Source organism: Candidatus Bealeia paramacronuclearis (assembly GCF_035607555.1).
Classification (GTDB): Bacteria; Pseudomonadota; Alphaproteobacteria; order UBA9655; family UBA9655; genus Bealeia; species Bealeia paramacronuclearis.
On record NZ_JAVHWZ010000002.1, the window covers coordinates 1 to 56,146 of the forward strand.

The following is a 56,146-nucleotide window of genomic DNA, read 5'->3' on the forward strand; positions in this document are numbered from 1 at the left end:
CCTTTCCAATATCCTCACTCAAAAATTTTCATGAGGTCGCCCTGTCTCCTGACGGCCTATCAATAGCGTCTGAATGTGAGTGTGCGTTGCGTCGGGTATGCCTTAAAACGCCTCGGGATCAGCTATAAAAAAGTCTCAATCATCCCAAGGCCTGCGTCGAAAAACGGCGTATATTCCAGGAAAAAGTTAATCAACATCAACAAGCCGGGCGCGCTATTGTTTATATCGATGAAAGCGGCTTTGCTCATGATATGCCGCGCACTCATGGGACTGCAGAAAAAGGGCTCCGCTGCTATGGCCAGCAAGATTGGGGAGCTATGGGAAGAAGCAACGTTATTGGGGCTTTGTTAGGCAAAGTTTTGTTAACGGTAAGCCTATTTAGCACAAACATTAATACAGAGATCTTCACTGCCTGGGTGACCCAAGACTTGCTTCCAAAGCTTCCGCCCAACACCGTCATTGTGATGGACAATGCTGCGTTTCACAAAAACCAACACATGCAGGAGAACATCAGAAATGCTGGTCATATTCTTGAATATTTACCTCCTTATTCTCTAGACTTGAACCCTATTGAGCATAAATGGGCACAATCTAAAAGCATTCGAAAACGGCACCACTGTAACATCGAGGAACTTTTTAAATTCAATCTCTTGTAATCATTTTATATCGCTTTGGCTATAGTTTATTTCTGCTGTCTCACTTCTATCTGAACTCAAACAGAGTCAGGTCCTCAACACCTTAATTCCACGAAAAAATAATCACGATTTCTAAATTCAAAGCCACGAGCATACAGTTGTCAGTGGTTTTTTATTGTGCCGATGCCTTATTCAAATTCCAGCCATAGTGGCTCAAAGTGTTTTTTGTATCAATTTGTTCAAGAGCCACTTTGATGTGTTTTACCAGCGGGAAAGGCAACGCATGGCAAGGAAAAAACTCCACACGGTCGTGTTTGTGGGGTTCTGCATTGAAGGGTACCCCCTCAAAAGATGTGCAGGTAAAATAAAAATCAGCATTTTCAGCCATCCAATCCTCTGGATTTGTGCCTCGATCTTCGGAATTAAGACGATACATCACATGGGTGAATTCCAGTTGATCACATGAGATGTCCAAGCCCACTTCTTCTTTGACTTCTCTGATTGCGGCTTCAATGAGAGTTTCTCCCTTTTCGACGCCGCCCATAGGAATGGCATATTCGCCATCGGCAATGCCGGTTCCAGAACGCCTCAGCATTAAAATTTTTTTATCTTGAAAAATTAAAACATAAACAGTGACTTTAGACTTAAAACGTGGCTTTTTCATTAAATTCATCCTAATTTTTATGGACTCACGGTCTGGACTTCCAGGGGAGGAATAGTTTATCCTTCTGAAATTATCAATTGAAAAGAGGGTCAGATGAAAAAGCGACGTGGCGCAATTTATAAAGTTTTATCTTGCCTCGCGTTTGTCAGTTTATCACTGGTTAATTTTTCCCTTTTCGGTCGGCAAAATGCAGCCATTATCATCGACGCCCACTCAGGTGAGGTGATTCACCAATCTAATCCTGATACGCTTGCTCATCCTGCATCTATGACGAAAATGATGACCCTTTATTTGGTATTTAAAGCTATTGACGCCGGAAAAATCAAATTTGATCAGCAGATCAAAGTTTCAAAGCATGCCTCCGTCCAAGCGCCTTGCAAACTCCATTTAAAGCCTGGATCGACATTAACCGTCAAGCAAGCCGTTTTAGGGGCGATCACGAAATCGGCAAATGATGCTTCTGTAGTATTAGCAGAAGCTCTGGGCGGATCCGAAGCAAAATTTGCAGAAATGATGACCAAAGAAGCCAAGCGATTGGGGATGTCTCGTACCGTTTTCAAAAACGCTTCAGGGCTACCGAATAAACAACAAATTACCACAGCCCGAGATATGGCGAGGCTGGGCCAAGCGCTTTACAGAGATTTTCCTCATCACTTTAAACTCTTTAAGGAAAAAAGCTTTGTTTATAAGGGGACGCGCCATGCCAACCACAATCGACTTCTTGAGCGTGTGAAAGAAATTGATGGCATTAAAACAGGCTTTATTAATTCTTCAGGCTTTAATCTTACGGCCTCTATGGTCAAGCATGGAAAGCGCTTGATTGCAGTCGTGATGGGAGGGCAGACGGCGCGCTCTCGAGATGATCATATGCTGAAGCTTTTGAATACAGCTTTTGCAAAAATTGGAAAAGGATCTGGCAAAGACGATAAATCTCAAGGCAAAGATTACGGGGATATGGATCAGCTTTTGGCTTCCGTCTCTCAAGATGAAATGACGCAGGATGCCGTCCTTAAAAAGGAAGGGCCAGAACTTGCCGGAGAGCTTCCCGGGTTTGAGACGTTGGATCAACTTTTGGCTCATATGGATGAGGATCAAGCCGAGTTCATGTTAGCGAAAAATGAGGGGCCTTCGCGATCTTTAACTCCTTTGAAAAAAGCGAAAGTCACGCAAAATATCAAAAAAGTTTCGGCAACCTCTTCCTCAAAGAAGGCTGCGGAAAAATCCACAAAGAAGGCCAAATTTAAACTTGTTAAATCACAAACAAAAAAGCCTGTAGCAAAATCTACTGGGAAGAAAAAGCGGAAAAAGCGTTCGGTTTGAGATCATTTTTAAATCAAAGGAAAATAAGAAAAACTCAAAAGGGAGGCCTGCGTGGAAATCGAAGAGTCTGTAATTTTCGATATTAATTCTCATCATGTGGCCACAATCACATTAAATCGTCCTCATCTTCGCAATGCCTTTGATGAGATAATGATTCAAAAATTGATTTCTCTATTGTGTGATCTCAAGGAAAACCACAAACCCCGCGTTCTTATTTTAAGAGGGAACGGCCCTGCTTTTTGTGCGGGGGCAGATCTCAGCTGGATGAAACGATCAGCCGGATTTTCGAAATCTCAAAACCTTGAAGATGCACGTCAATTGGCTGTTTTAATGGAGACACTAGATACACTTCCATTCCCAACAATTACTTATGCGCATGGTGCTGTTTTTGGCGGCGGAATCGGGTTACTTGCGTGTTCCGATCTCGTAATTGCTGCAGAATCAACACTCTTGGCTTTATCAGAAACGCGGTTGGGATTAGTTCCTGCTGTTATTAGTCCTTATGTTCTACGTTCAATGGGTCCTCTCGCAAGACGTTATATGCTTTCAGGAGAGCGATTTACAGCAACCCAAGCGCAGCACATGGGGCTTGTTCATGAGGTTGTTGATGCGATGGACTCTGAATACCTGATTTATGAAAATGTGACTTCTTTTTTGAAGGGAGGCCCTCAATCTCAAGCTATCATCAAGCAGATGATTCGAGATGTTGAATCGGTGGAAACCCATGAAGAAACACAAAGAATGACGATACAATTGATTGCAGATGTCAGATCTTCAGAAGAGGCCCAAAAGGGACTTCTTGCTTTTTTTGAAAAGACCTCGCCAAAATGGGCGCCTGAAGGTAGTTAAGTTTTATCAAAAAAACTGCCCCCAAAGAATTTTGAGGGCAGTTTTATCTTTTTGTCTTTAGAAACTATTTTTGAGCTTGTGTTGTTGGAGTTGTTTCTGTGGAGGAAGATCCTGATTTAGCAGTCGCTACAATCTTCTTTAGTTCCTCTTGTGGAACGCCGCCTTGGTAAACGGTTTCCCCAATCATCCAAGTCGGAGTAGCACTTACACCCAAAGTTTGAGCGAGTTGCATATTGCCTTCAAACTGTTGCTTGATCTTATCAGAGTTCATATCAGCTTGAAGTTTTTTGGTGTCAATACCAAGAGAGCCCGCCAATTTTATGAGGCCTTTTTCATCCAATTTTTCTTTAGAATCATGAACAGCTGTATGTAATTGTTCGTACTTGCCTTGAAGATTGGCTGCCAAAAGTCCGCGGACAATTACAGCTGAGGGCTCACCGAAGATCGAAATATCTTTGTAAACCACTTGAAGGTCGGTGTTGGCTTTTGTGTAGTTTTATTGAGTTCGTTTTGGAACATTTTGCATGCGCCGCAATTAGGGTCTGCAAAGATCGCCAAAATGACGGGTCCTGTTTTGCTTCCACCTTTAGGAGCATCTGGGTCTTTGAAAATTTTCTCGCTATTGGAAGCCACAGCTTGCTTCATTTTTGTGAGCTCTTCTTTCTTGGCTTGTTCCATGCCTGCTTGAAGGGCTTCAATTACCATTTTTGGATTGGATTGAATGGTACTTTGAATGAGTTGTTGAACTTCTTTAGCTTGCTCTGATGTCAAGGCCGTTGTTGTTCCTGATGTCAAAGGAACTGTCGCGGTTGTTGTCGGTGGCGTTGTTGTGTCTGTTGCAGAAAGTGCAGAGGTTACAGCCAAAATACTAAGAGTCGTTAAAAGATAGGATTTCATTTTTGTTATCTCCCTAGTTAAAGTGCCAGGATCATATGAAAATTTGAAGATCTCAACAAGAGCAATTTTCATTAAATTTGAAAAAGTTTTAGACCGTGCATTGACCACCATTTAAAGAAAGTGTAGCGCCGGTCATAAATCCGGATTGCTCTCCGGCTAAAAATAAAACGGTGCGGGCCACTTCGTCAGGGGATCCTAATCGTTTTTTAGGAATTTGACTTATGATTTTCTCCAAAACATCGGCAGGAACGGCTTGCAGCATTTCGGTGTCGATATATCCCGGCGCAATGGCATTGACTGTGATTCCTTTGCCGGCATTTTCAAGCGCAAGAGCCTTGGTCATTCCCAACATTCCGGCTTTGGCGGCCGAATAATTTGTTTGGCCCACCTGTCCTTTTTGCGCATTGATGGAGGAGATATTAACAATCCGCCCAAATCCCCGCGTCCGCATACTATCAATCACATTTCGGCACATATTAAAGCAGGAGCTCAGATTCGTTTCGATCACATCATGCCATTGTTGCCAGTCCATTTTGTGAAGAACGGCGTCCCGAGTAATTCCGGCATTATTAACCAAAATATCGATGGGGCCCAATTCTTTTTCAATTTGGGCAATACCATTTTCACAAGATTTATAATCGGAGACATCCCATTTGTAGACAGGAATTCCAGTTTTTTCATGAAAGGCTTTGGCGGCTTTATCATTGCCGTGATAAATGGCTGCAACCTGGTATCCGGCTTCTTTCAGAGTTTTTGAAATTGCGGCCCCAATGCCACGTGTGCCGCCAGTAACGAGTGCGATGCGTCCTACCATAATCAATCCTCCCTAATTTTATAAATTTTTGGTATAATTGAATCCTAAAATTATTACAGGGGCGATCATGAAAAATCAAATCATTAAAACTTGCGGGACGAAAATAGAGAAAGATTATGAAGTTAAGGACATCTCTTTGGCGAGCTGGGGGAGAAAAGAAATTTCTTTAGCCGAATCGGAAATGCCAGGCCTTATGGCATTGCGTCAGGAGTATGGGCGGTCAAAACCGCTTGAAGGTGCACGTATTGCTGGATGCCTTCATATGACCATTCAGACGGCGGTTCTCATCGAAACGCTTGTGGAGTTGGGGGCAACTGTTCGGTGGAGTTCGTGCAATATTTTTTCAACCCAAGATCAAGCGGCAGCTGCCATTGCAGTGACTGGCATCCCCGTTTTTGCTTGGAAAGGAGAGACGGAGGAAGAATATGAATGGTGCATTCTTCAAACCCTTAAAGGACCTGGAAAATGGACGCCCAATATGATTTTGGATGATGGGGGAGATTTAACGCGGACGGTCCATACTCAATTTCCAGAACTCTTAAAAGATATTCGTGGTGTTTCGGAAGAAACGACAACGGGCGTTCATCGTCTTTTTGAAATGGCTAAAAAAGGACTTTTGAAAGTTCCCGCCATGAATGTGAATGATTCGGTCACCAAATCCAAATTTGATAACCTTTATGGATGTCGCGAGAGTTTGATTGACGGAATTAAACGCGCCACCGATGTGATGATTGCGGGAAAGGTTGCCGTTGTGGCTGGATTTGGCGATGTGGGGAAGGGGTCTGCTCAAAGTCTTCGTTCTCAGGGTGCCCGTGTTCTTGTGACCGAAATTGATCCCATTTGTGCTCTTCAAGCCGCCATGGAAGGATATGAAGTGGTCACTATGGAGACAGCCGCTCCTTTGGGCGATATTTTTGTGACCGCTACCGGTAACAAAGACGTGATTACATTGGATCACATGCGCGCCATGAAAGATCGCGCGATTGTTTGCAATATTGGGCACTTTGATACGGAAATTCAAATTGAGGCCCTTCAAAATTGCAAATGGACAGAAATTAAACCGCAAGTGGATGAAATCACGTTTTCTGATGGCAAGAGGATTTTGGCCTTGGCCAAAGGACGCCTTGTGAATTTGGGGTGTGGTACGGGGCATCCCAGCTTTGTCATGAGAGCGTCTTTTACAAACCAAGTTTTGGCACAAATTGAGCTTTGGACAAACCCGGGGAAATATGAAAACAAAGTTTATGTTTTACCCAGACATTTGGACGAAAAAGTAGCACGATTGCACCTTGAAAAAGTGGGGGCAAAGCTGACGCAACTCACCTTTGATCAGGCTGAATATTTAGGCGTATCCCCTGAGGGGCCCTTTAAATCAGATGCGTATCGGTATTAGCTTATGACAATTTCAATTGAAATTTTCAAAGGACCTGAGGGCGCTCCTTATATTCCAAAGCTTGCCCAAATGCGCGTTAAGGAATTTTTCAACTTTCCTTATCTTTATGTCGGAAATGTTGAGGAGGATGCTCAGTATTCCCAGTATTATTCTCAAACGCCTCAAGGTCTCATCCTGTGTGCAGTTGAAGAAAACGAGATGGTGGGAATCCTCTCAGGACTGCCATTTTCTGCGCCTGTCGCATTTTTAAAAAGCTGGAGAAATCACGCCAAAGCCCAAGGTGTAGATCTGAGCGAGGCCTATTATGCGGGCGAACTTATTATTGAGGAAGCGCATCGGAAAAAAGGGTTGGCCTCCCAATTAATGAAGCATTTAGAGGATGAAGCCAAAAAAATGGGATATAAAAATCTTGCTGGAATTACAGCAATTCGTGCTGAAAATCACCCTTTGCGTCCTCAAAACTATAGTAGTGCAGACCTCGTCTGGCCCAAGTTGGGATTTCAAAAAGCGCCCGTGACTTTCTCTATAGATTATCCAACACGTCAAATTGAGGGATCAGCTTTGGTGGAAAAAAATGACATGGCCCTTTGGGTGAGGGAAATCAATTTGAATAACTATATTGCAATTAACTGATTTTTATGTAAAAAATCAGATCTGTGGGTGGAGTTAACAGATCGGAGTAATTTTTATATGAAAATCTTAATCGCTTTGATGGCCAGCCTTTTTTCTTTCACAGCGGTCTGTGAGGCGAAAGTTTTAGATGAAAAAGGGCAACCTCTCCCGGCCATTGTCGAAATATTTAGTGTTTTTAATCCCCAGTTTGGGGCTAATCCATCTTTGGACGCTCTTAACACCTATGGTCAAAAGACGTTCTTAAGGCCTTCAAAATCAGAAAGGCTTTCACCAGAAGCTTTAGAGCACTATCACAAGCTTTTAAGTCCTTTGGATAAAAATGAACAACAAAAGCTCCTCACTTTTTTTAATGATATTGGGGATATTGAGGCTATTTTTCCTGCTCAGAAGTCCTACGATTACATCTTAATTATGGGGTCAACGGTCCAAAGCATGCGAAAACGCTTGATGTTTTTGTCTCAACTGATTGAAGATGAAAAATTGAAGTTGAATCAGGATCAACAGCTCATATTTTTAGTGGGAGATCGTACGCTTTTTTCCAGTGAAACAAAAGATGTCCTTTTGGATCCAAAACCTTTCCCTCTTAAAAAAGGGTGGGTGGCTCCTAAGGCATTGCCAAAAAATGAAAATGATTTAGCGGTTTATATTTGGAATCAATTAGAGCTTCCTAACGCACTCCGGTCACTCCGGTCTCAAAATCCAATTGTTGTGAAGGCTGAAAAACGATCTAATGAAAGACGCGCACAAACGGATGATACGGTTAAGGCATGGCTTGAGGAGTTTAAAGTGAGTCCAGGTTCCTGTTTGATTATTTCAGAAAACCCATTCATCTATTATCAAGAGCTTACAATGAGAGTCGTTTTTGAAAAATTAAATCGCACGTCTGGTTTTACATTTGAAGCAGTGGGCCCTGAAAATCGACAAGGTCAACAAGAACTCCCCATTAATTTAGGCGTTTTGCTGGATAACCTTGCCCGAGTTCTTTTTCTAGAGACTCAAATAAAAACCCTGAAGTGAAAATATTCTTCAGGGTTTGTTCTGTACTCAGTACCTATCTTAAGATCTCAAGAATGCGGGCTTCCCGTCCACGAGGGGAGCTGGAAACTTTTGCATGAACGCGAACGCCAGGCTCAAGTGTTTCATAGCCCAATGCTCGTAAAACGGAGGCATGAACAAAAATCTCACGGCCACCATCATCTGGGCAGACAAAGCCATAACCGCGGAGAGGATTAAACCATTTGATTTCCCCGTAAACATCTTCCAATGCATCAGGATCTGCATGAGGCACTGTTGCCATTTGATAAACGGGCGCCATGTGGCGTAATTCCCGTGGCATCAGTTTGACTTCAAGAACGCGAACGACTTGACGGCCACGTTTTCCAGGTCCGATTTCGCAAACAAGAACGTCTCCAGATTCAACACGTCTGTGTCCTGCAGCTTCTAAAACCGAGAAGTGCATGAAAATATCTGCAGAACCATCATCAGGAGATAAAAATCCATATCCTTTTTCAGGATTAAACCATTTTACTTGTGATTCAATGCGTTCAACTTCCATTTCATAGGGTTCACTTATTGCCATTTGACTCATCATTTCAAAACTATCCTTAACTTCCATAATTATTTACACTTTTTTCTATGTTTTATTTTATCATATATCAGGGAAGATATAGTGCAATTAAAAAATATACAACCCCTTGTTTTGTAAAATTTTTAATCGGGTTCGTATCTCCCAGATACCCTGTTACAAGAATATTTATCATGGATAATGTAGAACAGCAATTCGCAAAATGCTTTTTTTTTGATAAGATGATAAAAAATTTTTTACAAAGGGGAAAATATCATGTTGAAAAAAACAATCACACTTATTGAAGGCGATGGCGTTGGGCCTGAGGTTACGGGTGCTGCACGGCGCATTATTGAGGCTTCGGGAGCCCCTGTAGAATGGGAAATTTGTTTGGCAGGTGCGAAAGTTTTTAAAATGGGAGATTCCTCTGGTGTGCCAGAGGAGACGATTAATTCCATCAAAAGAAATAAAGTAGCCTTAAAGGGGCCCCTTGAGACGCCTGTGGGATTTGGTGAAAAAAGCGCGAATGTCACTATTCGTAAACTTTTTGAAACCTACGCTAATGTGCGTCCTGTGCGAGAGATTCCAGGAATTCAAACGCCTTTTTCAGGACGCCATATTGATATGGTGATTGTACGCGAGAATGTGGAAGACCTTTATGCGGGCATTGAATATATGCAAACGCCAGGGGTAGCCCAAGGCCTTAAAATTATCACGCGTAAAGGTTGTGAGAAAATTGCACGCTATGCTTTTGAATTGGCGCGCGCAGAAGGCCGAAAACTTGTGCATTGTGCGACAAAGTCCAATATCATGAAATTAACCGAGGGTCTTTTAAAAAAGACATTTGAGGAAGTTGCCAAAGATTATCCTGAAATTGAAGCCAAGCACATCATCATTGATAATTGTGCTCATCAATTGGTGATTAAGCCTGAAGCGTTTGATGTGATTGTCACCACAAACTTGAATGGCGATATTATCAGCGATTTGGCCTCAGGTCTTGTGGGAGGGCTTGGAATTGCACCAGGCTCTAACATTGGAGATGAAGTGGCAATCTTTGAGGCGGTTCATGGTTCAGCCCCTGATATTGCAGGCAAAGGCATTGTAAATCCTACCGCGGTCATTCTCTCAAGCGTTTTGATGCTCAGGCACATGGGGCTCTTTGATTATGCGAATAAAATTGAGGAAGCTTTGGTTTATACGCTTGGTGAAACCAATATCAAAACCTCTGATTTGGATCCAAAAAATCCTGTCTCGACGACTGAGTTTACGGATGAGGTTATCAAGAACTTAGGGAAAAAGGCCAAAGATTGGGAAATTCGCTCCTGCAAACCTATTAAAATGCCGGTCGTTGATAAAAATCCTGATATGGTTAAGGTTGAAAATCGTCGCGTTGTGGGCGCCGATATTTTTATTGAATCGGATCTGGATGCTAATGCATTAGGAAAAAGTCTCGACGAGATTTCATTAGATTCAACATTAAGTCTCAAGATGATCTCCAACCGTGGTGTTCAAGTCTATCCACAAATTGCGGATCAAAAACCAGATGTGGTGGATCATTGGCGTTGCCGATTTACTTTAGATGATGTGAAAGGTTGCTTACAAGATATTGACCTGGCGTCGCTCATGGCCAAAATTGGAACAGCGCATCGGTGGATGCATGTCGAGAAACTTAAAGAATTCGATGGTCATTCTGGGTTTACAAAAGCCCAAGGTGAGAATTAGGCATTGTTTTTTGCGAGAAGCGCAGTAATTTTTTAATTGGGATTGCTGCGTTTTTCAAAAGTATTTTCATACGCTTTGCGGCGTGCAGATGTAGGTAAATCACATTTTTGAGGATCCCTCATCTTTCAATAGCTTTTCTTTAACATCCGAACCCCAAAGAAATTGACCAACGCCTCCCGATTTGGGAACGACGCGGTGGCAGGGAATTAGAAGAGAGACGGGGTTGTGTCCAATGGCACTTCCAACAGCGCGCACAGCTTTTGGATTTTGAATCGTCTGGGCAATATCTTCATAGGTCTGGGTGTGTCCTTCAGGGATTTGAAGAAGCGCTTTCCAGACCTGATGCTGAAAAGGGGTGCCCATAACGCGACAAGAAAGGGGATACTTCTTTTGAATTTGCACTCCAAAATTTTTGGCACGTGCATCGTCCCGATTTTCAAGATTTGTTTTAAACCTTTTTTCAAAATAGGTGTGGGCTTGATTAAAGGCCGAAGGCACGATCAAACCCAGTCCATACAAATGATCATCCTCAAAAACTAGAAATAAAGACTCCGAAATTCCATAGCTAAGGGGCGGGCAGGGGGCAGGCGTAATAAACTCGAAAGTAGGTTGTGCCATAAAAAAATCCTCTCAGATGATTGCGATAATGAGCACTCTTGATTAAACTTAAAGGAATTGCAACTTGAAAAGGATCACCCAAAAATGTCTTTATTGGCCAAACGCATGCAGCTTATTAAACCGTCACCAACTCTTGCGGTGACCCAAAAAGCCGCTGAATTGCGGGCTGAAGGTAAAGACGTGATTGACCTTGGAGTGGGGGAGCCGGATTTTCCAACCCCCCTTCATATCATCGAGGAAGCCTATGCCGCCATGAAGCGCGGGGAAACACGCTATACGGCAGTTTCCGGAACGGTAAATCTCAGAAAAGCCATTTGTGAAAAGTTTAGACGGGAAAATAACCTTGATTACACGCCCGATGAAGTTATTGTTTCAGCCGGGGCCAAGCATGTTCTTTTCGAAGCTTTTTTTGCCTCACTTAATCCCGGCGACGAGGTTATTATTCCTGCTCCTTATTGGGTTTCTTATCCGGACATGGTGTCTTTTGCCGAAGGACACCCTGTTTTTGTTAAATGTGATGATAGCCAAGATTTTAAAATCACGCCCCTACAATTGGACAAAGTCATCACGCCCAAGACAAAATGGCTTATTCTCAATTCTCCCAGCAATCCAACAGGTATGGCCTATTCAAAAGAGGAATTGGCGGCTTTGGGGGAGGTCCTCAAAAAACATCCTCACGTTTACATTATGAGCGATGATATTTACGAGCATCTCCTTTTTGAGGGACGCGCCTTTGCAACAATTGCCCAAGTCGTGCCCGAGCTCAAATTGCGTACGTTGACGGTGAATGGTACCTCCAAAGCCTATTCCATGACCGGATGGCGAATTGGCTATGCGGCAGGGCCCAAAGACATTATAAAGGCCATGACAACGCTTCAATCGCAAAGTACGTCTAATGCGTGCTCGATTGCTCAAGCGGCCACGATTGCAGCGCTTGCAGGGCCTACAGATTTTATTGCAGAGCGTACAAAAGCCTTTCAGGAACGGCGTGATCGGGCCCTTGAAATTTTCTCAACGTGCCCTGATTTAAAATGTATTAAACCGCAAGGCGCGTTTTATCTTTTCCCGAATTGCGCGGGGGTCATCGGCAAAAAAACGCCGCAAGGTCAGATCATTTCCACAGACATGGACTATGCCAATTATTTGTTGGAGGAAGCCGGCGTGGCCGTGGTTCCAGGTACTGCTTTTGGATTGTCTCCTTATTTTAGGCTTTCGACAGCTACGGCATTAAATGTTCTCGAAAACGCATGCACACGCATTGTTGCGGCTACAGGAAGGCTTCAGGGGTAAAAGGATAAACAGGAGAATTTATGTCTTCGCCTTTATAATGAGTTCTGCTTCAAGCGGGATCTTCTTATCTTATCAAAATCCTATCGTCCCCACAGATATAGCTTGAAATATCAGGAGGAAATGACTGAATGGGCATTAAAGAAACATGATGATTCGTGGACGTAATGCTTTCTGTTTTTCATGAAGTGGGCTTTCCTCAATATCTAAGCGTACTGAGTTTCCAAAAAATTCGTCATGGTGATTTACAAGCTAAGAGTACAGCTGTTGTGGAAAGCCCTGAGTTTTGGCATGTGCCGTTACGTGTTTGACCGTTTTCCTGATAAGAGCATGATGCACCAGAAGTCTTCAGTCCCTGACAGGCCGATATTGCAGGATGTATTGTAATGGGTGTCATCGCCTTGCACGACATTGTTAACCCACAAGAAAGGGCGGCGACAATCAGAGATAATTTGAAAACCTGTAGCATGAGGTGTCTCCTTAAACGTTATTGATAAATTCAGTGTAATTCCAGATTATTAAAATAGTGTAAAAAAATGAAAGCTTGATGAATATTTCGAAATGAATTTGAATTAAAATTTATTATTTTTTAATATTTATTGATTTATTATGGTAATGAGAGCAAAAACTTTGTTCTTTTTTTTAATTATTTTATGGAGGTTATTATGTTTTATAAAACTTTACTTCTCTCTCTCTTTGTAGGTTCTGCATTGTTTTATCAACCCTATGATTTGAATGCTTCACCTGCTAAGGATGCTAAGAATGCTGGAAAGACAATCAAAGACGGGTGGAATGACAATGTGGCAGATCCAGTAAGTAATTTCTTCAATGGTCTTGGGGGAAAATAACAGAATATTTTGATCTCTACAAAACTCTCAATGATTCATTTGTTTCTTTGAGTATATAAAAAGTAAGTCCAGAAAGAAGAGACTCCACGGTGGCATGACTGTGGAGTTTCTTGTGGGGGATCAAGAGATTTCATGCGGTGGATCTGTCCCTATCGTGGCCTTTAATTTTCAAGAATGAAAACTTGTGATCCTGTTTTTTTTAATTTTTCAATTTGTGCGCATTGTTTCTTTTTTCTTTCAAGTGATTTAATTTCGAGACACTTAACTAAAGATAGATAACGTGATAAGATGGCTTATTTAAAGGGGGATAGGCCATGGAATGCAAGAAATGTAATTCAGTTCAGTATGTTAAGAATGGAATGGTCAGAGGGATCCAACGCTACCGCTGTAAAAGCTGCGGCTGCAACTTCACAAATACACCTAAGCGCGGAAAGCCAGAGGCCATGAAAGCCTTGGCAATCCTTTTATATACATTGGGAAATGCAAGCTTTGGAATGATCGGAAAGGTTCTTAAAGTCAGTAATGTCGCTGTTTTGAAGTGGATTCGAAAAGAGGCAAAATCATTGGAAAGGCCTGCCGTTCCATCTGACCTTAAGCTCGTTCAAATCGACGAGATGTGGCATTACGTGAATGGAAAAAAAACAAAATTTGGATCTGGAAAGCCTTTGACCCTGTGTCAGGGCGAGTTATCTCCTGGACTTTGGGTCGCCGTGATGATCGAACAGCCAAAAGCTTAATCGACGAAATCGGCACGAGGGATCTCACTTTCATCACGGACGATTGGGAGGGATTTCATCGTCTAATTCCTGAACATCAACTTTTTACTGGCAAGGATTTAACCTACCCAATCGAGCAGGATAACAGCAACACACGTCATTATCTCGCGCGCTTTCGAAGGCGCTCCAAGGTCACGTCTCGAAGCCATGAAATGGTAGATCTTTCCTTACTTCTTCTTTACCATCTCTCCAATCCTGAAGTCTTCAAAAAATATCTGGACTCTTTCTTATCTATCTTTAGTTAAGAGTCTCTTAATTTCCTTATCTTTTTCTTCTCTGGCTTTTTCAGAATCATTGACAAATTTTACAGCCATTAATTTAACTGTCGTCACTCCCACCCCCACGCAGGACAATAAGTATATGTAATCTTTAGGCACAATTGCTGCGATGAGTACACATCCATAGGCTAAAGTATCACAAGCTCTATCTGTAGTTTTTAATATGTTACGTACGATCTTTCCATTCCTGTCATAGGCTTTGAGAAATTCAAGATACTCTTCATCTTCCTGTGAAAAAATATCAATAATTTCTTCGGATGCGGATGGAGAGTGAGATGATTCTTTGTTTTCAATTGCAGATTCTAACTTCTTTTTTTTGGAGGGTTTGCGTGTTAATTGAGTATTTTCTATGGAATCTTCTTTTTTTTCACTTTCCATTGAAAACAATGTGTTGTTTGATGTGAATAAAAACAACAAAAGGCAAAATTGCAGAATTTTCTTCATAATCAAGGGCCTCGTTTTAAGTAAATAGTGCACATTTTAAGGGAATAAATATTAAACACGAGTTACGCAGTTTGCAGCAAAAGGGTGGGAATCTAAGCGAAAGACATGAGTTTTGTTATTTCTCTAGAGATATCATGCTTAATAACATCCCACTGCTGCTGATAAAAAGAGAAGCCTCCAGCAAGTCGTCTTTTAAATCTTTGAATCCAAGCCGAAATGGCAAGAAATATATGATTTCTTTGGGCTCGTCCCGTGCGAGACTGACAGCGTTCAAGACCGCATGTTTGCTTTAATTCCCGATGATAAACTTCGATTTTCCAACGCGATTTCATGACCAGTTCAATATGATCACGAGAGGGATTATCCCTATTGGTTCCGATATAATCCGTGCGACCGTTTTTGGCAACAAACCGGAAAACAGTAATCCATCCATATCCGCGTAAGTGAACTTTCAGTCCTTCATCTGGAATGTCCAGCTTTTCAAGAGTTTCTCCACGATTCACTTTCCTGTTTTTCTTCAACCCCATCACCCATGTCCAGCCTATGGATTCAATGGCCTTCAGATTATTCAAGCTCGAGTACCAAGCGTCTGCAACCACGTCATCCGGATTTATCCCTCTGTCTTGAGCCAGCTTTAACATTTCCCTGAAATGGTCATTCTTGCTTTTGCCATCGCTGGCTTTATCATAAATACGATAATCAACAGGAATAGAGTCATGACTCCTCAGGCCATGCCATACCAAATTGACAAGACCTATCCCCGCAATAACATCATGGGCATTCCCAGAATACTGATAATGCACAAGCTCTATCTTCTCGCTCCGATTTTTATCCAAAATTGTATCGTCACATACTAAAAAACAAGGTTCTTTCTTGTTAATAAGAGATTGAGTAAGATTCCACACTCCGCTCGGACGCAATGCACTAGAACTCAACCATCGATTGACGCTGTCATGCGACAATGGAATCGGTGACACCTCCGAAAGTGCCAACCCTGAATAGCGCACACTGCTGGCTTGTAAAAATGAACGATAAAGTGATTTTGTGCATTTGTGTCGAGACATCATTTCTTCTCATTTAATAAATATTCCCTCTCACCTTATCTCTTCTCTCTTCTCCTGCAAACTGCGTAACTCGTGTTAAAAAAGAATTAATAGAAAGTTTATGGTTTTCTGCTCTGCGTCATCTTGAATTAGTTAATTTTGAAGGTTTAATCGCATCACAACTTTTCGTAAAAATTCGCGTTTTCACCGTTTTCAATTGGAAAGAATGGGTGTATGAATGATTGAAACAATAACAGGCAGGATCCGTGCGTTGATTGAAGATATCAACCTGAGTTTTTTGAAAGAATATCTCCCCATTCTCATGTTTTTGGGAATTGCGTTGGGGCTTTCCCTGGCGCTTGTAATCGTTTCTTATATTCGTGGTGTGAAAAAACCGGACACGGAAAAACTCTCTCCTTATGAATGCGGATTTGAAGCGTTTAATGATGCGCGCATGAAATTTGATGTGAGATTTTATTTGGTTGCAATCCTTTTCATTATCTTTGATCTTGAAGTGGCATTCTTGTTCCCCTGGGCGATTTCGTTGGGAACATTGGGCGCTTTTGGCTTTTGGTCGATGATTGTCTTTTTGGGTGTTTTGACCGTTGGGTTTGTGTATGAATGGCGTAAAGGCGCTTTGGATTGGGAGTAAGGATGACAGCTCAAAAGTTTCTCACGCCTGAAATGATTAATGCCGGGTATCAGCTCAATCCTCAACCTGTCAATTTAACCCAGGACCAACTTTTAACCGCCATTGGCGAAGAAGTGACCCAAAAGGGGTTTTTCGTCACAAAACTGGATGATATGGTCGCGTGGGCGCAAACGGGCTCCTTGTGGCCAATGACTTTTGGGTTGGCATGTTGTGCGGTTGAGATGATGCAAACGGCTGCCAGTCGGTACGATTTGGATCGGTTTGGCGTTGTTTTTCGACCAAGTCCTCGTCAATCGGATTTGATGATTGTGGCGGGAACTTTGACTAATAAAATGGCGCCCGCATTGCGGAAAGTTTACGATCAAATGGCTGAGCCGCGGTGGGTGATTTCCATGGGGTCTTGCGCCAATGGTGGCGGTTATTATCACTATTCCTATTCCGTTGTACGCGGATGTGATCGCATTGTGCCCGTGGATGTGTATGTGCCTGGATGCCCGCCTACAGCTGAGGCTTTGCTTTACGGTATTATGCTTTTGCAACGCAAAATCAAAAGGGAGAAGCGCTTTTCGCGTTAGATAATGATGACCCTCAAATCCCAACTCAAAGACGAACTGAAGGACATAGGAGAGTTTATCTCCTCTGAGATTGGCACGGATATTCTCTCTTGGGAGCTTCTGCATTCTGAGCTCATTTTAATTGTGGAAGCACAGGCGATTTCACGGGTGCTGAGTTATTTGCGGGATTCTGAAGATTTACGTTTTAGTCTTTTGATGGATGTGTGCGGTGTGGATTACCTCGCTCGCGATCCACGCTTTGATGTGGTTTATAATCTTTTGAGCTTAAAACATAACTGCCGTATTCGTGTGAAATGTCAGATTCCTGAAGGCGTTCCTGTTCCTTCGGTTTCAGCCGTTTTCAGCAGTGCTGGTTGGTGGGAAAGAGAGACATTTGATCTTTTTGGAATTCCCTTTGAAAATCATCCGGATTTAAGGCGTATCCTCACCGATTATGGATTTGTGGGGCATCCTTTGCGTAAAGATTTTCCCCTCTCCGGATATGTGGAAGTCCGCTATGATGAAGCGCAGAAGCGTGTGGTCTATGAGCCCGTGGAATTGCCGCAAGCTTTCCGGAATTTTGATTTTGAAAGCCCTTGGGAAGGCGTTCATGATGTTGTGGAACGGACCCATTCTCCTCTTCCTGGAGATGAGAAGGCTGTGGCTTAGGAGTAAATGATGAGCGATCTTAATTCCAAAAAGCGAACAGAAAATTTCACGCTGAACTTCGGGCCTCAGCATCCCGCAGCGCACGGTGTTTTGCGCCTTATCTTAGAATTAGACGGTGAGGTTGTGGAGCGCTCAGATCCTCATATTGGATTGCTTCATCGGGGCACAGAAAAGCTGATTGAATATAAATCCTACCTTCAAGCGGTGCCTTATTTTGATCGTCTGGATTATGTAGCGCCCATGTCTCAAGAGCATGCCTTTGCCCTTGCGGTTGAAAAACTGTTGGGTATTGAGCCGCCTTTACGCGGGCAATATATTCGGGTGATGTTTGCAGAGATCTCAAGGCTTTTAAATCACCTTTTAAATATCACAACTATGGCTCTTGATGTGGGGGCTATGACGCCCCTTTTGTGGGGATTTGAAGAGCGCGAAATTTTGATGGGCTTTTATGAAAAAGTCTCAGGATCGCGCATGCATGCGGCGTATTTCCGTCCCGGCGGTGTTCAAAAAGATTTACCCGCAGGATTGACGGACGAGATTCGCGAATTCATTGATCGGTTTCCAAAAGTCATTGATGACATGGAAACTCTGCTGACGGACAATCGCATTTTCAAACAACGTACGGTTGATATTGGAATTGTTTCCCCAGATCAAGCGGTGGATTGGGGATTCAGTGGTCCGATGCTTCGTGCGTCAAATACGCCCTGGGATTTGCGAAAATCTCAGCCGTATGATGTTTATGAGCGCATGGATTTCAAAATTCCCATTGGTAAGAATGGCGACTGTTATGATCGCTATTTGGTGCGCATGGAAGAAATGCGTCAGTCCGTTGAGATCATCCGTCAATGTTTGGATCAATTGCCAGAAGGCCTTGTGAAAATCGATAATCACAAAATCACACCTCCACCGCGTGCAGAAATGAAGACTTCGATGGAGGCACTGATCCATCATTTCAAACTTTATACCGAAGGCTATTACGTGCCTGAAGGCGAGACGTATACGGCCGTGGAAGCACCCAAAGGGGAGTTCGGAGTTTATTTAGTTTCAGACGGAAGTAATCGTCCGTATCGTTGCAAAATCAGGGCGCCTGGGTTTGCGTTTCTCCAAGGTCTCGATTTTATGTCAAAAGGTCATATGCTTGCGGATATTCCCAGTATTATCGGGTCGATGGATATTGTCTTTGGTGAGATCGATCGATGAGTAAAGGTGCGCAAAATGTTATGAAACATGAACATGAGGATCATGTAGTGTCTAACCAACCTGAATTTTTTGAGTTTACAAAAGAGAATCAAAAACTCGCTGAAAAAATCATTGCCCGCTATCCCGAGGGGCGCCAAGCGAGTGCGATTCTGCCGCTTTTAGATATGGCCCAACGTCAAGCTGGAGGATGGCTTCCAAGAGCGGCAATTGTGCATGTCGCAGATGTGCTTACTATGCCTCAAATCCGTGCATTTGAAGTGGCTACTTTTTATACGATGTTCAATCTTGAACCTGTGGGAAAAAATTTCATCCAAGTGTGCGGCACCACGCCCTGTATGTTGAGAGGCGCTGAGGAGTTGGTCCAAACGTGCAAAAACCATCTTGGTGTTGAAAAAGGCCAAGTCACGGAAGATGGTCTTTTCAGTTGGTGCGAAGTGGAATGTTTGGGTGCTTGTGTGAATGCTCCTATGGTTCAAATTAACGATGATTATTATACCGATCTTGATTCTGAAAAATTCAAAAAGATTCTTGAAGATTTAAAAGCGGGCAAAAAAATTCAGGTGGGATCTTCGCGTGGGCGTCAAGGATCGGCTCCTGAGGGAGGACTTACGTCATTGACTGAAGGCGCAGACTCTTCCAAACCAAAGCCCACAAAGCGAGGTCGAGATGCTCACTGATCAAGATCGAATTTTCACCAATCTTTATGGACTTCAGAAATGGAATCTCAAAGACGCGCAAGGCCGTGGTGATTGGGACGGAACGGCTAAACTGATTAAAAAAGGTCAAGAGTGGATTATCAATGAGGTCATTGCGTCCAACTTGCGTGGCCGTGGTGGGGCAGGATTTCCAACGGGACGGAAATGGTCGTTTCTCCCTAAGGATGATGGAATCACCCCACGCTATTTGGTGATTAATGCCGATGAAAGCGAGCCCGGATCTTGTAAGGATCGCGACATTCTTCTCAATGATCCCCACAAATTGGTGGAGGGTGCCCTTTTGGCAGGCTACGCCATCGGTGCACATAAATCCTACATTTATGTGCGGGGTGAATATTATCGTGAGGCCGAACGCCTTCAAGAGGCCATTGATGAGGCTTATGCCGCAGGATTTTTGGGAAAGAATGCGGCCAAATCCGGCTGGGATTTTGATCTTTATGTGCACAGAGGCGCCGGTGCCTATATTTGCGGTGAGGAAACGGCACTTCTTGAAAGCCTTGAGGGACGCAAAGGGATGCCCCGTTTAAAGCCCCCATTTCCCGCTGTGATTGGCCTTTATGGATGTCCGACCATTATCAACAATGCCGAAACCATTGCCGTTGTTCCCACAATTTTAAGGCGTGGGGGGGCGTGGTTTGCGGGTTTTGGAAATCCTGAAAATACGGGCACCAAGGTTTTCTCTATTTCTGGTCATGTGAATCATCCGTGCAATGTGGAAGAAGAAATGGGAATTCCTTTAAAGGAACTCATAGAAAAACATGCCGGTGGAGTCCGCGGGGGGTGGGATAATCTTTTGGCGGTGATCCCTGGAGGATCTTCCGTTCCGCTTTTGCCCAAAGACATTTGTGAGACTGTTCAGATGGATTTCACATCGTTGCAAAAAGTCAAAAGTGGTTTGGGAACGGCCGCCGTGATTGTGATGGACAAATCCACAGATGTGGTGCGTGCTATTGCCAGGTTATCTAAATTTTATATGCACGAAAGTTGTGGCCAATGCACACCGTGTCGTGAGGGTACGGGTTGGATGTGGCGTCAAATGCTGCGCTTGGCTGATGGCATTGGGACCATTGAAGATATTGATAAATTAGAGGAAGTCACGAAGCAAATCGAAGGGCACACCATTTGTGCTTTGGGAGATGCGGCTGCTTGGCCCGTTCAAGGTTTAATTCGTCATTTTCGAGGTGAACTTGAGCGGCGCATTCATGACCGCCACAAGTTCGCTGCGTAAGGGTAGGGGGAGAATATGCCAAAGCTGACAATTAATGATCAGCCCGTTGAAGTCCCTGAGGGGATGACCGTTCTTCAAGCGTGCCAAATGGCGGGCGTGGAAGTCCCTGTTTTTTGCTATCACGATCGTTTATCGGTTGCGGGAAATTGCCGGATGTGTTTGGTAGAAATGGAAAAAAGCCCAAAACCTGTGGCAAGTTGTGCGATGCCTGCGGGTGAGGGGATGGTCATTCGCACCAATACAGAATCCATCCAAAAAGCTCGGAAAGGCGTTCTTGAATTACTCCTCATTAATCATCCGCTTGATTGCCCAATTTGTGATCAAGGAGGGGAATGTGATCTTCAAGATATCACCATGGCCTATGGTCCAGATTCGAGTCGCTTTCATTTAAACAAGCGCGCTGTGCCTGATAAAAATTTTGGGCCGCTTATTGAGACGGCGATGAATCGCTGCATTCATTGTACGCGTTGTGTACGTTTTGCAACCGAAGTGGCCGGCGTTCCTGAACTTGGTGCTGTTTATCGCGGTGAGCATATGGAAATCGGAACGTATGTGGAAAAATCCATTACGTCTGAGCTTTCCGGAAATATGATTGATCTTTGTCCGGTAGGCGCTCTTACGTCAAAACCTTATGCTTTTAAGGGGCGCCCGTGGGAGCTTTCCCATACACCTTCCATTGACGTTTTGGATGCGGTGGGATCTGCCATTCGTATTGATTCTCGTGGACGCGAAGTGATGCGTATTTTGCCAAGACTCAATGAAGATGTGAATGAAGAATGGATTTCCGATAAGGCACGCTTTGCTTGTGACGGTCTTAAATATCAACGTCTAGATCGTCCTTATGTGAAAGATGCCTCAGGGCGACTTCAAGAGTCTACATGGGAAGAAGCGTTTAACACCATTGCCGAACGCGTGCGCGAGACGGATGGATCAAAAATTGGAGCGTTAGCAGGAAATTTGGCAGACGCTGAATCTATGGTACTTTTAAAAGAATTAATGACGTCTTTGGGATCGCCCCATGTGGACGCCCGGGAGGAAGGCTCCATTCTTGAATCGGGTCATCGCTGTAGCTATATTTTTAATACGTCAATTTCAGGCATTGATCAGGCGGATTTTGTGCTTTTAATTGGTACAAACCCTCGTGTGGAAGCACCTATTATCAATGCGCGAATTCGCAAAAATTATCTTTATAATGGACTTCAAGTGGCGCTCATTGGTGAGGCTCATGATCTTACTTATCCTTATGCACATTTGGGAAATCATCCCCAAATTCTAGAGGAAATTTTAAAAGGCAAGCATACGCTTGCCAAACTTTTGCAAGACGCCAAATGCCCCATGCTTATTTTAGGAGAGGGGGCTTTGAGCCGGAAGGATGGATCTGCGATTCTTCACCTTGCCCGTGAAATTGCCGAAAAGTATGGTCTCATTCATCAAGGTAAAGGTAATCCTTCAGACCATTGGAACGGATTTAATATTCTTCACAAAGCCGCCTCTCGTGTGGGTGCGCTTGATCTTTGCATTGTGCCTGAAAAAGACGGATACGGAACGGCACAAATTATTGAAAAAGCAGATCAAGGAAAACTTGAAATTGTCTATCTTTTGGGCGCTGATGAAATTGATGTAGGCAAACTCAAGAAAACGTTTGTCATTTACCAAGGACATCATGGAGACAAAGGCGCTTCAGTTGCTGATGTGATTTTACCAGCATCGGCATATACGGAAAAAGATGGAACTTACGTGAATACGGAAGGTCGGGTCCAACGCGCGTTTAAAGCGTGTTCAGCACCAGGAGATGCACGAGAAGATTGGAAAATCTTGCGCGCACTTTCTGAAACATTGGGATTGCCCTTGCCTTATAATACCCTTGAAGAGATTCGGGCGCGAATGGTTGAGATTAATCCGCTTTTTGAGGAAGTGGATGTCTTGCAACGTGCGCCTTGGACGTCTTTTGGAAAGTCTGGAATTCTTGAAGATTCTTCTTTTAAAGAGTCCATTGAGAACTTTTATATGACTGATTCTATTAGTCGTCATTCGGTCACCATGGCCGAATGCACGCGTCAGATTTTAGGTCGCGATCAGGAAAAAAGGACAGGGACTCATGGTTGATCTCGGGAATTTTTGGCAAGAGTTTTTGATGCCGGGCTTGACTATGGCTGGACAAATCTTGCTCATTATGGTGCCCTTGATTTTGTCTGTCGCTTATTTGACGTATGCGGAACGTAAAGTAATTGCCGCCATGCAATTGCGAAAAGGCCCTAATGTTGTGGGTCCTTTTGGGTTGCTTCAGCCCATTGCGGATGCGGTTAAACTCATCCACAAAGAAACGATTATTCCCACCAAGTCGAACCCCGTTATTTTTATCATTGCCCCCATTTTGACATTTACGTTGAGTATGATTGCGTGGGCGGTAATTCCCTTTGGCCCCAGTCTTGTGATCAGCGATATTAACGTGGGTGTTCTTTATCTCTTTGCGATTTCGTCCTTGGGCGTTTATGGCATCATTATGGCGGGATGGGCCAGTAACTCGAAGTATCCCTTTTTGGGAGCACTGCGCTCTGCTGCGCAAATGATTTCCTATGAAATTTCCATCGGACTTGTGCTTATCGCCGTTCTTTTGTGTGTGGGCTCGATGAACCTCACGAAAATTGTGGAAGCCCAGGAGAAAATCTGGTTTGTGATTCCGCTTTTGCCTATGGCTGTGATTTTTATGATCTCGGCTTTGGCAGAGACGAATCGGGCACCTTTTGACCTTCCTGAAGCTGAAGCGGAATTGGTTTCCGGTTATAACGTTGAATATTCCTCGATTACCTTCGCACTCTTTTTCTTAGGTGAATATGCCAATATGATTTTGATGAGCGGTATTGGATCCGTCCTCTTTTTAGGAGGATGGTTGCCTCCATTCAATTTCGCACCCTTCACGTGGGTTCCTGGGATTGTCTGGTTTGCGCTTAAAATCTCATTCCTTCTTTTCATTTTCCTTTGGGCCCGGGCCACATTGCCGCGCTATCGCTACGACCAACTCATGCGACTCGGATGGAAAGTCTTTTTGCCTTTTACCTTCGGGTGGGTCGTTTTAACAGCTGGGGTCTTGATGGCTTTGGGCTGGCTTCCAGGACAGGTGTAATATGGTGCAAAAAATTCTCAATCGCGCGAAAAGCTTTTTCTTGATCGAACTGATTAAGGGGTTTGCACTCACATTTCGTTATATGTTTAAGAAAAAAGTAACGCTCGCCTATCCGTATGAAAAGGGAACGCTCTCACCGAGATTTCGTGGGGAGCATGCTTTAAGACGCTACCCTAGTGGTGAAGAGCGATGTATTGCCTGTAAATTATGTGAAGCGGTTTGCCCTGCCCAAGCCATCACCATTGAGGCCCAAGAGCGGGAAGACGGAAGTCGTCGCACAACGCGTTATGACATCGATATGACCAAATGCATTTATTGTGGAATGTGTGAGGAAGCGTGTCCTGTGGATGCGATTGTGGAAGGTCCGAATTTTGAATTTGCGACTGAAACGAGGGAAGAACTTTTTTATAATAAGGACCGTCTTTTGTCTAATGGCGATCGGTGGGAGTCTGAAATTGCAGTCCGTCTTGAAAAAGACGCGGCGTATCGATAGGAGAGTGCGATGATTATCGATTTGTCAGCTCTTTCGTTTTATATGTTCTCAGGCCTCATGTTGGGGTCGGCATTAATGACGATTAGTTCCAAGAATACGGTCCATTCGGTCTTGTGGCTGATTTTAGCATTCTTTAATGCCGCGGGGCTTTTCGTACTTCTTCAAGCGGAATTTTTAGCCATGCTTTTGGTTATTGTTTATGTGGGAGCTGTTGCAGTTTTATTCCTTTTCGTTGTGATGATGCTCAATGTGAACGTCGTTAATGTCAAAGAGTCGATGCTTAAATATAAAACCTTAGGTGTGGTTATTGGATCTATTTTGGTTGCAGAATTGATCTTGGTGTCTTTAGGTTGGACAATCTCACCAGAGGCCGTGGATTTGACTTCAGCGCCTCAAGCGCTTTTCCATGGAAAAACCAATACGGAAGCTTTGGCGAATCTTCTTTATACGCACTATGCCTTTCCTTTCCAAATCTCAGGGCTTATTCTTCTTGTGGCTATGATTGGGGCAATTGTTTTGACTCTCCGTCATCGAGAAGGTGTCAGGCGGCAAAAAATCTATGATCAAGTCTCGCGTCGCCCTCAAGATACCCTTCAGGTTTTAGATGTGCCATTCCATAAAGGAGTTGACCTATGATTTCTCTTGCTCATTATTTGGTTGTGGCAGCCTTCCTTTTTTCCATTGGCGTTTTTGGGATTTTCTTGAATCGCAGGAATGTGATCGTTCTTTTGATGTCAATCGAGCTCATGCTTTTGGCCGTCAATATTAACATGGTGGCCTTCTCTTATTATTTGAAAGATCTCGTGGGGCAAGTTTTTGCCATCTTTATTTTGACGGTCGCAGCAGCTGAAGCTGCTATTGGTCTTGCGATCTTGGTAATTTATTTCCGCAATCGCGGGGATATTGATGTCAACGAAATGAATGTGATGAAAGGCTAAAGGGGAAAATCATGACGACTTTAGCAATCCTTGTCGTTTTCTTACCGCTCATAGGGGGCCTTCTTGCGGGTACTTTTGGATGGCGTTTGGGCGATAAATTCAGCCAGAGAATTACCTCTGGACTTCTCATCACCTCTTTTGTGTGTGCTGTCTTTTTATCCTTAGACACGGTTTTTGCAGGGCACTCATTTGTCTACCCTCTTTTTACCTGGATTCATTTGGATTTCTTCAGCGTTGATTGGGGACTTCAAGTCGATAGTCTTAGTGTGACCATGATGTTGGTTGTGACTTTAGTCTCATCGATGGTTCACGTTTATTCCATTGGTTATATGCACGGGGATCAAGGTATCCCCCGTTTTATGGCGTACTTAAGTCTTTTTACATTTTTCATGTTAATGCTCGTAACTGCCCCCAACTTCCTTCAGATGTTTTTTGGGTGGGAAGGGGTAGGGCTCGCTTCTTATTTGCTGATTGGATATTGGTATGAGCGGGAATCAGCCAATGCAGCCTCCATCAAAGCGTTCATTGTAAACCGTGTGGGCGACGTTGGATTTGCGCTTGGAATTTGTACCGTCATTGTGATTTTTGGAACGTCTGATTTTGTTTCCGTCTTTGGAATGGCTGATGAATATATTAATCTCAATTTTAACTTCTTGGGATTTGAGGTCCACGCGCTCACCATTGCAACATTACTTCTTTTTATCGGCGCCATGGGAAAATCCGCACAATTGGGGCTCCACACGTGGTTGCCCGATGCAATGGAAGGTCCCACACCCGTCTCCGCCCTCATCCATGCGGCCACCATGGTTACGGCTGGTGTTTTCATGATTATTCGAATCTCCCCGCTTTTGGAATATGCTCCTCTTACGCGGGATATTATCTTAATTGTCGGGGCCTTGACATCATTCTTTGCGGCAACTGTTGCGTGTACTCAAAATGACATTAAGCGAATTATTGCTTATTCCACGTGCTCTCAATTGGGACTGATGTTTGTGGCTGCGGGTGTTTCGGCCTATGGCGCCTCGATGTTCCATCTCACAACCCACGCCTTTTTTAAAGCCATGCTTTTTTTAGGTGCAGGATCCGTGATTCATGCCATGTCTGATGAGCAAAACATTCAAAAAATGGGTGGGATCTGGAAATTTATTCCCATTACCTATGTGATCATGTGGATTGGAAATTTGGCTTTGGCAGGAATTCCCTTCTTTGCGGGATATTTCTCAAAAGACATTATTGTTGAGGCCGTGTGGGCTTCTGCAAATCCTTTGGGTCAAATGATTTACGTTATTTGTATTATGGGCATTGTGATGACGGCTTTTTATTCCTGGCGACTTCTCATTTTGACATTTCACGGGAAACCCCGCGCTGATGAAGTGGTCATGGGTCATATACATGAATCACCTATGGTCATGTTAGTTCCTTTGATGGTTTTGGCCGTAGGCTCCGTTTTTGGCGGATATTTCCTGGTTGAGTCCATGGTCGGGGAGGGGAGTCAGGCCTTTTGGAGGAATGCGATTTTTGTACTTTCTCAAAATGATTCCATTCTGGCCGCTCACCACCATACACCACGCTGGATAGAGCTTTCTCCCACGGTGGCCTCCCTCATTGGAATCGGGATTGCGTATTTGTTATATGCTTATTTGACCAATGTTCCTGATCGATTGATGAACGCAATGAAGAGCTTTTACAACTTTCTTTATAAGAAATGGTATTTTGACGAACTTTACGATTCCGTATTTGTGAAGCCTTCCTTGCGCCTGGGAAATATCCTTTGGAAGCGTGGGGATGGAAACTTGATCGATGGTTATGGCCCTGATGGAGTTGCGGCCATATCTTCGCGAGCGGGCGTTCTTTTGTGTCGCTTGCAAACTGGTTATTTGTATCACTATGCCTTTGCTATGATTGTGGGGTTGGCTCTTATCGTGGGGTGGCACCTATGGATATTTTAGTGCGCGGGGAAAATAAAAAATCATGACCACATTGCCTCTTCTTTCCATCACAATTTTTCTGCCGCTGATGGGTGCGCTTTTGATTCTTTTTAATAAAGGATCGAATGACCAGAATGTTAGGTGGGTGGCGCTTTGGACCTCACTTGTGACTTTCATTTTAAGCCTTGTGTTGTGGATGAGCTTTGATCCGGCATCCTCAGATTTTCAACTTGTAGATAAGTTTGAATGGATGGCACTTTTAAACATTGGCTATCATGTAGGGGTCGATGGAATTTCCTTGCCGTTTGTGTTGCTTTCCACTTTCCTTGTACCAATTTGTATTTTGGCAAGTTGGAATTCAATTTCAAAATCCGTTTCGGAATATATGGTTGCGTTTTTGGTTCTTGAGACGCTCATGGTGGGCATGTTTGCAGCCTTGGACTTCGTTCTCTTTTATATTTTCTTTGAAGGCGTCTTGATCCCGATGTTCCTCATCATTGGAATTTGGGGCGGACCACGTCGGGTTTATGCGGCCTTTAAATTTTTCCTTTTCACACTTTTGGGATCGGTCTTGATGCTTTTGGCCATCATCTACATTTATTTTGATGTGGGATCGAGCAATATTCCTTTAGCCCTCACAACCAGGTTTGATCCTTTTATTCAAAACTGGTTGTGGCTCGCGTTCTTTTCCTCTTTTGCGGTGAAAGTTCCCATGTGGCCTGTCCATACCTGGCTTCCCGATGCCCACGTGGAGGCACCCACTGGAGGGTCTGTGATTCTGGCCGGCGTTCTTCTTAAAATGGGCGGATATGGCTTTTTGAGATTCTCACTGCCCATGTTTCCAGAAGCCTCCGAATTCTTCGCCCCCATGGTCTTTACACTTAGTATTGTCGCGATCATCTATACCTCCCTTGTAGCTTTGGCACAAACGGATATGAAAAAGTTAATTGCTTATTCTTCCGTGGCGCACATGGGTATGGTGACTTTGGGGATTTTCACTGTTGACTCCGAGGGCGTTGGAGGGGCGGTTACCCAAATGGTCAGTCATGGATTGGTTTCAGCGGCGCTCTTCTTGTGCGTGGGCGTGATTTATGACCGAATCCACACGCGCGAAATATCTGCCTACGGAGGTCTTGTTCAACGGATGCCCATTTATGCGGGTGTCTTTATGCTCTTTACCTTTGCCTCCATTGGTCTTCCTGGAACTAGTGGGTTTGTAGGCGAATTCTTGGTTCTTTTAGGAACTTATAAAGTTAATACCTGGGCTGCCCTTTTGGCAGCGAGTGGTATGGTTTTGGGGGCGGCTTATGCGCTTTGGCTTTATAGGCGCATTATTTTTGGAAAACTCACAAAACCTAATCTCAAAAATATTACGGATCTTAATTCCATTGAGAAAGCGGTTTTTGCGCCCATGGCCGTGGCCGTTTTATTCTTGGGAATTTATCCTATGCCACTTTTAAAAATGATGGACGCCACCGTTCAAGACCTTGTCGATAAATATAACATTGCGCTGGATCCTGAGGTGGAATTGGACGCTGATGGGCAGCCCTTAGAAATGGCGCAAGCCAAAATTGAATCACGTGGGGGAGCCTACTAATGTTGGACTTTTATCTTCCTAATTTTTCATTAATCTTGCCTGAAATTATTCTGGCCATCACCGCCTTAGGACTTCTTCTCGATGGTGTGATGACCGGCGCTGAAAAAGGTGTGGCCGTCAGACGCACGGCGCATGTGGCAATTCTCTCCATGATTGTTGCAGGTGTATTTTTAGGGGCGTCCTGGCAAGTTGATTTAAGGCAGGTCAGTTTTAATGGTCAATTTTATCTCGACAATTATGTCATCTTGACAAAAATTTTGGTTTTGATTGGGTCATCTTCAGCTCTTGCCATGTCGCTTTCCAATTTGCAACGCAGTGGTATTGAGAGATTTGAGTTCCCCATCTTGGGCCTTTTGGCAACGCTCGGCATGATGGTGATGCTTTCTTCAAATGACCTTTTGCCTCTTTTTATGGGGCTCGAACTTCAAGGGCTTTCCCTCTATATTTTGGCGGGTCTTAGTCGGGATCGCTTGAGCGTTTCTGAAGCGGCATTAAAGTATTTCGTGTTGGGCGCTCTTTCCACAGGACTTTTTCTTTATGGCGTAAGCCTTATTTATGGATTTGCAGGGACCACAAATTTCGATACCTTAACGGCCGTGTTCCGGTTTGGGGCTGTTGATGGTGTGTCCATTGGAGTTGTCATAGGTCTTGTTTTTGTGATTGCAAGTTTGGCTTTTAAAGTTTCCACCGTGCCTTTTCACATGTGGACACCGGATGTGTATCAAGGGGCCGCAACACCTGTGACCGCATTTTTGGCATCTGCCCCTAAAATCGCAGCTCTTGCACTTTTCTTACGTCTAATGATGGATCCTTTTCAGTTGTTGTTTGAACAATGGCAACAAATTCTGATTGTTATCGCGGCGGGTTCTATGATTTTAGGCGCCTTTGCCGCTTTGTCTCAAACCGATCTTAAACGCCTTTTGGCTTATAGCTCCATTGGACAAATGGGATATGCGGTGATGGGTATTGCGGCCGGTACAGAAGAAGGTGCGCGCGGCGTCATTCTTTATATGATCATTTATGCAGCCATGATTATTGGCGTTTTTGCCTGCATTCTTCATTTGAAATCCCGGAGTCGTCAGACGTTTAATGACATTTCTGATCTCAGTGGTCTTTCCCAATCCCACCCGAAACTAGCTTTCGTTTTGTCCACATTTATGTTTTCCATGGCGGGAATTCCACCCTTGGCCGGATTTTTTGGAAAGCTTTATATTTTTATGTCTGCCATTGAAGCGGGTCTGACGTGGCTTGCGATTTTGGGCGTTTTGTCTTCGGTTGTTTCTGCCTTTTATTATTTGAGAATCGTCAAAACTATTTATTTTGATGCGCTTCCAGAGACACCTCTGGTTATGGCAGGTTCTGGCGGTGCGGTGGCTTTTGAAAATACCATCGTTTTAAATGGTGCCTTTTTGTTCACACTTTTGTTCTGCGTCTATCCACAAGGGCTTTTGCGTATTGTACAAGAAGCCGTTGTTGCTTTGATGAATTGATTTTATGAAATCGCAAGAGCTCTCCCCTGGTGTTTCTCTCTATATTTTTGACGAGCTTGAAACCACCATGGTGGAGGCACGAAAGCGTGCCCAAACAGGTGCTTCTCAAGGAACTACGGTGGTTGCTCTCAAACAAACTCAAGGACGAGGACGCCTTGGACGCACATGGATTTCTGAGCCCGGAAATCTTTACATGACCACGCTTTTAAAACCTGCCCTTGAGATGAAGGATGCGGGAAAAATTTCACTGATTGTGGGACTTGCTTTAAAAAATGTTTTGGAATCTTATGTCAAAGATTCAGAGGTTCAACTAAAATGGCCCAATGATGTTTTAATCAAGGGACAAAAAGTTGCGGGTATTTTGCTCGAGATGATTCCAGGAGTGGAGGAGGGGAGTTTCATCCTTCTTGTAGGAATTGGGGTTAATGTTTCTCATTATCCCGAAAATGTCCGCTATCCCGCAACATCTTTGGCCTCTTTGGGTGTTTCTCTTGATCCGACCCAATTGATTCAGCCCATTGTGACAACACTTCTAAAGATGACAGAAAATTTTGTAAGTGATCCTCAGTTCAATTGGAAAAAAGATTGGATGGCTTCGGCTTATGGTCTTGAGAGAGCGATTCTTCTCACCCATGATTCGGGGAAAATCGTAGCCCAAGGGATTTACCAAGGTATTGATCACAACGGGTCCCTCGTGATTCAAGACGATACTGGAAATATGTGTGCCTATTATGTCGGCGATGTCGTTTTTCAAAAGGTGCCGCTAAAAACCTCTTTTTAGTAAGAAAATCTCTCTCTTCACATCACAAAAAAATTTAAACTTGATTTAAATTTGAATTCCAACATATCCTTAAAATATTATTATTTTATTGAATGTTGGGTTTAAATATGTCGATCTCTTTAGAAGAAGCCAAGATTATCATTAATAATCTGGACCTTACTCATGTGATGAATCGTGTTCGGAAAGAAAAACACTGGAGCCCTCGCATGGTTCAGGTGGCGACTCAATTTTACAAAAATTTCTTAATTCTGTGCAAAAAACATGAAGACATTCATCTCTCCCCCTCTCTTCAAATTGATGAAATCTGGCATGCGCATATTCTTTATACGCAAGATTATTATGAGATGAGTGAGAAGGTTTTTGGAAGTTATCTTCATCATCAACCCATTCATGAAGAAGAATCTCAAGAGAGCGGAGCCGAAAATGGAATCCAACTTCTTCAACGTTTGCATGGCGAAGAATTTGGAGCCCCTATTTATGACGCCGTTTATTCATTTCAGGATTTAAAATTTGCGTTTTTAAATTTCACTATAAATCGCGTAATTAAGCCCTTTTCAAAGGTCTTAAACGGGGCAATGGGCAATTCAACTCGATATCCAACTTGACAATAAGAAGAAAGCTGTTAGAAAATTCATCACTGTGCATTTTATAAATGCACGGATAATGTTACCACCGTGTTATTAAAGGAGTAAATTTATGACAATCCTCGAAAAAATCAAAGCCCGTTTCTTCGGAATAAAAATTGCAGCTTGTAACCCAATTTGCAAAAAGCACTAATGAAAATACTTTAATGAGAAATTTTTAGAGCATTTCTCTAAATGTTTCTCATTTTACTTTTTACAGTTTTATGTTGTAAACAAATTTATCTTCTCCCAAATTGGTAACGTATAGAACCAAATAAAATCAAATGTCCCAAGCGGAAAATACGAACTAATTTCTTGCTGCCAATCGCGAAGGCTTTTCATTGATTTATCAAAATGATTGGGGCAATTTTGATTAACGATTATATATGCATAGTCTGAATAATTCCATTCAATAAATTTGCTTAACTCATTACTTGCTATGTTTGTTGCAGTTATTCCAATTTGATTGAGTTCGTTTATGATAACTCCCACTTCATCTAGTTTTTCCTTGCGTGAATCTTGTGTTTTTAGAACCTCCGACCACACAGCTTTTTTTACGTTTGCATTATCTGTGTTTTCCATTGATTGGCAAAAGAACAAAGTCCAAGCCGCATCTTCTCTCAATTTTACAACAGTTGACTCAGCCTTCCAAAACAACTCTTTTTGAGGTTGTATCCATCCTGTATAAAGAATTGAAAATAAAGAGGCAAAGACAAGTGAGAATTTGAATTTTTTGGAGCGTCGTTTCCAAAAATTTTTCAGTTTGTCAAAAAAATCCATTTTTGTTCCCATGGGTTTTAACGATTACTTCTGTAGATCTCCCAGCAGCCCTTCACCAAATCAGGGGTTAGAGATTTGCATTGATTGCAGTTATCGAGATAAAGGTGATTATTACATTTTTCTCCGTGTCCTTCCTTGCAAGAGTCAACGAGTTCCTTTTGGCAGGCCTCATGACTACAGATTTTTTCACACTCCTCTTTTGTGTGTGTGGCTTGAAGGGAGGGTGATACAAAAAAAGTTAAGGATAAGACCAAATATACGCTGAGCCCAAAGATGTGCATAATGAAAAGCCCCTGTATTAATTATTTTATCTTGAAACGTTATAACTTATTTGAGGTTGGTGTAAGGGGCTAATTTTAAAAATTGAAATTAAACTTTTCCTCGTTCCAAATCTTCCTCTTTTGAGAGAAGTTCAAGCCACCTCTCTTCTTTGAGATGAAGGGTTGTGCGATGTTTTTCGAGAAGCGTTGTTGTGCGTTCAAAATCTTGAGGTGATCGCGTGAAAAATGTAGGGTCCGACAACTGTTCCTCAAGTTTTTGAACTTGGGCGTATAAGGCTTCAATTTCGTCGGGCAAAAGGGAAAGTTCGCGGGCTTCGTTATAGGTAAGCTTTACCTGGACTTTTGGCTTTTCAGGGGCTGGCTGCGAGTTCTTTTTTTCTGGTTTTAAAGGTGTTGCATTTGTCCTCTGAAGTGCATAGTCCGTATAACCCCCCACATACATCTGGACATGGCCTTGTCCTTCAAATGCCAAAATATGTGTTGTGATGCGATCAAGGAAGTCGCGATCGTGACTGACCAAAAGAAGGGTGCCAGGATAGTCTGACAAATATTCTTCAAGCAAATCGAGTGTTTCCATATCAAGGTCATTTGTAGGCTCGTCCAGAATCAGGAAATTACTGGGTTTGGCCAAAATTTTTGCAAGAAGAAGTCGATTGCGTTCGCCACCTGAAAGATTCCTTAAGGGGGTTAGCGCCTTTTTTCGATCAAAAAGAAAATCTTGCAAATATCCCATGACATGGCGAGGTTCGCCTTGTACAAAGATCTGATCTCCCCCTTGTTCACACAAAGTTTGCCACGCATTCAGGTCTAGATTCAGTGCGGCTTGTGTTTGATCAAAAATGGCAATCTCAAGATTTTTAGCGCGACGAATGTGTCCTTGATCCGGTGAGATCTGCCCTGTTAAAAGTTTCAGGAGGGTTGTTTTTCCAGCACCATTAGGTCCTAAAATACCAATTCGATCGCCGCGCATAATGCGACAGGAAAGGTCCTTAATAATGGGGCGCTCCTCATAGCTTTTAAATACATGTTTAGTCTCAACAACTAATTTACTTCCTATGGGAGAGTCTTGAGAGGTAAAGGCCACCCCCCCTTGAGGGCCTTGATGCTGACGTTTTTCTTTACGCAATTCCATAAGGTTCCGAAGACGCCCCATGTTACGTTTTCTGCGGGCGGTTACCCCTTTATGAAGCCATTCCATTTCTTGGGCAATCTTCAGAGAGAGTTTTTCCTGACCCCGGGCTTCGACCTCTAAAATACCATCCGCCCATTCTTCGAAATGGGAAAAATTTTTCTCAAGAATACGTAATTGCCCGCGATCCAACCAAAAGGTTCTTTTTGAGAGTTTCTTTAAAAAGGCGCGATCATGGCTGATGATAAGAATGGCTCCGGGATAGTGGGTGAGGTTCTCCTCCATCCATTCAATTGTCTTGAGATCCAAGTGATTGGTAGGCTCATCAAGCAATAAAATATCAGGGCGCCCCACCAGAGCTTTGGCCATCATCACGCGGCGAGATTCACCTCCCGAAAGTGTGGCGAGATTTTTCTCAGGATCAATCTCCAAATGGCTAAGGGCTTCTTCCAGGATGTGGGGTTCGAGTTTCTTCCCAACCTCTTGCTTTAAAAAATCGAGAATGCTCATGTCAAAAGGTGGCGCCAAAGATTGGTCCAAAATGCCGATTTTGAGATTCGGTTTGGCGTGCCTTTCGCCCCCATCCAGCTCAATGCGTCCGGACAAGGCTTTTAAAAGTGTGGACTTGCCTGATCCATTCCGGCCCACAAGCGCCACGCGATCTCTTGGGAAAATCGATAGAGAAATATGATCCAATATCGGTGCCCCGCCAAACGTGACGAACGCTTCATTTAAAGTGAGAAGGGGCGGAGTTACAGTCAAGGTAAAGTCCCATAAATTGTTGGTTTGAATAAATTTTATCTTGTGTCTAAGAGGGTGATATTAGAATGAAGGTTCTTCTACAATGCCCAAACGGACAATCTCACTGAGGTGAGATTTCATATAGTGTAGTGGTCATAATTGCATTTGAAGCTCCTAAATTCAACAAATCATTATAGTCCGTTCTTTAGAGTTTGTAAGATTTTTTTTCATAAGGTGCCTCTGCACTCTACAAATCATCGGATTGATATGGGAGTGATTTTGCCGTAGGATGCATAATTAGAAAAAAAATAATTATAGGTGGACACGACCCATGCGGAAAATAGGACTGGCACTTCTTTTAACATTGGGATGTGTAGGAAAAAGTTATGGTACGTGTGTGATCAATCAATCAGGATCCAGTCAGTCTATTTCTTACGCAATCACGTGGGATCCCAGTTGTGGACTTTTAAACGTTCCTAAAACATCGGTAGAGTACATGGACCAAAGTCATATAGCGATTCCTCTTATAACTGCGGCAAAAGAAAATCATTGCAATGGAAAAATTTCTATTGAGGGAAATACTTCGTCATTGGATTTTACAACCTGTCATATAAAAAGTACTTACCAAGAAATATCTAATTATACGTTTTATATTGTGGATGCCGGATGTGAAATTGTTGAATCAGATGAGTGCAATAGTGGATCATACTCCAAAAATCCGCCCCCTTCACGTTTGAAGTGAATTCCGATAAAGTGAGGATCAGTTTAAAACAAAAACGTGAGAGTCCTTTTTGATCTTAGGAATTGGAAGTGATTTGGTAGATGTAAACCGCATCAAAACCGCGTATGAGCGTTTTGGGGAAAGATTTCTCGACAAAATTTTTACTCCACGTGAACGTGAGTATGCCTTTAATCAACCGCGTCCAGAGAGGGCTTTTGCGAAACGTTTTGCCGCCAAAGAAGCCCTTGTGAAAGCTTTAGGATCTGGATTTCGAGGTGGACTTTCCTGGCAGGAAATGGAAGTTGTCAATGATGTTTTGGGCAAACCCAGCTTTGCGCTTTCAGGAAGGACGCTTCAAGCTCTACAGGAAAAAACACCTTATGGTCACCAATCACAAATTGACCTTTCCCTTTCCGACGATTATCCCTATGCTTTAGCATTTATTGTCATTTCAGCAAATCCCACTGGGGAAGGATAAAACATAATGAAAAAAGATAAAAATGAAGGTGCCGTGGTCTGGGAAAATGTCCGAGCCCTTTTCTACGCGGTTGTTTTAGCAGTTGTCATTAGAACATTTGCTTTTGAGCCGTTTCACATTCCCTCTGGTTCGATGATTCCCACGCTTTTGATCGGAGATTATTTGTTTGTGAAAAAATGGGCCTATGGATTCAGCCGATTTTCTTTTCCCTTTGGTTGGTACATTCCTTACTTTCAAGGTCGGATTTTAGATCATAACAAGCCGGAACTCGGCGATATTGTGATTTTCCGTGCCCCTTCTGAGGACAATCAAGATTTCGTCAAGCGCCTGATTGGAAAGCCTGGTGATCATGTTCAAATGAAAGAAGGCGTACTTTTCATCAATGATAAAGAAGCCACCCTTGAACTTGTGGGCGAATATTCCACGGTTGGGGATGATGACGATACACTTCAAGCCGGAGAATTTACAGAAACACTTCCCAATGGAATCAAACACAAAATCATCAAACAAATTGAATTTGGATATGCATCTCATGACAATACCCCTGTATTCGTAGTGCCTGAAGGCCATTATTTTATGATGGGCGACAATCGCGACGGATCAGACGATTCCCGAGGTCAGCGTAAAATTGGATTCATTCCTTATGATCATATTATTGGGACCCCAGCCTTTCTCTTCTTCTCAACAGGCGGACATATCGCCATTTGGGAATTTTGGAAGTGGCTTACGGCAGCTCATTACTCTCGCATCTTTAAGGTGCCCCATTGACCATTACGTTAAGTGCGCTTGAAGAATGGCTTTTGTCTCAAGATTTGCATCTTGAAAATCCAGAAGCTCTTCTTCAAGCTTTTATTCATCCCAGTACGCGTACCAAAGGCAATGCTGATTACGAACGCTTGGAATTTTTGGGCGATCGTGTTTTGGGAATTATTATTGCACACAAACTTTACCTGGCGTTTCCTCGAGAAAAAGAAGGCGCTCTTGCTCAACGCTTTGCAAGTCTTGTAAATCGGGAAACTTTGGCTGAGATTGCAGAAGCTTCAGGGATTGCAGCTTTTATGGAGAATGTCATTCAAGAAACCACTCCTTCTCAAAGGCGGCGCGACACTATCCTTTCCGATACGTGTGAGGCGATTTTGGGGGGACTTTATTTAGAAGGCGGGCTTACTCTTTCTGAACGTTTCATTGAAAAATACTGGACCCCAATTCTTCATCAATCCAAAACCGCACCCAAGGATCCCAAATCCACATTGCAAGAGCTTCTTCAAAAACAAGGTAAGATGCCGGAGTATTCGGTTTTGGAATCAACGGGACCTGCCCATGCTCCCTCATTTACAATTCAAATTAGTGTTCCCGAAGGTCCCTCCCTTCAAATTCAATCCACCTCTAAGCGCGAGGGCGAACGTCTCGCTGCGCAAGAAATGTTAAAGGTATTATATAATGTCAAATCTTGAAACCTGTTGCGGATTTGTGGCCATTTTGGGGGCTCCCAATGCTGGAAAATCCACGCTCGTGAATCAATTGGTCGGAACCAAAGTCTCGATTGTTTCCCCCAAAGTGCAAACCACACGCAATCGCGTTATGGGCGTTCTTTTAAAAGACGAAGCCCAGATGATTTTAGTTGACACCCCCGGTATTTTTGTCAAACCCAAACGTCGCCTTGAGCGCTCCATGGTTCATGATGCATGGAGATCTCTAGAAGACGCAGATGCCTTGGTTGTGCTTATTGATGCTTCAAAACCTTCATATGATGATGTTGATCATATTTTCGAGCAACTGAAGGACTCAAAACGTCCACTCTTTTTGGCGCTCAATAAAGTGGATATTGCTGAAAATGAACAGCTCCTCAAATTGGCAGCGCGCTATACAACGCCGCACGTCAAACAGACGTTTATGATCTCGGCGCTTAAAGGCTCAGGCGTGAAAGATCTTGAAAAAACACTGGCGGAACTCATGCCCTTAGGACCGTGGCTTTTTCCTGAAGATCAACTCTCCAACATTAGCGAGCGCCTTTTGGCAACTGAAATTACTCGGGAGAAAATCTTCCATAAACTCCACGATGAACTTCCCTATGCGATTTTTGTGGATACCGAGCAATGGGAAGAATTTCGTGATGGAAGTGTGAAAATTAACCAGCTCATTTATGTGGACCGGGAAAGTCAAAAATCCATTGTCTTGGGCAAAGACGGACGAAAAATCAAGGCCATTGGGGCTGAAGCCCGCAAAGAACTCATCGAAATTCTGGAGAGACCCGTGCATCTTTTTCTCCATGTCCGTGTGAAAGAAAATTGGATGGAAGATCCACGATTCTATCGCAACTTTGGTCTTGAGTTTAAGGTGTGAATAGGAAAATTAATGAAAGTGTTCATTTCTAGGCTAAGAAAAAAGATCCTGATAAGCGGAGTCACTTGGCTTATCCCTAAGGCTCCTATTAGGATGACAAACCTATTTTCCTCTCTCTGGCGAAGGGCTTAAAAAGTGGAATGGCGGGACGAGGCTATTGTTCTTTATACCCGTCCCATGGGGGAACGTTCCCATCTTGTGAGTCTTTTGACACGAGAGCGGGGCAAGGAAAATGGTGCCGTTCGTGCTTCTAAAAAAGATGTCTCCCTTCTTGAAATAGGAACCCAAGTGAATGCCCGCTGGAAAGCCCGCCTTGAAACGCAATTGGGATATCTGACCCTTGAGATGATTCATCCCACATCCGTACTTCTTTTAGATGATGCTTTGGGATTGAGATTGCTTCAATGTGCCTCCGTTTTGACGTATATGAGCATTCCGCAGGGGCATGCTTACCCAGCCCTGTATGAGGTATTTTTCAGATTCTTGCGAGGATTGAGTTGCACTTCCCCCAATCGTCATTCTGAGCTTGTTTCAGGATCTCACAAAAAGATGCTGAAACAAGTCCAGCATAACAAAGCTGAGCACTCCGCCCTCTCTCAACTCCAAGCCTTTGTCCATTTCGAAATGTACCTTCTCCAAGAGCTGGGTTTTGGATTGGACCTCAAAAAATGTGCAGTGACGGGATCCACAGAGGACCTTGTGGCTGTCTCTCCGAAAACCGGACGTGCGGTTTCAAGCGGGCCAGCAAAACCTTATCAATCTCGACTTTTGCCCCTTCCGACCTTTTTGACGTCGGTAAATGACGATTTTCCCCCGATTTCTGAGATTTTAAAAGCTCTGGACTTGACGGGGTACTTCCTAGAGCGGTATCTCTTAAGTAGCTTAAGCTTAGAAATGCCGAAGATCCGCGGAGAGCTCAAAAGGTTCGTCCACAGGTTCGGCCCCAAATTTGAAGAGACATACTGCGCCTCATGACTGAGACTGGACATAAAATTCGTGACGTAGCCCTCGTGGAGGCATTGGGAGACAGATATCTCTCCTATGCGCTTTCTACGATTATGCAGCGCTCCCTCCCGGATGTGCGGGACGGGTTAAAACCCGTGCATCGACGTGTTCTTTATGCCATGCGCGAACTTCGTTTGAATCCCTCTTCTGGATATAAAAAATGCGCCCGCGTTGTGGGTGACGTTGTGGGTAAATTCCATCCCCATGGAGAATCCTCCATTTATGATGCGCTTGTTCGTCTCGCGCAAGATTTTGCTGTAAGATACCCCCTTGTTGATGGACAGGGAAACTTTGGCAATATCGATGGTGATAGTGCCGCTGCCATGCGATATACAGAAGCGCGTTTGACCGCCTTTGCTGAAGCTTTGATGGAAGGCATTGACGAAGACGCTATTGATTTTCGGGCAACCTATGATGGGGAAAATCACGAACCCCTCGTAATGCCCAGCGCTATACCTAATATTTTGGCTAATGGATCTGCAGGGATTGCCGTTGGCATGGCCACAAGTATTCCCCCTCACAATCTTCATGAATTGTGTGATGGACTTTTGCTCCTTTTAAAAAAGCCAGAAGCCAGCATTGAAGAGCTCGTTGAATTAATTCCAGGGCCTGATTTCCCCACAGGGGGATCTCTCGTTGAGCCCAAAGAAAATATTCTTGAGGCCTATAAAACCGGTCGCGGCAGTTTTCGTATTCGCGCCAAATGGGAAGAAGAAAAACTAGAATTCGGGCAATATCAAATTGTCATTACGGAAATTCCTTACCAAGTTCAAAAAGCCAAATTGGTGGAAAAAATTGCAGATCTCCTTTTCGATAAAAAATTGCCCCTTATTGGAAATATCCGCGATGAATCTTCAGATGTGATGCGCTTAATTATCGAACCCAAAACCCGCACTGTGGATCCCATGATTTTGATGGAGTCCCTTTATAAAACAACGGATTTGGATGCACGGTTTTCCCTCAATATGAACGTTTTGAATGGCCAGGGTGTTCCCAGTGTAATGAACTTAAAAGAAGTCTTGGTCGCCTTCATCGCACACCGTTTTGTGGTTTTGCAAAGACGCACCGAATATCGCCTTCAGAAAATTAATCATCGCCTGGAGATGCTCTCTGGATTTTTGATTGCGTATCTTAATATCGATGAAGTGATCCGCATCATTCGTGAGGAAGACGAACCAGCCCCCACCATGATGGCAAAATGGGGACTTTCTGAAATTCAAGCAGAAGCCATTTTGAATATGCGTCTGCGTGCTTTACGGAAACTTGAAGAATTTGAAATTCGCAAAGAGTATGATGCCTTGTCTCAAGAAAAGGGAGATCTCGAGGCTCTTCTTCAAGATCCTGCGCGTCAGAAGAAAAAACTTGCTGATGAATTCAAAACTCAGCAAAAAATTTTTGGTTTTGGAACTTCACTGGGTGCTCGGCGCACCCAATTGTCAGAGCCACCACTTGATATTGCTGTTCCTATTGAAGCCGTAATTGAGCGCGAATCGGTGACAGTAGTCTGTTCTAAACTAGGCTGGCTCCGTGTCTTAAAAGGCCACAACGAGGATCCTGATCTTAAATACAAAGACGGAGATGAAGCTGGATATATTTTGAAGGCCGAAACCACAGATAAACTTTTGGTTTTTTCTTCCAGTGGACGTTTTTATACGATTGGCATCGATAAACTTCCTGGGGGGCGCGGTCATGGAGAGCCTTTGCGTCTCATGATCGATATGGCCTCCGATGATGAGGTCGTGAGCCTTTTCATTTATTCTCCCGGAACACAGCCCCGGAAGCTTCTCCTCGCGTCTACTGAGGGACGTGGGTTTATCACGGCAGAAGACAGCGTGATTGCTCAAACCAGGAGCGGCAAGCAAATTCTCAATGTGGCCGATAAAGAAAAAGCCCTTTTGTGCCTTCCTGTCACAGGAAATGCCTTGGCGGTGGTTGGTCAAAACCGCAAGCTTCTCATTTTCAAAACAGAAGAAATTCCAGAAATGACCCGCGGTCGAGGCGTTATTCTTCAGCGTTATAGAGACGGCGGCATTTCCGATGCGCGCTTTATCACACTGGAAGAAGGCCTCTCCTGGAAATCCGGAGAACGCACCCGGCTTGAGGCCAATCTTACGCCTTGGTCCGGAAAACGAGCCAGTGCCGGAAAATTAGCGCCCGTCGGCTTTCCAAGAAACAATAAGTTTTAAAAAATTTCATTTTTGCTGTACTCTCTTCAATAAAATTTAGGGAGATTCATCATGTCTTTAAAAACTCTATATGCGCTGTCATTTTCTGCATCGGTATTAAGTAATACCCTTTTTGCAAATGATCCTTGTTGTAACGTTGATAATGCACCAAACGTCACCTGTGGATGGGTAAATAAAAAGATTTATTGCGCGCATGTGGAGGGAGCTTATTATGTTTATATTTTAAAAAACAACTGTGACATAGTTGGAGTAACAGGAACACCTGATACGCAAGATTTATGTTTAACTATTGACCCAAATGCAAATTTTTGCCAGCCTCCCTGCCAAGGAGAAGGCAAGTTTTTACCTGATCACGAGAGAAATCAAATTCAAAAACACAACTTATAATTTTCTGACTGGGTCAATGCTGGATGAATTTTAGTATCTTTTTTAAATCTAAAAAATGTAAATCAGAAATTATACAATTTTTATTAAAAAAACAAAAAACTTTAAAAGCAAGAGGTGAATAAAATGAGATTTTATAATTTATTGTTTGCAATTGTTTTTCTTTTGACATGTGAATTAAGTGCTAGAAAACCTGAATTGAAAACTGGAAAATCGTTTACGGAGTGTTCAGACTGCTTGGACAGTTTAGTTGGATTTTGCGGACAATGTTCAAATCCAAATACAGTGCTGTACAATCTTAATAATATGGGGACTTTTTGTGATCCTTGTAAGGGTATCAGTCACGCGGATCTTCCAGGTTGCCTTACGAGTTGTCAAGAAATCTTAAATGATGCCCAACAAGACCTGAACAATTGCTTTACGAGTTGTCAGCAAACTATAACGCAATGCCAAAGCGCCTGTTTATCTACGTCTGAGCGGCAAAGATACACTTTCAAAAATCAACATCATTCCAATAAGAAAAAATAAGATGTGAGTTTACGAGTTAATACCCCATGGGGCTTGCCCCCTGGAGTGTTCATCATAAATTTGGATTGCAAATTGTGGGATTTATGTTGTTTTTACATCAAAAGAGGATTGCCGATGGCGTTTTTAGTGGTGATGATGCTTCCTGTATTGTGAGTGTGAGCTTTCAAAAGATCTTTTTGGTCTTTTTCAAGTGGCCCTCTTTTTTTCAATTCTTAGCTGCTGGCTTAAGCTTCTTAAAAGAGGGCTCTCATTAACGGTTTTTGATCTCGTAAAAACTCGTATTTTCAGATGCTACCTAGTTGGACATTGAAGGTTTATAGTGGAATTCGGATTTGCAATCCATTTTCCATCTTGATTGACAAGGTCAACAGAATAGGCTTTGGGACAGGCATGGTTTGACTGCGAGCCAGGAAAAACCATTTGCACAATGGAAGAAATGGAATGTCCTATCTGTTGATATTCGTCTTGGAATTTTTCATTGTCAAATTCAAAGGAAACTCCAGCGGGATAGCCTTCTTCGTCCATGGTATATTTTATGTTTTTAACAAACCCATCTGCCTGGGCTTTTTCTAAGCTTAGTTCTTCGCCGATACCTGTTGGTTGGACCATAAGTATAAAATAATCTGTAGGTTTTGATTTTAAGCTTCCGCATCCGCATAATTTAGGTTGTGTACTTTTAATAGAAATATTAATGGGCTGCCATGTATCTTCAACGACGCTTTTTGCTGCAATACACTTTGCATCTGAAAACCCAAAAATTGCTCCAGCAAGGATAAATGTGGATATGTAATTTTTTTTCATGATCTTTTCTCCTTTATTATTTTTTTCTTGTTGTAATATCGTAATCACAAATAAGTTAAAATTATATTAACAAGGAGCTTTTTTCAAAGCGCCTCAACTTTATAAAAAAATTGGAAGCCTTCGTGTTTTTTGGTCTTTTCAACAACACCTTGTTTTCCAAGCAATTGGGGAAAAGCGCTTGCCTTCTTGTGTTCTGCTGATTATGCTGAGAAAAATTTTCCGAGTCGACCTTGATCTCGGGAGCTGTGTTTTATTTTGGTAGTGAGAAATCAAATTGATTTCTACCATCCCAACAAAGTAGGAGAGATGCGCGATGTCAACTGCTGTAGGAACTTTATCCCCGGCTTCATCCGTTTTTACAGAAGATAAATCCACCTTAAGACGTGTGATTCTTTCATGCATGATTGGAAATGCTCTGGAGTGGTACGACTTTGCGCTCTATGGTTATTTTGCAACCATCATTGGACAGCTTTTTTTCCCATCAGCGTCAGTATTTGCCTCTTTAATGGCCACCTTTGGCGTATTTGCCGCAGGATTTATTATGCGGCCTTTGGGTGGGATTATCTTTGGTCACATTGGCGATAAAATTGGCCGTAAAGATGCACTTTTGTGGTCGATTTATTTGATGGCGCTTCCCACTGCCTTAATTGGACTTTTGCCCACATATGAACAAATTGGATGGATGGCACCTGTGCTTTTGACAGTGATTCGTTTGTCTCAGGGCCTTTCCATGGGCGGAGAATTCACAGGATCTATGGTCTTTGTCGTTGAGCACGCACCTGATCATAAACGCGGCCTTTTTGGAAGCTGGGTTGTCTTTAGTCTTGTGATTGGAATTCTTGTGGGTTCTAGCGTTGCTACCGCCACTTGCTATCTTTTGAACGAGGAACAACTCCATTCTTGGGGCTGGCGTGTACCTTTCCTCCTCAGCGTTTTGGGGGGGCTTGTGGGATCTTATATGCGTAATGCTGTGGATGAGCCTGAGCAATTTAAAGCGGCTAAAAAACAGCATAAAACCGAAGCTACACCTTTAAAACAGGTCTTTCAGCATCATCTCAAAGGCATTGGACTGGTCATGATGATTGACCTGACCGTTGCCATTGGTTTTTATATTATTGTGACGTTTATTCCTAATTATATGTCTGCGCTTTTAGGATGGGAAAAAAGTGAATCGCTTTTAATTACGACAGTGAGTATGATTGCGATGGGGGCTGTAATTCCTTTTTGTGGTTTCTTTTCGGATAAATTTGGCAGGAAACCCGTTTTGATGGCAGGCGCTTTGATGTTTATTTTTGGCGCTTATCCGCTTTTTGAAACTTTAGAAATGTCAGGCCTCATGCATGCACTTTTTGCTCAAATTGGATTGGCTATGATTATGGGGACCTACTTTGCACCCATTCCGGCCACTCTCATGGAGCTCTTCCCCACAGAAGTCCGTTATTCAGCACTTTCCATTGCCCACAGTTTGGCGATGGCTATTTTTGGAGGAAGTGCACCTCTTGTGGCAACGTGGCTTATTCATGTGACAGATAATTATTCTGCGCCCGCGCTTTATTTAGCATTGGCCGCTTTCATTTCCCTAATATTCGTTTGGAAAATGCCAGAGCATGCTCGGGATCATTTGGAATAGGAAATTTTTTCTATTCCTGTGATCCTAAATGCGGAGGGATGGGAAAATACAAGTAAAACGTAGAGCCTTGGCCAAGCTGAGATCGGACCCAAATTTTTCCTTCATAGGTCTCCATAATCCGGTGGCATGCAGCAAGGCCAATTCCTGAGCCTTCTGAAATAAATGCATTTTCTGCACGTTCCCCAAATGAAAAGATAGTCTTAAGTTGAGGTTGGGGAATACCAATACCATTGTCTGAAATAGCATAAAGAACGCCTGATTTTATTTTTCTTGAACGAATATAAACTTGGGGCCGCTCATTTTTATTGTATTTAATAGTATTCTCAATGAGATTCTTCAAAATCGTAATGAGATCGCTTTGATGAAGATAGAGAAAATTTAAGGTTCCTGTTTTGATAATTAAATTGCGATTGATAACCGTTAAAAAGAGAGGCTTTATGGTATTTTCAATAACATTCCGGACACAAACTATTTTTTGTTGATGTGGATCCAAAATACTTGATTTAGTTATACGTGCGATGGAATCAATGAGATCTTTCATACGATAAATACTTTGATAAATAGAATTTAAAAACTTTTTACAATTATCATCCTGATTTTTTAGATAATCCTTCTCAATAAGCTGAAGGTGTGCATTTATCACACGAAGGGGTAAACTTAAATCATGATAGGCAATATGTGTTAATTCTTCAAAATTTTTATAAGAAAGAAAAAGTTCTTGATTTTTTTGATTCAAAATTTCTTTTTGATTTTGAATTTCTTTGTAAGCATTAAATAATTTTGTGTCATCAATTGTAACGCCTGCAATCTGATTAGGAAATCCTTTGTCATCAAAAAGTAAAAAACGGTAGGTTGTGGCGTGGTGCCAATTTCCATCGGGCTTTTTGAACCTGAAACCAACTTCTTCGAACTGATCAGATGGCTGATATGAGGGCTTAAGCGCTAATTTTTCTCGGTCATCAGGATGTAAGCAATTATAAAAGAGGGAGTGATCTTTAAAAAATGCTTCTTTTGAAAAGCCATAAAGTTTATGAAAATTATCACTGACATAAAGCATTTCAAGTGAGGGAAGTGCTTTGAGCCACAAAACGGCATGTGTGTTTTCTAATATTTTTTCAAGGTAGGCTTGAGTAGGAATTTTGTCATCGATCCTATTGTTAATTTGAACGTGTGCCTCAATCAAACAAGAGAAAACATTTTTTTTGTCTTTTAAAGACGAGATTTTTGCTGAGAAATTTTGGGTAGCTTTTTGAATTGAAATTTCAAAGGATATCCTTTCCTGAGATTGAAGAGACTGAATCCCAGACATAAAGTCACTTTCAAAGTCAGGATCAGCAGTAAAAAAATCAGAAAACTTTGTATTCACAAGATCGGATGGAGAGATTCCAAATTGGTCAAAAAAATTTGGATTGGCGTAAAGAATTGAACCCTTTTGATCGAGCAGCACCATCACAATTTTGCTAATTCTCAAACACTCAGCCTTATAAAGGGTTTCAAGCTCTTCTGGAGAGTGAAATTCGCTCTGTAAAGAATCAACCATTTTAAGGGAATTCATTTTTATTCTCATGAAAACGCAGGAAATCCTTTTCCCTTATATTTTATTCCGAATTTAAATCAATATTAAAATAAAATTAAAAATAAATTAAAATTCTCGCTCCACAATTTTCTTTTTAATTTCACCAATTGCTTTGGCGGGATTGAGGCCTTTGGGGCATGTTTTTGTGCAATTCATAATGGTATGGCAACGATAGAGTTTGAAGGAATCATTGAGTTCATCCAAACGCTCGCCTGTGGCTTCATCACGGCTATCGGCAATCCATCTATAAGATTGCAAAAGGCTGGCTGGGCCCAAATAACGATCTCCATTCCACCAATAACTCGGGCAGCTCGTTGTGCAACAATAGCACAAAATGCATTCCCAAAGTCCGTCCAACTTTGCCCGATCTTCTTTGCTTTGAAGACGCTCCTGAGTCGGGGAGGGGGGTGTTTGGCTCTTGAGCCACGGCTGGGTCGAGGCATGTTGTGCATACGCCAATGTAAGGTCTGGTACGAGGTCCTTCATCACCGGCATATGGGGCAAGGGATAAATTTTAATTTCCTTCCCGCAATCGTCAATGTGCTTTAGGCATGCAAGCGTATTTGTACCATCAATATTCATCGCACACGATCCACACACACCCTCACGACAGGATCTGCGGAAGGTGAGCGTGGAGTCGATCTCGTCTTTAACCTTGATTAAAATATCAAGAACCATGGGACCGCATTTTGCAAGGTCAATTTCGTAAGTATCAACGCGTGGATTCGCATTAGAATCCGGATCGTACCTATAAATATGAACAAGCTTTGGATTTTTCGCAGGTTCTTTTGATTTATGAACTTTACCCTTTTCGATCCGAGAATCTTTGGGAAGTCGGAACTCAACCATTTTGGAGTCTCCTTAATAAACGCGCTTTTGAGGAGGAACGACCTCCACATCAGAGGTGAGTGTGTACATGTGAACGGGGCGATAGCTGAAGTTAACATTAGTCTTATCTTGGTGAGATACGGTATGTTTCATCCAATTTTGATCATCGCGATTTGGGTAATCTTCACGAGCATGGGCGCCGCGGCTTTCTTTCCGATTTAAGGCTGAATGAATGGTGACATGGGCTTGAGGGGCCAAATTTTGAAGTTCTAAAGCCTCAATCAAATCCGAATTCCAAATCAAAGAGCGATCGGAAATTTGAATATCATTAAGATCTCCCAAAATGTCTTCGACAAGTTGGGTTCCCTTGGAAAGGAGATCTTCTGTTCTAAAGACAGCACAATGTTTTTGCATAGTCTTTTGCAGATTTAATCGGATTTCAGAGGTTCTTTTACTGCCATTAGCAAAACGAAGTTTGTCGAATCGTGCAAGGGATTCCTTGCCAATATCTGAGTGAAATGGCTTTGCCTCACGTCTCCGGTCCACCACTTCTGCGGCTCTGAGTGCGGCCGCCCTTCCAAAAACCACAAGATCAAGAAGAGAGTTGGTCCCCAATCGATTGGCGCCATGAACGGAAACGCAGGCCGCTTCCCCAATGGCCATAAGGCCAGGGACTACATGTTCTGGATCTTCTTTTGTGGGAGAGATGACTTCGGCATGGAAGTTTGTGGGAATGCCCCCCATATTATAGTGAACTGTTGGAAGAACGGGAATGGGATCTTTTGTGACATCCACGCCCGCAAAAATTTTGGCGGTTTCGCTAATTCCAGGAAGGCGTTCGTGAAGAACAGCGGGATCCAAATGCTCAAGATGAAGATAGATGTGATCTTTTTCAGCTCCCACACCGCGGCCTTCATTAATTTCAATGGTCATGGCGCGACTCACAACATCGCGGGAAGCCAAATCTTTTGCTACAGGCGCATAGCGTTCCATAAAGCGTTCCCCTTCCGAATTGGTGAGGTATCCACCTTCACCACGGGCGCCTTCGGTGATCAAGCAGCCAGATCCATAAATGCCAGTAGGGTGGAATTGGATGAATTCCATATCTTGAAGAGGAATTCCTGCACGCAAGACCATGGCATTGCCGTCTCCGGTGCAGATGTGGGCAGAGGTGCAAGAAAAGTAAGCGCGACCGTACCCACCTGTGGCTAAAACTACCATTTTGGCGGAGAATCTGTGGATTGTACCATCGGTTAAATTCCAGGCAATAACGCCGCGGCAAACGCCGTCTTCCATGATGAGATCAAGGGCAAAGTACTCGATGAAAAACTCAGCTTGATGCTTGAGGCATTGCTGATAAAGCGTATGCAAAATGGCGTGTCCTGTGCGGTCTGCTGCGGCACACGCGCGTTTGGCCATAGATTTTCCAAAATCAATGGTGTGGCCACCAAAAGGGCGTTGATAAATTGTTCCCTCATCCGTTCGAGAAAAAGGGACTCCCATATGCTCCAGTTCGATCACAGCAGGGATGGCATTTCGGCACATATATTCAATTGCGTCTTGATCCCCAAGCCAATCCGATCCTTTGATGGTGTCGTACATATGGAATTTCCAATTATCACCATCCTGCATATTATTAAGAGCTGCTCCCACACCGCCTTGGGCCGCAACAGTATGGCTTCGGGTCGGAAAGACTTTGGTGATGCATGCCGTTTTTAAATTCTCTGCGGCCATGCCCAAAGTTCCGCGAAGACCTGCGCCTCCGGCGCCCACAACAACAACATCGTAGGCATGATCAATGATTTTATATTCGCCCTGCATGGTGACTCACTTTACTTTGTCATAATGGAAATCATAGAGATGAGAGCCATAAGCCCCCCGAAGAAGCTTAAAAATTGGAAAAAGATGATGAGAAATATTTTCAATTTCTCATGATGGACATAATCTTCAATAATGACTTGCATGCCTAAAAATCCGTGATAGAGCATTAAAATAATAAGAGCTGACAATGCAGAAACAGCCCAAATGGAATGAAATTTTAAAATAAGATGTTCATAAGGGGCAGCCCAAAACACAATAACCACGATTGCAAACCACAGCATGAGGGGGGCGAGGAGGGCTGCGGTGACGCGTTGAGCCCACCAATGATGTACACCGGACTTTGAGGATCCCAATCCTTGGGCTTGTTTGAGTTTTGATTCAAGTGTCGTCATGACCAAATTTTCCCCCACACAAATCCAAGGGCCCAAGAAAAGACAGAAAAAGAAATGGCGCAAATAATAACTATTTTTCCAGAATTTTCTGCTGTTTTCAAATCATACCCATGACCCAAATCCCAAGCTAAATGACGGATACCATTGGCGAGATGATAAAACAACGAAAAGCTCCAGCCCATTAAAAAAAGATATCCAATAGGGCTTTTGAGCCAACTTTTTGCGCATGCATAACTTTCAGGTCCCGAGGACAATAAGGTGAGCCACAGCACGAAAAGAAGGGTCCCAAAATAAAGAACAACGCCTGTTCCTCGATGCAAAATGGAGAGTATGGAGGTCATTTGAGGCTTATAAATTTGTAAATGAGGCGAAAGCGGCATGTCTCGTTTTTCAGGTTGCGAGGTCATCTCTGTTTTCTCAAGAGTTGTTTTTATATGAGAATTGTATTTAACGCGAAGGTGGCCTTTTCGTCAATGCGTGGAAAAAAAATTGTAGGAGTTCATACCATTTCCGTAAAATAGTTAACAAAATGAAAGACCGTACGTTGTCATCCCCGCGGAGGCGTGGATGAAGGGTCACCTCATGAAAAACAAAAAATTTCTACAATTTACTACTTTCGTCATCTTCGTAATGAATCAGCCAGTCAATTTGTCAAATATGAATTAAATTTCAATGGCTTTTTACGGGTAGGCAAATGAAAAACTTGATTTTTGAGGGAAAATAAGGGATAAGTAAATGTAAGTCGGCCCTATGAGGTTAAGGCGTGACGTTATCTCAAGTCTTGTCCTCATAAAATTTCAAATAAGGCGAAAAGGATATAAAGACACAAAATCATGTGGAATGCGCCCTTGCAACGATTGGATCAGAGGCAAATCCCGAGCTTTCTTCAAAAGACGTATGGAGCAGATTTGGAATCTGTAAAACTCATTAGTAATGGGATCAACCTTGTTTTTCGCTTTGAAAAAGAAGGGCGAGGATATTATCTCAAACTCACCCATGAGGCATTAAGGCCCCAAACGGCTCTTCAAGAGGCAATTTTATTTCATCAGTTTCTTTTTGAAAACACTCTTCCCGTTCCTGAAATTGTGTTCTCGCAAAATGGCAAGACAATCGAAGTTTTAAGTCAAAATGAGGATGTCTTTTTGGCCCATGTTATGAAAGAAGTTTTGGGAGAAAGTATTGCACCCCTCGATAAAATTGGGAATTTAACGCCTGAGGTCCTTAAAAATTGGGGACGGACTTTGGCACAGTTTCATAAAATTGCTCAGGGGTATGCGAAGGCTCCTATGTTTAAACGTGGGAACGATATCTTTGAGGAATTCGATGGGTATGTATCACAAGAAAATTCAGCCCTTCAGCATGAGTACAATGATGTAAAAAACAAAATCCTAGCGCTTCCGAGGACGCCATTTAATTTTGGTGTGATCCACGGAGATCACCGACCGGGCAATGTTTTGATTCAAGGCGGGCGTATTTTCCTCATTGATTTTGATGAGCCCTTAAACGCCTGCCTTATGAAAGATATTGCGCGCCCTTTTTTCGACCTCTATGTGGAAAATGATCTGCGTCTTTTTGAAAAATCTAAACCATTTTTCGAAGGCTATATTGAGGTACTTCCTCAGATGCTTTTAAATTTTGAGGATTTTTTGCTTTTCTTACGCCTTAAAGCTCTCGATATTTATCTTTGGACGATCAATAACTGGCACAGTGATATAGCCCCCGGCGGCGGTAATGTAAGGGAATGGATGTCGAGAATTCGAAATTCCATTGAATCAGAGGCAAGTAATTCAAAGTGTTATCGTTTCTTAGCTCCCACAGGCCAGATTGTGCAATATGATCCTGTCATTGTGTAGTTCCCTCTACTCTCGTTATTCTTCGATGCAGATGCGGCACACGCTGCATCACCTTCGTCTTGCGTGAGCGCGGAATCTGATTGTTTACAATTGAGTAAGCCTGCTTTATGGCAAAACATCTTGTCCTTTGAAATGCCGTAGTCATCAGGATCAATGGTCCATCCATCAAGGTTCTTAGTGTTTTCGCATTCTAAAACTTTATAACAAGCAAACAAGGGGTTTGATGTAGAATAGAAAACCAGAGCCACAAGAGTTTTTCTTAAAAGCTTTTTATTCATTTTTTATTGATACTTTCGCGGTTAATTATTCGAAGACAATTAAGTAAAGATAGAAAAGAAAGAGTCTAGGTGTTTTTTCAAGACCTCAGGATCGGAGAGGTGGTAAAGAAGAAGCAAGGAAAGGCCTTTCCAGTGATTTTGCTTCTTTGCCAACCCATTTTAAGACAGCGACATTGCTGACCTTAAGAAGTTTTCCAACCCTCCCAAAGTTCGCGTTTCCCAATGTATACAAAAAGATTGCCAGCGCTTTCATGCCCTCTGGCTTTCCGCGCTTGGGCGTATTTGTGAAATTGTAACCACATGATTTACAGCGATAACGCTGGATGTCTCCAACCATTTCATTCTTAACACATTGAATTGAATTACATTTCTTGCATTCCATGACCAGTCTCCTTTTGAACAAGTCACCTTATCACGCTATCTATTTTTGGTTAAGTGTCTCAAAAAAAGCTTATTACACAAAGGAGTTGTTTTTAAAAGCTCACATTGAAATCCACCTTTATAAGCCTGTCCCGTTCATAAAAGTTGTCATAGGAAAGAGAATACTTCAGATGAAGGCCTGCTATGCCAGAACACGGCGTGCCATATCAAAAAGTTCAATCCATTTTCTAAGTAAACAGCGTGGACTCACCTGAGGTTGAGCCCTCAATTATCTCTCTTATGTATCCTTCTCCCCTTATTTTCAAAGAGGAGCGGTTACAACAATTACTGATTTGGATGGAACATCATAATGATCATTATGAATGGTTTCTCCATCATAACAATCGACTCTTATTGTATTAGGATTAGGTTCCAAAGTCCAAGGCGTTGGGCATTCTTTAGCAGGAAGGTAAAAATTATGACTCGTGTTAGCTTCTACATCAGCCTCTACATAAACACAGGGTTGGTTGGGACCATAAGTCGGGGCATGAGTAGTATCAATTATTTGGCAGAATATCGAGACGTCAGTATCATTTTTAACTTGTGCTGTCCAAAGATAGTCTTGAGGAGAAGGTGTTTTACCACCTAAAGATGCAGCAGGTGCAGCCTTTGCTGTCCCTTCCAAAAAAACTAGAAAGCTGAAAGCCACTACAGCTAATCTTTTCTTACGGCTTATTAAAAAAAGCTTATTCATTTTGCCTCCTTGGAAATGAAAGAAAAGTAAAAATCACAAAGGAGCTGTTTTTAAAAGCTCGCCCTGAAATCCAGTTTTCGCCAGAATAGCACAAAATAGGGTAGAAAAAAATGAAAATATGGTGTTTTTACGGGTTCATATAAAATGAGACTGATCTGACCTTAATCAAATCGATAGGGTTTCAGCCTTTCTTGTCAAGGTGCGTTTTACTTTTATCTGAACTCGGACACTGCTTTTGATGGCAACCCTTAGCGGATAACTTAGCTGGAAAATTCCCCATCTACCCCATTATTCTGCCGATAAACCAATTCTTCAGGGTGGACTATTTATTCGGACATAATCTTTTTTAGAAAATGTTATCCAGAAACACCCTGCTCGGCATAGGCGAAGGTTTCGGGTGTGTGCGTTTCTTTCTTTCCCAAAAGTTGATAGACGGCGAAGAAGATGACCGAAACGGCCATGGGATATAAGGCGGGCGCATAAAGACTGAGATGCAGGGATTCGATGAGATAGGTCAGAATCATTGGCGTTGTCCCTCCAAAAATGGCCATGCCGAGGCAGAAATTGACTGAGATTCCACGATAGCGCGCTTCTGGCGGGAAAAGCTTTTGAAGGAAAATATGACCAGATCCTGCAATGCCTGCAGCCAATCCCCCTAAAAGCGCTTGCCCTAAAATAATGGAATAAATGTCCTGGCTTTGAAGCAGATAATAAACGGGTACAATTGTGACAAAAACCGCAATGGAGAGAATTCTCATGCCCATTTGGTGTCCTTGAACGTCCAAAAGATAGCCTGCAGCAGGAGAGAGAATCATAAAGATAAAAAGACCTGCGAGATTCAATTGCATAGCCAATACCATGTCCCATCCGAGATATTTTGACATATACATATTCAAAAACCCTAAGAGAGAGTAGGTGAGAGAGCCGTTAAAAGCCCCTAAGAAAAAGGCAATGGTGGAGCTGCGTCCATGGGTTTGATAAATTTCAACGAGTGTCAGTTTTTTGGCTTGTGGTCTTTTCTGGAGATTTTCAAATTCAGGCGTTTCATTCATATAGCGCCGAATAAAAAATCCAAGGGCACTGATGAGAGCTCCTGCGATAAAGGGAATTCGCCACATCCACTCATCGCCAAAAGAGGTCACAAGATATCCCGCAAAAGTCGCCATAAGGGCTCCAATGACCACGGAGGAGGTGATGAGCCCTCCGGCTGCGCCAGGCTGGACATTTCCAATATGCTCAAGGGCAAAAATGGCTGCGCCATTATATTCACCCCCGGTGCAAAGGCCTTGGCAAAGTCGGCAGAGAATTAACGTGAGAGGCGCTATAATCCCGAGAGTTTCATAGCTGGGTAAAAGTCCAATGATGAGTGTAGGAGCGCCTGACAAAAGAATCGTCCAGCTGAGGGCATATTTGCGTCCGAATTTATCTCCCAAATATCCAAAGAAAAGTCCGCCAATTGGGCGCATCATGAACCCGGCAGCAAATGCGCCCCAACTCGCGAGAAGGGAGATTGTCGCGCTTTCAGAAGGAAAGAATAATTTCCCAATGGAAACTGCAAAAATTCCATAAAGCGTAAAATCGTAAAACTCGAGGGCGTTTCCCTTCATTGCAGGAATAATAATTCGGCTAAATTTTTTCAAAGTTGGCGCTCCCTTTTAATTTTTTCTACAGTTTAACTAAATTTTAAGAATTTTACAAAACCCATTTTTAAGCATTTTTAAACATTTAATAGTGGCATTTTTGTATCATGAAAAGTTAATGATAAAAATGCGTTTGAAAGCTGAATTGCGGTGTTTCCAAAAAGTCTTTACATTCTTAAAAAAATAAATAGGTGAGGATGATATGACCTTCAATTTCAGACATAAAAACTATACCCCCCTTTTTGCGATGGCTTTGGGAGCGTTCACTTCCAGCCTTTCGGCATCTCCCTCAATGAGTGCTCCTCAACTCACCATTTCCGGTCAGTCCACGTTTAATGCGTGGTGGTTTGAAAACAAACAGCAAAAGTATCGCAATGACAGTGATTTTGGGCAAGGTTTTGCATTGGGACAAATATTTGGTCCTGGACAAGGGTTGCCTTTAGATAATTCACAAATGCGTGGTTATGGTCGTGGATATCTTTTCACGATGGACGACAGTCGCTTGAAATTTGATGTCAGTGGAAAAACAGATCCAGGAATGGATTACGGTTTTGCCGTTCTTGTGAATACAAGCACAGAGCAAACATCTTATGATAAAACTATCAAAGAAAGCTATATCTGGGCTGGTGGTTCATGGGGTCGCCTCACATTCGGTAACACCGATGGCGTTGAAGACATCATGGCTTTCGGTGGATTTGATCCATTGGGCGGTACAGGCGGTTTTGACGGTAACTTCGACCGTGTTGTGAACTTTGTGACAGGTACGGTCACTTCTATTGACCTCGTTGGTGACACAGGAAAATCCACAAAAGTCATGTATCAAACACCACGCTACTATGGCTTCCAAGGTGGTATCAGCTTTACACCACAAACAGGTCACCAAGGCGAAGCTAAGATCAACAGCTCACGTGATTATGGCAAAAAAGGGGAGCTCAATGCTTTCGACCGTCGTAGCATCGCTGGTGGTTTGAACTTCCTCAACAAGTGGAATAATGGCTTTGAACTGGGTCTTTCTGGAACAGCTATTTTCGCAAAAACTCAACCTGAGTATACGGGTGATAATTGGACATTGGTCGATACTGATGGACAAATTGTTGCCACTAACATAGGTAATAATAGTGGAGAGCGTAAGAACACAGCTTCTTTTGCGCTGGGTACGATGATGCGATATGCCGGATTCGAGCTGGGGTTTGAATTTGGAAATAATAGCAGGTCTGGTCAAATTAAAGATTTACAAGTAGAAACTGGAGGGCCAAAAACCAATTCTGGTTGGTTTATCGATACAGGTTTAGCCTACAGCTGGGGCCCTACAAAATTCAGTATTGGCTATATGTATACAAAACGTAAAGCCATGGGATTGCGTGGAACATTTGCCAACGGAAATTTGGAATTTTTCAAAGCCAAAAACCGTACCAATATTCTCTCGACCTCAATCGATCATAAATTGGCCCCGGGTGTGGGTGTATACTTTGAATATGCTCACTATGACATGAAGAACGAAGGCTTTAATGTTGATGCGATGTTACACAACAGTTTGAACCTTGCTCCGGCGGCTACTCCAGGTGTGGTCGTTTCCGCAACAGGTGGCTCCTTTACAGGTCCCGTGGGTCCAAAGCAAAAGTCTGATGCTTTTGTCTTGGGTACAAAGGTTAAATTCTGATTCTTTTCAAGGATGAAACTAATCGTCAGAGTTCCGTATCGTTAATTGGTGTTTGTGAAAACGCAAATAAAAATTGACTTTTTGACCATTCTTTGGTAATTAAGCTCATCTTAATAAAGGAGTTGATATGCCTGAAGTTCTGATCAACGGTCCTGTCGGACGCATTGAAGCCCGTTATCACCATAATAATAACCACAAG

General features: G+C 42.9%; 59 protein-coding genes (1 of these 59 cut by a window edge). 39 read left to right on the forward strand and 20 right to left on the reverse strand.

The features are described 5' to 3' along the window. Nucleotides 1–251: 251 nt before the first annotated feature. Nucleotides 252–656: a transposase gene (locus Bealeia2_RS04715; protein ID WP_414437846.1), complete on the forward strand. Its 405-nt coding sequence runs from the start codon at nt 252–254 to the stop codon at nt 654–656. A 151-nt stretch (nt 657–807) separates the two neighbouring features. Here Bealeia2_RS04715 and Bealeia2_RS04720 read toward each other — a convergent pair whose 3' ends face one another. Continuing rightward, a complete protein-coding gene (locus Bealeia2_RS04720) occupies nt 808–1,299 on the reverse strand; it encodes an NUDIX hydrolase (protein ID WP_331255972.1) in 492 nt (163 codons plus the stop codon). Nucleotides 1,300–1,392: 93 nt separating this feature from the next. Here Bealeia2_RS04720 and Bealeia2_RS04725 point away from each other — a divergent pair, with 93 nt between their 5' ends. Beyond that, entirely contained in the window at nt 1,393–2,619 is a 1,227-nt protein-coding gene (locus Bealeia2_RS04725; RefSeq protein WP_331255973.1) for a D-alanyl-D-alanine carboxypeptidase family protein, read from the forward strand. Between the two features lie 51 nt (nt 2,620–2,670). Beyond that, a complete protein-coding gene (locus Bealeia2_RS04730; RefSeq protein ID WP_331255974.1) occupies nt 2,671–3,468 on the forward strand; it encodes an enoyl-CoA hydratase-related protein in 798 nt (265 codons plus the stop codon). 64 nt (nt 3,469–3,532) lie between these two features. Here Bealeia2_RS04730 and Bealeia2_RS04735 read toward each other — a convergent pair whose 3' ends face one another. The 3 genes from Bealeia2_RS04735 to phbB form a co-directional block, all read right to left on the reverse strand. Continuing rightward, complete coding sequence (locus tag Bealeia2_RS04735) at nt 3,533–3,934, reverse strand: DsbA family protein (protein ID WP_331255975.1); 402 nt, start codon at nt 3,932–3,934, stop codon at nt 3,533–3,535. Continuing rightward, nucleotides 3,889–4,365 carry a thioredoxin domain-containing protein gene (locus tag Bealeia2_RS04740; protein ID WP_331255976.1) on the reverse strand — a complete coding sequence of 159 codons (477 nt, stop codon included), beginning with the start codon at nt 4,363–4,365 and terminating at the stop codon, nt 3,889–3,891. The genes Bealeia2_RS04735 and Bealeia2_RS04740 overlap by 46 nt, the downstream gene beginning before the upstream one ends. A gap of 88 nt (nt 4,366–4,453) precedes the next feature. Beyond that, nucleotides 4,454–5,179 carry an acetoacetyl-CoA reductase gene (phbB, locus tag Bealeia2_RS04745; protein ID WP_331255977.1) on the reverse strand — a complete coding sequence of 242 codons (726 nt, stop codon included), beginning with the start codon at nt 5,177–5,179 and terminating at the stop codon, nt 4,454–4,456. Nucleotides 5,180–5,246: 67 nt separating this feature from the next. On the opposite strand from phbB, the gene ahcY reads away from it, so the two are divergent. From ahcY to Bealeia2_RS04760, 3 genes are read left to right on the forward strand one after another with little or no spacing between them, the layout of a single operon-like run. Continuing rightward, nucleotides 5,247–6,572, forward strand: coding sequence for an adenosylhomocysteinase (gene ahcY, locus Bealeia2_RS04750; RefSeq protein WP_331255978.1), 1,326 nt, complete (start codon nt 5,247–5,249; stop codon nt 6,570–6,572). Between the two features lie 3 nt (nt 6,573–6,575). Continuing rightward, a complete protein-coding gene (locus tag Bealeia2_RS04755) occupies nt 6,576–7,205 on the forward strand; it encodes a GNAT family N-acetyltransferase (protein ID WP_331255979.1) in 630 nt (209 codons plus the stop codon). A 57-nt stretch (nt 7,206–7,262) separates the two neighbouring features. After that, entirely contained in the window at nt 7,263–8,222 is a 960-nt protein-coding gene (locus tag Bealeia2_RS04760; RefSeq protein ID WP_331255980.1) for a hypothetical protein, read from the forward strand. Between the two features lie 34 nt (nt 8,223–8,256). Here Bealeia2_RS04760 and Bealeia2_RS04765 read toward each other — a convergent pair whose 3' ends face one another. Next, nucleotides 8,257–8,796 carry a cold-shock protein gene (locus Bealeia2_RS04765; protein WP_331255981.1) on the reverse strand — a complete coding sequence of 180 codons (540 nt, stop codon included), beginning with the start codon at nt 8,794–8,796 and terminating at the stop codon, nt 8,257–8,259. A gap of 249 nt (nt 8,797–9,045) precedes the next feature. Here Bealeia2_RS04765 and Bealeia2_RS04770 point away from each other — a divergent pair, with 249 nt between their 5' ends. Then, entirely contained in the window at nt 9,046–10,491 is a 1,446-nt protein-coding gene (locus Bealeia2_RS04770) for an NADP-dependent isocitrate dehydrogenase (protein WP_331255982.1), read from the forward strand. A gap of 99 nt (nt 10,492–10,590) precedes the next feature. Here the strand turns inward: Bealeia2_RS04770 and Bealeia2_RS04775 are convergent, their stop codons facing one another. Continuing rightward, entirely contained in the window at nt 10,591–11,109 is a 519-nt protein-coding gene (locus Bealeia2_RS04775; protein ID WP_331255983.1) for a methylated-DNA--[protein]-cysteine S-methyltransferase, read from the reverse strand. Between the two features lie 84 nt (nt 11,110–11,193). Between Bealeia2_RS04775 and Bealeia2_RS04780 the strand changes: the two genes are divergently transcribed. After that, on the forward strand, nt 11,194–12,399 hold the full coding sequence (locus tag Bealeia2_RS04780) for a pyridoxal phosphate-dependent aminotransferase (RefSeq protein ID WP_331255984.1): 1,206 nt from the start codon (nt 11,194–11,196) through the stop codon (nt 12,397–12,399). 232 nt (nt 12,400–12,631) lie between these two features. On the opposite strand, the gene Bealeia2_RS04785 is transcribed toward Bealeia2_RS04780, so the two are convergent. Continuing rightward, nucleotides 12,632–12,865, reverse strand: a complete 234-nt coding sequence (locus Bealeia2_RS04785) for a hypothetical protein (protein WP_331255985.1) — start codon at nt 12,863–12,865, stop codon at nt 12,632–12,634. Nucleotides 12,866–13,061: 196 nt separating this feature from the next. Between Bealeia2_RS04785 and Bealeia2_RS04790 the strand changes: the two genes are divergently transcribed. The 3 genes from Bealeia2_RS04790 to Bealeia2_RS10540 all read left to right on the forward strand — a co-directional run bounded on the left by Bealeia2_RS04790 (nt 13,062) and on the right by Bealeia2_RS10540 (nt 14,265). After that, nucleotides 13,062–13,244, forward strand: coding sequence for a hypothetical protein (locus Bealeia2_RS04790; RefSeq protein ID WP_331255986.1), 183 nt, complete (start codon nt 13,062–13,064; stop codon nt 13,242–13,244). Nucleotides 13,245–13,558: 314 nt separating this feature from the next. After that, nucleotides 13,559–13,981, forward strand: coding sequence for an IS1/IS1595 family N-terminal zinc-binding domain-containing protein (locus tag Bealeia2_RS04795; protein WP_331255242.1), 423 nt, complete (start codon nt 13,559–13,561; stop codon nt 13,979–13,981). Continuing rightward, nucleotides 13,918–14,265 carry an IS1 family transposase gene (locus tag Bealeia2_RS10540; protein ID WP_414437814.1) on the forward strand — a complete coding sequence of 116 codons (348 nt, stop codon included), beginning with the start codon at nt 13,918–13,920 and terminating at the stop codon, nt 14,263–14,265. Before Bealeia2_RS04795 ends, Bealeia2_RS10540 begins: the two co-directional genes overlap by 64 nt. Here Bealeia2_RS10540 and Bealeia2_RS04800 read toward each other — a convergent pair. After that, nucleotides 14,248–14,676 carry a hypothetical protein gene (locus Bealeia2_RS04800; RefSeq protein ID WP_331255987.1) on the reverse strand — a complete coding sequence of 143 codons (429 nt, stop codon included), beginning with the start codon at nt 14,674–14,676 and terminating at the stop codon, nt 14,248–14,250. The genes Bealeia2_RS10540 and Bealeia2_RS04800 overlap by 18 nt on opposite strands. Before the next feature lie 158 nt (nt 14,677–14,834). After that, nucleotides 14,835–15,806, reverse strand: coding sequence for an IS701 family transposase (locus Bealeia2_RS04805; protein ID WP_422388038.1), 972 nt, complete (start codon nt 15,804–15,806; stop codon nt 14,835–14,837). A gap of 217 nt (nt 15,807–16,023) precedes the next feature. Here Bealeia2_RS04805 and Bealeia2_RS04810 point away from each other — a divergent pair, with 217 nt between their 5' ends. From Bealeia2_RS04810 to Bealeia2_RS04885, 16 genes are all read left to right on the forward strand, one after another. After that, nucleotides 16,024–16,437, forward strand: coding sequence for an NADH-quinone oxidoreductase subunit A (locus Bealeia2_RS04810; RefSeq protein ID WP_331255988.1), 414 nt, complete (start codon nt 16,024–16,026; stop codon nt 16,435–16,437). A 2-nt stretch (nt 16,438–16,439) separates the two neighbouring features. After that, on the forward strand, nt 16,440–17,012 hold the full coding sequence (locus tag Bealeia2_RS04815) for a NuoB/complex I 20 kDa subunit family protein (protein ID WP_331255989.1): 573 nt from the start codon (nt 16,440–16,442) through the stop codon (nt 17,010–17,012). A gap of 3 nt (nt 17,013–17,015) precedes the next feature. Next, the gene (locus tag Bealeia2_RS04820) at nt 17,016–17,660 is read left to right on the forward strand and encodes an NADH-quinone oxidoreductase subunit C (RefSeq protein ID WP_331255990.1); all 645 of its coding nucleotides are present in this window, start codon (nt 17,016–17,018) and stop codon (nt 17,658–17,660) included. A gap of 9 nt (nt 17,661–17,669) precedes the next feature. Continuing rightward, nucleotides 17,670–18,860: an NADH-quinone oxidoreductase subunit D gene (locus Bealeia2_RS04825; protein WP_414437860.1), complete on the forward strand. Its 1,191-nt coding sequence runs from the start codon at nt 17,670–17,672 to the stop codon at nt 18,858–18,860. Nucleotides 18,861–18,880: 20 nt separating this feature from the next. Then, nucleotides 18,881–19,537, forward strand: a complete 657-nt coding sequence (nuoE, locus tag Bealeia2_RS04830) for an NADH-quinone oxidoreductase subunit NuoE (RefSeq protein ID WP_331255992.1) — start codon at nt 18,881–18,883, stop codon at nt 19,535–19,537. Continuing rightward, the gene (gene nuoF / locus Bealeia2_RS04835; protein ID WP_331255993.1) at nt 19,527–20,804 is read left to right on the forward strand and encodes an NADH-quinone oxidoreductase subunit NuoF; all 1,278 of its coding nucleotides are present in this window, start codon (nt 19,527–19,529) and stop codon (nt 20,802–20,804) included. The genes nuoE and nuoF overlap by 11 nt, the downstream gene beginning before the upstream one ends. 15 nt (nt 20,805–20,819) lie before the next feature. After that, nucleotides 20,820–22,910: an NADH-quinone oxidoreductase subunit NuoG gene (gene nuoG / locus Bealeia2_RS04840; protein ID WP_331255994.1), complete on the forward strand. Its 2,091-nt coding sequence runs from the start codon at nt 20,820–20,822 to the stop codon at nt 22,908–22,910. Next, nucleotides 22,903–23,928, forward strand: a complete 1,026-nt coding sequence (gene nuoH, locus Bealeia2_RS04845; protein WP_331255995.1) for an NADH-quinone oxidoreductase subunit NuoH — start codon at nt 22,903–22,905, stop codon at nt 23,926–23,928. The genes nuoG and nuoH overlap by 8 nt, the downstream gene beginning before the upstream one ends. Nucleotide 23,929: 1 nt before the next feature. Further along, nucleotides 23,930–24,421 (forward strand): NADH-quinone oxidoreductase subunit NuoI, encoded by a 492-nt coding sequence (gene nuoI, locus Bealeia2_RS04850; RefSeq protein ID WP_331255996.1) that lies wholly within the window; start codon nt 23,930–23,932, stop codon nt 24,419–24,421. 15 nt (nt 24,422–24,436) lie between these two features. Next, nucleotides 24,437–25,057, forward strand: a complete 621-nt coding sequence (locus Bealeia2_RS04855; RefSeq protein WP_414437861.1) for an NADH-quinone oxidoreductase subunit J — start codon at nt 24,437–24,439, stop codon at nt 25,055–25,057. Next, entirely contained in the window at nt 25,054–25,359 is a 306-nt protein-coding gene (gene nuoK / locus Bealeia2_RS04860; protein WP_331255998.1) for an NADH-quinone oxidoreductase subunit NuoK, read from the forward strand. Before Bealeia2_RS04855 ends, nuoK begins: the two co-directional genes overlap by 4 nt. Nucleotides 25,360–25,370: 11 nt before the next feature. After that, nucleotides 25,371–27,308: an NADH-quinone oxidoreductase subunit L gene (nuoL, locus tag Bealeia2_RS04865; RefSeq protein WP_331255999.1), complete on the forward strand. Its 1,938-nt coding sequence runs from the start codon at nt 25,371–25,373 to the stop codon at nt 27,306–27,308. Between the two features lie 22 nt (nt 27,309–27,330). Further along, the gene (locus tag Bealeia2_RS04870; RefSeq protein WP_331256000.1) at nt 27,331–28,884 is read left to right on the forward strand and encodes an NADH-quinone oxidoreductase subunit M; all 1,554 of its coding nucleotides are present in this window, start codon (nt 27,331–27,333) and stop codon (nt 28,882–28,884) included. Next, the gene (nuoN, locus tag Bealeia2_RS04875) at nt 28,884–30,374 is read left to right on the forward strand and encodes an NADH-quinone oxidoreductase subunit NuoN (RefSeq protein WP_331256001.1); all 1,491 of its coding nucleotides are present in this window, start codon (nt 28,884–28,886) and stop codon (nt 30,372–30,374) included. Before Bealeia2_RS04870 ends, nuoN begins: the two co-directional genes overlap by 1 nt. Nucleotides 30,375–30,378: 4 nt before the next feature. After that, nucleotides 30,379–31,155, forward strand: a complete 777-nt coding sequence (locus Bealeia2_RS04880; RefSeq protein WP_331256002.1) for a biotin--[acetyl-CoA-carboxylase] ligase — start codon at nt 30,379–30,381, stop codon at nt 31,153–31,155. A gap of 92 nt (nt 31,156–31,247) precedes the next feature. After that, nucleotides 31,248–31,760, forward strand: a complete 513-nt coding sequence (locus Bealeia2_RS04885) for a glycine-rich domain-containing protein (protein ID WP_331256003.1) — start codon at nt 31,248–31,250, stop codon at nt 31,758–31,760. Between the two features lie 240 nt (nt 31,761–32,000). Here Bealeia2_RS04885 and Bealeia2_RS04890 read toward each other — a convergent pair whose 3' ends face one another. Both Bealeia2_RS04890 and Bealeia2_RS04895 read right to left on the reverse strand, forming a co-directional pair. Then, nucleotides 32,001–32,558, reverse strand: coding sequence for a hypothetical protein (locus tag Bealeia2_RS04890; RefSeq protein ID WP_331256004.1), 558 nt, complete (start codon nt 32,556–32,558; stop codon nt 32,001–32,003). 369 nt (nt 32,559–32,927) lie between these two features. After that, nucleotides 32,928–34,664, reverse strand: coding sequence for an ABC-F family ATP-binding cassette domain-containing protein (locus tag Bealeia2_RS04895; RefSeq protein WP_331256005.1), 1,737 nt, complete (start codon nt 34,662–34,664; stop codon nt 32,928–32,930). Between the two features lie 376 nt (nt 34,665–35,040). On the opposite strand from Bealeia2_RS04895, the gene Bealeia2_RS04900 reads away from it, so the two are divergent. The 8 genes from Bealeia2_RS04900 (at nt 35,041) to Bealeia2_RS04935 (ending at nt 41,829) form a co-directional block, all read left to right on the forward strand. After that, complete coding sequence (locus Bealeia2_RS04900; protein ID WP_331256006.1) at nt 35,041–35,451, forward strand: hypothetical protein; 411 nt, start codon at nt 35,041–35,043, stop codon at nt 35,449–35,451. A 49-nt stretch (nt 35,452–35,500) separates the two neighbouring features. Continuing rightward, nucleotides 35,501–35,908, forward strand: coding sequence for a holo-ACP synthase (gene acpS, locus Bealeia2_RS04905; RefSeq protein ID WP_331256007.1), 408 nt, complete (start codon nt 35,501–35,503; stop codon nt 35,906–35,908). A 6-nt stretch (nt 35,909–35,914) separates the two neighbouring features. Further along, entirely contained in the window at nt 35,915–36,676 is a 762-nt protein-coding gene (lepB, locus tag Bealeia2_RS04910; RefSeq protein ID WP_331256008.1) for a signal peptidase I, read from the forward strand. Next, nucleotides 36,673–37,362, forward strand: a complete 690-nt coding sequence (gene rnc / locus Bealeia2_RS04915) for a ribonuclease III (RefSeq protein ID WP_331256009.1) — start codon at nt 36,673–36,675, stop codon at nt 37,360–37,362. Before lepB ends, rnc begins: the two co-directional genes overlap by 4 nt. After that, entirely contained in the window at nt 37,349–38,251 is a 903-nt protein-coding gene (gene era / locus Bealeia2_RS04920; protein ID WP_331256010.1) for a GTPase Era, read from the forward strand. Before rnc ends, era begins: the two co-directional genes overlap by 14 nt. A gap of 135 nt (nt 38,252–38,386) precedes the next feature. Further along, entirely contained in the window at nt 38,387–39,226 is an 840-nt protein-coding gene (gene recO, locus Bealeia2_RS04925) for a DNA repair protein RecO (RefSeq protein WP_331256011.1), read from the forward strand. Beyond that, the gene (parC, locus tag Bealeia2_RS04930) at nt 39,223–41,442 is read left to right on the forward strand and encodes a DNA topoisomerase IV subunit A (RefSeq protein ID WP_331256012.1); all 2,220 of its coding nucleotides are present in this window, start codon (nt 39,223–39,225) and stop codon (nt 41,440–41,442) included. Before recO ends, parC begins: the two co-directional genes overlap by 4 nt. A gap of 51 nt (nt 41,443–41,493) precedes the next feature. Beyond that, a complete protein-coding gene (locus Bealeia2_RS04935; RefSeq protein WP_331256013.1) occupies nt 41,494–41,829 on the forward strand; it encodes a hypothetical protein in 336 nt (111 codons plus the stop codon). Between the two features lie 816 nt (nt 41,830–42,645). Here Bealeia2_RS04935 and Bealeia2_RS04940 read toward each other — a convergent pair. Then, the gene (locus Bealeia2_RS04940; protein ID WP_331256014.1) at nt 42,646–43,155 is read right to left on the reverse strand and encodes a hypothetical protein; all 510 of its coding nucleotides are present in this window, start codon (nt 43,153–43,155) and stop codon (nt 42,646–42,648) included. Nucleotides 43,156–43,468: 313 nt separating this feature from the next. Here Bealeia2_RS04940 and Bealeia2_RS04945 point away from each other — a divergent pair, with 313 nt between their 5' ends. Beyond that, complete coding sequence (locus tag Bealeia2_RS04945) at nt 43,469–44,785, forward strand: MFS transporter (protein WP_331256015.1); 1,317 nt, start codon at nt 43,469–43,471, stop codon at nt 44,783–44,785. 10 nt (nt 44,786–44,795) lie between these two features. On the opposite strand, the gene Bealeia2_RS04950 is transcribed toward Bealeia2_RS04945, so the two are convergent. From Bealeia2_RS04950 to sdhC, 5 genes are all read right to left on the reverse strand, one after another. Next, nucleotides 44,796–46,340, reverse strand: coding sequence for a PAS domain-containing sensor histidine kinase (locus Bealeia2_RS04950; RefSeq protein ID WP_331256016.1), 1,545 nt, complete (start codon nt 46,338–46,340; stop codon nt 44,796–44,798). Between the two features lie 87 nt (nt 46,341–46,427). Beyond that, nucleotides 46,428–47,210, reverse strand: coding sequence for a succinate dehydrogenase iron-sulfur subunit (locus Bealeia2_RS04955; RefSeq protein WP_331256017.1), 783 nt, complete (start codon nt 47,208–47,210; stop codon nt 46,428–46,430). A gap of 12 nt (nt 47,211–47,222) precedes the next feature. Continuing rightward, the gene (gene sdhA, locus Bealeia2_RS04960) at nt 47,223–49,010 is read right to left on the reverse strand and encodes a succinate dehydrogenase flavoprotein subunit (protein ID WP_331256018.1); all 1,788 of its coding nucleotides are present in this window, start codon (nt 49,008–49,010) and stop codon (nt 47,223–47,225) included. An 11-nt stretch (nt 49,011–49,021) separates the two neighbouring features. After that, nucleotides 49,022–49,402, reverse strand: coding sequence for a succinate dehydrogenase, hydrophobic membrane anchor protein (gene sdhD, locus Bealeia2_RS04965; protein WP_331256019.1), 381 nt, complete (start codon nt 49,400–49,402; stop codon nt 49,022–49,024). Then, a complete protein-coding gene (sdhC, locus tag Bealeia2_RS04970; RefSeq protein ID WP_331256020.1) occupies nt 49,399–49,809 on the reverse strand; it encodes a succinate dehydrogenase, cytochrome b556 subunit in 411 nt (136 codons plus the stop codon). Before sdhC ends, sdhD begins: the two co-directional genes overlap by 4 nt. Before the next feature lie 426 nt (nt 49,810–50,235). On the opposite strand from sdhC, the gene Bealeia2_RS04975 reads away from it, so the two are divergent. Continuing rightward, nucleotides 50,236–51,255, forward strand: a complete 1,020-nt coding sequence (locus Bealeia2_RS04975; protein ID WP_331256021.1) for a phosphotransferase enzyme family protein — start codon at nt 50,236–50,238, stop codon at nt 51,253–51,255. A gap of 363 nt (nt 51,256–51,618) precedes the next feature. Here the strand turns inward: Bealeia2_RS04975 and Bealeia2_RS04980 are convergent, their stop codons facing one another. From Bealeia2_RS04980 to Bealeia2_RS04990, 3 genes are all read right to left on the reverse strand, one after another. Further along, complete coding sequence (locus Bealeia2_RS04980; RefSeq protein ID WP_331256022.1) at nt 51,619–51,915, reverse strand: IS1/IS1595 family N-terminal zinc-binding domain-containing protein; 297 nt, start codon at nt 51,913–51,915, stop codon at nt 51,619–51,621. Between the two features lie 300 nt (nt 51,916–52,215). Further along, nucleotides 52,216–52,647 carry a hypothetical protein gene (locus Bealeia2_RS04985; RefSeq protein ID WP_331256023.1) on the reverse strand — a complete coding sequence of 144 codons (432 nt, stop codon included), beginning with the start codon at nt 52,645–52,647 and terminating at the stop codon, nt 52,216–52,218. A 356-nt stretch (nt 52,648–53,003) separates the two neighbouring features. Next, nucleotides 53,004–54,287, reverse strand: a complete 1,284-nt coding sequence (locus tag Bealeia2_RS04990; protein WP_331256024.1) for an MFS transporter — start codon at nt 54,285–54,287, stop codon at nt 53,004–53,006. A gap of 202 nt (nt 54,288–54,489) precedes the next feature. On the opposite strand from Bealeia2_RS04990, the gene Bealeia2_RS04995 reads away from it, so the two are divergent. Next, entirely contained in the window at nt 54,490–55,947 is a 1,458-nt protein-coding gene (locus Bealeia2_RS04995; RefSeq protein ID WP_331256025.1) for a porin, read from the forward strand. A 127-nt stretch (nt 55,948–56,074) separates the two neighbouring features. Beyond that, on the forward strand, nt 56,075–56,146 hold the 5' end (the start) of the coding sequence (locus Bealeia2_RS05000; protein WP_331256026.1) for an alpha/beta hydrolase. It continues 591 nt past the right edge of the window; the window shows 72 of its 663 coding nt (coding positions 1–72); its start codon is at nt 56,075–56,077; its stop codon lies off the right edge, out of view.

What these genes read in the sequence shown, in the direction of transcription:
- era (WP_331256010.1), top strand. Translation starts at nt 37,349, where the DNA reads ATGTCAAATCTTGAAACCTGTTGCGGATTTGTGGCCATTTTGGGGGCT.
- sdhC (WP_331256020.1), bottom strand. Translation starts at nt 49,809, where the DNA reads ATGACCTCGCAACCTGAAAAACGAGACATGCCGCTTTCGCCTCATTTA.
- Bealeia2_RS04765 (WP_331255981.1), bottom strand. Translation starts at nt 8,796, where the DNA reads ATGATGAGTCAAATGGCAATAAGTGAACCCTATGAAATGGAAGTTGAA.
- Bealeia2_RS04755 (WP_331255979.1), top strand. Translation starts at nt 6,576, where the DNA reads ATGACAATTTCAATTGAAATTTTCAAAGGACCTGAGGGCGCTCCTTAT.
- Bealeia2_RS04795 (WP_331255242.1), top strand. Translation starts at nt 13,559, where the DNA reads ATGGAATGCAAGAAATGTAATTCAGTTCAGTATGTTAAGAATGGAATG.
- Bealeia2_RS04815 (WP_331255989.1), top strand. Translation starts at nt 16,440, where the DNA reads ATGACAGCTCAAAAGTTTCTCACGCCTGAAATGATTAATGCCGGGTAT.
- Bealeia2_RS04870 (WP_331256000.1), top strand. Translation starts at nt 27,331, where the DNA reads ATGACCACATTGCCTCTTCTTTCCATCACAATTTTTCTGCCGCTGATG.
- Bealeia2_RS04955 (WP_331256017.1), bottom strand. Translation starts at nt 47,210, where the DNA reads ATGGTTGAGTTCCGACTTCCCAAAGATTCTCGGATCGAAAAGGGTAAA.
- Bealeia2_RS04715 (WP_414437846.1), top strand. Translation starts at nt 252, where the DNA reads ATGCCGCGCACTCATGGGACTGCAGAAAAAGGGCTCCGCTGCTATGGC.
- nuoH (WP_331255995.1), top strand. Translation starts at nt 22,903, where the DNA reads ATGGTTGATCTCGGGAATTTTTGGCAAGAGTTTTTGATGCCGGGCTTG.
- Bealeia2_RS04770 (WP_331255982.1), top strand. Translation starts at nt 9,046, where the DNA reads ATGTTGAAAAAAACAATCACACTTATTGAAGGCGATGGCGTTGGGCCT.
- Bealeia2_RS04790 (WP_331255986.1), top strand. Translation starts at nt 13,062, where the DNA reads ATGTTTTATAAAACTTTACTTCTCTCTCTCTTTGTAGGTTCTGCATTG.
- Bealeia2_RS04775 (WP_331255983.1), bottom strand. Translation starts at nt 11,109, where the DNA reads ATGGCACAACCTACTTTCGAGTTTATTACGCCTGCCCCCTGCCCGCCC.
- Bealeia2_RS04810 (WP_331255988.1), top strand. Translation starts at nt 16,024, where the DNA reads ATGATTGAAACAATAACAGGCAGGATCCGTGCGTTGATTGAAGATATC.
- Bealeia2_RS04985 (WP_331256023.1), bottom strand. Translation starts at nt 52,647, where the DNA reads ATGAATAAGCTTTTTTTAATAAGCCGTAAGAAAAGATTAGCTGTAGTG.
- Bealeia2_RS04950 (WP_331256016.1), bottom strand. Translation starts at nt 46,340, where the DNA reads ATGAATTCCCTTAAAATGGTTGATTCTTTACAGAGCGAATTTCACTCT.
- Bealeia2_RS04825 (WP_414437860.1), top strand. Translation starts at nt 17,670, where the DNA reads ATGAGCGATCTTAATTCCAAAAAGCGAACAGAAAATTTCACGCTGAAC.
- parC (WP_331256012.1), top strand. Translation starts at nt 39,223, where the DNA reads ATGACTGAGACTGGACATAAAATTCGTGACGTAGCCCTCGTGGAGGCA.
- nuoL (WP_331255999.1), top strand. Translation starts at nt 25,371, where the DNA reads ATGACGACTTTAGCAATCCTTGTCGTTTTCTTACCGCTCATAGGGGGC.
- Bealeia2_RS04995 (WP_331256025.1), top strand. Translation starts at nt 54,490, where the DNA reads ATGACCTTCAATTTCAGACATAAAAACTATACCCCCCTTTTTGCGATG.
- Bealeia2_RS04725 (WP_331255973.1), top strand. Translation starts at nt 1,393, where the DNA reads ATGAAAAAGCGACGTGGCGCAATTTATAAAGTTTTATCTTGCCTCGCG.
- Bealeia2_RS04820 (WP_331255990.1), top strand. Translation starts at nt 17,016, where the DNA reads ATGATGACCCTCAAATCCCAACTCAAAGACGAACTGAAGGACATAGGA.
- Bealeia2_RS04890 (WP_331256004.1), bottom strand. Translation starts at nt 32,558, where the DNA reads ATGGATTTTTTTGACAAACTGAAAAATTTTTGGAAACGACGCTCCAAA.
- lepB (WP_331256008.1), top strand. Translation starts at nt 35,915, where the DNA reads ATGAAAAAAGATAAAAATGAAGGTGCCGTGGTCTGGGAAAATGTCCGA.
- nuoK (WP_331255998.1), top strand. Translation starts at nt 25,054, where the DNA reads ATGATTTCTCTTGCTCATTATTTGGTTGTGGCAGCCTTCCTTTTTTCC.
- Bealeia2_RS04900 (WP_331256006.1), top strand. Translation starts at nt 35,041, where the DNA reads ATGCGGAAAATAGGACTGGCACTTCTTTTAACATTGGGATGTGTAGGA.
- Bealeia2_RS04760 (WP_331255980.1), top strand. Translation starts at nt 7,263, where the DNA reads ATGAAAATCTTAATCGCTTTGATGGCCAGCCTTTTTTCTTTCACAGCG.
- Bealeia2_RS04800 (WP_331255987.1), bottom strand. Translation starts at nt 14,676, where the DNA reads ATGGAAAGTGAAAAAAAAGAAGATTCCATAGAAAATACTCAATTAACA.
- sdhA (WP_331256018.1), bottom strand. Translation starts at nt 49,010, where the DNA reads ATGCAGGGCGAATATAAAATCATTGATCATGCCTACGATGTTGTTGTT.
- Bealeia2_RS04720 (WP_331255972.1), bottom strand. Translation starts at nt 1,299, where the DNA reads ATGAAAAAGCCACGTTTTAAGTCTAAAGTCACTGTTTATGTTTTAATT.
- Bealeia2_RS04940 (WP_331256014.1), bottom strand. Translation starts at nt 43,155, where the DNA reads ATGAAAAAAAATTACATATCCACATTTATCCTTGCTGGAGCAATTTTT.
- nuoI (WP_331255996.1), top strand. Translation starts at nt 23,930, where the DNA reads ATGGTGCAAAAAATTCTCAATCGCGCGAAAAGCTTTTTCTTGATCGAA.
- nuoG (WP_331255994.1), top strand. Translation starts at nt 20,820, where the DNA reads ATGCCAAAGCTGACAATTAATGATCAGCCCGTTGAAGTCCCTGAGGGG.
- nuoN (WP_331256001.1), top strand. Translation starts at nt 28,884, where the DNA reads ATGTTGGACTTTTATCTTCCTAATTTTTCATTAATCTTGCCTGAAATT.
- Bealeia2_RS04975 (WP_331256021.1), top strand. Translation starts at nt 50,236, where the DNA reads ATGTGGAATGCGCCCTTGCAACGATTGGATCAGAGGCAAATCCCGAGC.
- Bealeia2_RS04945 (WP_331256015.1), top strand. Translation starts at nt 43,469, where the DNA reads ATGTCAACTGCTGTAGGAACTTTATCCCCGGCTTCATCCGTTTTTACA.
- sdhD (WP_331256019.1), bottom strand. Translation starts at nt 49,402, where the DNA reads ATGACGACACTTGAATCAAAACTCAAACAAGCCCAAGGATTGGGATCC.
- Bealeia2_RS04880 (WP_331256002.1), top strand. Translation starts at nt 30,379, where the DNA reads ATGAAATCGCAAGAGCTCTCCCCTGGTGTTTCTCTCTATATTTTTGAC.
- Bealeia2_RS04780 (WP_331255984.1), top strand. Translation starts at nt 11,194, where the DNA reads ATGTCTTTATTGGCCAAACGCATGCAGCTTATTAAACCGTCACCAACT.
- nuoF (WP_331255993.1), top strand. Translation starts at nt 19,527, where the DNA reads ATGCTCACTGATCAAGATCGAATTTTCACCAATCTTTATGGACTTCAG.
- Bealeia2_RS04805 (WP_422388038.1), bottom strand. Translation starts at nt 15,806, where the DNA reads ATGTCTCGACACAAATGCACAAAATCACTTTATCGTTCATTTTTACAA.
- ahcY (WP_331255978.1), top strand. Translation starts at nt 5,247, where the DNA reads ATGAAAAATCAAATCATTAAAACTTGCGGGACGAAAATAGAGAAAGAT.
- Bealeia2_RS04740 (WP_331255976.1), bottom strand. Translation starts at nt 4,365, where the DNA reads ATGAAATCCTATCTTTTAACGACTCTTAGTATTTTGGCTGTAACCTCT.
- phbB (WP_331255977.1), bottom strand. Translation starts at nt 5,179, where the DNA reads ATGGTAGGACGCATCGCACTCGTTACTGGCGGCACACGTGGCATTGGG.
- Bealeia2_RS04980 (WP_331256022.1), bottom strand. Translation starts at nt 51,915, where the DNA reads ATGGAATGCAAGAAATGTAATTCAATTCAATGTGTTAAGAATGAAATG.
- nuoE (WP_331255992.1), top strand. Translation starts at nt 18,881, where the DNA reads ATGAAACATGAACATGAGGATCATGTAGTGTCTAACCAACCTGAATTT.
- Bealeia2_RS04935 (WP_331256013.1), top strand. Translation starts at nt 41,494, where the DNA reads ATGTCTTTAAAAACTCTATATGCGCTGTCATTTTCTGCATCGGTATTA.
- Bealeia2_RS04785 (WP_331255985.1), bottom strand. Translation starts at nt 12,865, where the DNA reads ATGCTACAGGTTTTCAAATTATCTCTGATTGTCGCCGCCCTTTCTTGT.
- Bealeia2_RS04885 (WP_331256003.1), top strand. Translation starts at nt 31,248, where the DNA reads ATGTTGGGTTTAAATATGTCGATCTCTTTAGAAGAAGCCAAGATTATC.